Source organism: Streptomyces sp. NPDC031670, from assembly GCF_055580545.1.
On sequence record NZ_JBVILC010000011.1, the window covers coordinates 204,880 to 262,339 of the forward strand.

Consider the following 57,460-nt stretch of genomic DNA (forward strand, 5'->3'; position numbering starts at 1 on the left):
TGTCCGCTCGCTCCTCTCGGTCCGGGAACCCGCTCCCGGGCAGCCGATCCGGGCCGCCATGTCCGGGTGCCGCTCACCGAACTGCCGGCACATGGCCGCCTTGACGCTCTCGCCGGAGCGGGTGGTGGCCACCGCCCAGACGCTGCCGTCGACCTCCTCCACGAGGAGCACCTTCGGCAGGGGGCGGGGCGGCGGCCCGGCGGTCACCTCACCGGTGCGGGGGTCGAAGACGCCCTCGTGGCAGGGGCAGTACAGCTCGCCCTCGTCACCCCGGTCGGTGCGCCACAGCACCGCGCAGGCCAGGTGCGTACAGACGGCGGAGTAACCGACGAGGGTGCCGTCCCGGAGCCGGACGCCGACCGCCCGGTCGTCCTCGCCGGGGAAGCGGAAGGCGACCGCCTCGCCGGGGCGGAGCCCGTCGGCCACGCGCTTGGCCTCGGGGGCGTCCGCACTGTCCCCGTGCCGGTGGAGTACGCCTCCGGCGACGGCGACCGCCCCCACGGCGAGGCCGCCGGAGACGGTGGTGACGATCCGCAGGTAGTCGCGGCGGGTGGTGAGCGAGTCGGCGGCGACGCGGTCGCGCAACGCCTCCCGGGCGGGGTCGGGCCAGGGGACGGCGCCACCCGGGCCGTCCTCGCGCGAGCGGCCTTCCCCCGGGCCGGCCACGCGCGGGCCGCCTCCCCCCGGGGCACCGTCGCCCGGCCCACCCGACCCCGGCCCGCCCGGCCCCGGCGGGGCCGTCCCCGGCGTGCCGGGACCGCCGCCCGGGCCGTCGGGCGGCGGGGGCTGGCCGGTCGGGCTCATCGGACCGTCCTTCCGTTCACCTCGACGACCGGGAGGCCGCCGGGGACCGGCCAGTCGACCCGGTCGGCGGGGACGACCATGGCCACTCCGGTGGACACGACGACATCGCCGAACGTGAAGGAGTCGGCGACCTGGACACCGGGGCGTTCGGCGCGGAGCTCGTCGAGCGTTCCGTAGAAGAGGGCGCCGGTGGGGCAGACCGTGGCGCACATGGGGGCGAGGCCGTAGGCGGTGCGGTCGTAGCAGAGGTTGCACTTCATCTGCAGCTTCGCCTGGAGGTCGATCTTCGGTACGCCGAAGGGGCAGGCGTTGACGCAGTTGGCGCAGCCGATGCAGCGGCTGGTGTCGGCCTGCTGCACCACCCCGTCGGCCGTCACCAGGATCGCGTCGGCGGGACAGACCTCGGCACAGGGGGCCACCGGGTCCTCGCAGTGCATACAGACCGTGGGAAGGGAGGCGACCGAGTGCCCCTCGTCGGGGTAGTCGAGATGGATCATGGATTTGCCCCGGTGCGAGTCGCATTCGCGGCAGGCCGAGACACAGGCCTGGCAGCCGATGCACCGACCCGGGTCGATGAAGATCGTTCTGCCCATCATGGCGGGCGTCAGCTCCTCTCGGCGGTGCCGCGCCCCTGCGGGGCCGTGGGCGGCCGGGGGTCGGTGCGGGGGTCGGTGCGGGGGTCCTGGGCCGCCGTACGGGCCGCGTGGCCGGGGGCGTTCGGCGGCGCGGGGACCTCGGTGAGCCGGTCGCCGGGCTCGATGCGGCAGGCGCAGACCTTGTACTCGGGGATCTTGGAACGGGGGTCGAGGGCATCGATGGTGAGCACATTGGCGGCGGTGGGAGCCGGCCAGTGGTACGGGATGAAGACGGTGTCGGGGCGGATCGCCTCGGTAACCAGGGCGGGGAAGACCTCGCTGCCGCGCCGGGTGACGACGCGGACCGGGTCGCCGTTGCGGAAGCCGTGCGAGGGGTGGACCTCCACCCAGGGGCGGGGGGTCTGTTCGACGAGCGCGCCGAGCCGGCGGGTCTGGTTGCCGGAGAGGAAGTGCGCCACGGTCCGGCCGGTGGTGAGGGAGAGGGGGTGCTCGTCGTCGTACGGGTCCATCGGCGGGTGCCAGTCGACGACCTGCATATGGATCCTGCCGTCGGGGTGCGGGGTCCGCCCGTCCTCGAAGAGGCGCGGGGTGCCGGGGTGGTCGGTGGAGGGGCAGGGCCAGACGATCCCGCCGGTCTCCTCCAGACGCTCGTAGGTGATGCCGTAGTAGTCGTTGACCGTCCCGGCGGAGGCGGCGCGCAGCTCGTCGAAGACCTCGCGCGAACCGGCGAAGGCGAACTTGTCGCCCGCACCGAGGAGTTCGGCCAGCCGGCAGATCACCCAGGTGTCGGTGCGGACCCCGGCCGGGGGCTCCTGGGCCTTGTTGTGCTTGACCACCCTGGCCTCGGCGTTGGCCATCACGCCCTCGTCCTCGGCCCACGTGGTGACGGGGAGGACCACATGCGCGTTGGCCGCGGTCTCGGAGAGGAAGAAGTCGAATTGGGCATGGAACTCAAGGGCGTCGTAGCCCTCCTTGACCTTCCGGTAGTCCGGGAGGGAGACGAAGGGGTTGTTGCAGACGCCGATCAGACCGCGGATCTCCTGGCGGCGCATCTGATGGACCATCTCCGTCATCGAGGTCCCGGCATACGGGAGTTCGGACTCCTCGATGCCCCAGATCTCGCAGATCTGCCGACGGTGCTCGGCGTTCAGGATGGAGCGCCCGCCGGGCAGCAGGTCGGCCTTCTGGCCGTGTTCCCGGCCGCCCTGGCCGTTGCCCTGGCCGGTGAGGGTGCCGTAGCCCGCGCCGGGTCTGCCGAGGTTGCCGGTGGCCACGCAGAGGTTGATCACGGAGAGGCAGTTCTCGACGCCCTGCGAGTGGTGCTCGATGCCCCGGGCGTGCCAGGCCATGGCCTTGGGGGCGCGGGCGAAGGCGCGGGCCACCTCGACGATCTGGGCGGCCGGCACCCCGCAGATCTCGGCGGCCCGCTCGGGGGGATACTCGGCGGCCTTGGCGCGGACCTCCGCCCAGCCCGTGGCGTGGGCGGCGAGGTAGGCCTCGTCGACGAGCCCATCCTGGATCACGACGTGGAGGAGCGCGGTGAAGAACGCCGAGTCGGTGCCGGGTTTGAGGGCGACGTGGATGTCGGCGGTGCGGGCGACCGCCGTCTCGCGCGGGTCGACCACGATCAGGGTGGCGCCCCGGTCGCGGGCCCCCCACACGTACTGGGTCAACACGGGGAAGCATTCGCCGACGTTGGACCCGGCGATGAGCAGGCAGTCGGTGAGGAGGATGTCGGAGAAGGGATTGGCGGCCCGGTCGATACCGAAGGCGAGCTTGTTGGCGCCGGCCGCGGAGACCATGCACAGCCGCCCGTTGTAGTCGACGTGCCGGGTCTTCAGCGCGACCCGGGCGAACTTGCCGACCAGATAGGTCTTCTCGGAGAAGAGGCTGGCCCCGCCGAGCAGTCCGAAGGCGTCGTTGCCGTGCTCGCTCTGAATCCGGCGGATCTCCGCGGCCGTGAAGTCCAGGGCCTCCTCCCAGGTGGCCTCGCGGAAGGATTCGTCGCGGGAGCGGCGCAGCAGCGGCGCGGTGAGCCGGTCAGGGTGGTTGATCTGCTGGTACGCGTTGATGCCTTTGGGGCACAGGCGCATCCGGTTGATGTCGTGGTTGCGGGGTTCGACGCCGAAGACCTTGCCGGCGCGGTCCACGCGGAGATACATCCCGCACTGCACCCCGCAGAAGCAGCAGTGGGTGGGCACCAGGGTCTCGCCGTCCTGGTCGGCGCGCCGGCGGTCGGCCGGGACGGCGCCCGCGTCGAGGAAGTCGCGGGTGCCGGGCGGGGCGAGGGAGGGGTCCAGCGGGAGCCGGTTCACTTGTAGCCCTTCTTGACGTGCGCGAGGTAGGCGGAGCCACGCAGCACCCGCTTGCAGCGCGGGCAGTACTCGGCCCAGGCGTCGAAGCCGAGGTCCAGATCGCGCATGGTGCCGCGCAGGTTCTCGACATAGGGGGTGGTGTCGACGGGCTCGCCGCACCGGCGGCACCGGAAGACCTGCTCGTCCTGGCGGGCGGTGTACTTGAAGAGCTGCATCCCGACGGCGGCGGGCCGCTGGACGATGTGGAAGAACTTCCCGAACGGGATGTAGATGAGGGTGAACACCACGGACACCATGTGCAGCACGGCCAGGAACTCGTAGCCGCCGCCGTGCAGGAAGAGCGACGAGAAGGTGAGGAGGAGGCCGGTCACGGAGACGACGATCAGCAGGATGAGCGGGACCAGGTCGTAGGCGAAGCGCTGGCCGGTGATCGCGCCGCGGTCCTTCATCCGGCGCCACAGGAAGTACGAGGCACCGGGGACGACCAGGAGGGCGGCGATGTCCAGACCGTGGAACATCAGCCGGCCCAAGAAGTCCAGGGAGTCGAAGCCGAGGATTCTCAGGCCCCAGATCCGCATCTCGTAGCCGGGTCCGGGACCGGTCGGGGCGGTGAAGGTGAACCAGCCCCAGGTGAGGGGGAAGGTGATCGCGGCGGCCAGCAGACAGCCCCAGAAGATCAGCTGGTGGGCGGCCCAGCGGGCGTGCGAGCGGGCGCCGAGGAACTTCTGGAGACCGAGGTAGGTGGCGGCCATCCTGGGCAGCGCGGTGGGCGCCCGGCGGAAGTTGGCGACGGAGAAGAGGCTGCGCCGGCCCTGGGTGAAGAGGCGGCGGGCGCCGGGGGAGGAGAGCCACACGGTGTAGCGGTAGGCGATGCCGAAGGCGAGGAAGACGGTCGCGCAGGCGTAGGGAAGGAGGGCGGAGTCGAAGTCCTTCAGCCGGCGGCTGCCGAAGACGATGGCGAGGATCAGCAGGAGGGAGAGGGCGGTACCGGCGGCGGTCGCGCGCAGCGCGACGGTGGGCTTCGCCGCGGAAGGCTGCACTGCGGGACGCTTCGCTGCGGGAGGCTCGGTCACCCGGCCACCGTAGGTGCATCTGACCGTTTATCACCTGTTTTGACGGTCGGCGGGGTGAAGCCTTCAGTCAGATGGCAGTCAGGGCGGCGGCGGCCCGCCGACTCCCCTTCCGGCCGCGGACGGACCGTGCCGGCCCGCCCGCAGACCGCGGCGGCGCGATGCCGAGAACCCGGCGGCGTGACGCCGGAAACCCCCGGTCAACCCGCCCGGGCACCCCTCGGTGTCCCCGTCCCGGCGCCCGCGTCTGATCTCCTTGGCCCCATGCCCCGCATGACCGCACGCAGCCGCCACGAACACCACCGGGCGTCGACGCCCCTGGAACTCTTCTTCGACCTCTGTTTCGTCGTCGCCGTCGCCCAGGCCGGCGCCCGTCTCGTCCACTCGCTCGCCGAGGGCCACCTCGGCGCCGGGCTGGCCGGTTACACCGCTGTCTTCTTCGCCATCTGGTGGGCCTGGATGAACTTCACCTGGTTCGCCTCGGCGTACGACAGCGACGACGTGCTGTACCGGGTCGTCACTCTCGTACAGATCACCGGCGTCCTGATCCTCGCCGCCGGGGTGCCGCGCGCCTTCGACGACCGCGACTTCACCGTCTGCGTCATCGGCTACATCGTGATACGGCTCGCCCTGACCAGCCAGTGGCTGCGCGCGGCGCGCAACGCGGCGGACCCGGGCGAGCGCGGGATGGCGCTGCGGTACGCCGCCGGGCTCGTGGTGTGCCAGCTCGGCTGGGTCGGGCTGCTCTTCGTGCCGGTGGGCACCGCCCGCTCCCTGGTCTTCGTGGCACTGGCCCTCGCCGAGGTCGCGGTGCCCGTGATCGCCGAGCGGGACGCCCAGAGCACCTGGCATCCGCACCACATCGCCGAGCGGTACGGGCTGTTCACCCTGATCGTGCTGGGCGAGACGGTCGCCGCCGCCACCGTCGCCGTACAGGAGGCGCTCGACGAACACGAGGCGCTGGGTGAGCTGCTGCCGCTCGCGGGCGGCGGGCTGCTGATCGTCTTCGCGGCCTGGTGGATCTACTTCGCCGTGCCGATCGCCGGTCATCTCGTCTCGAACCGCCAGGCGTTCGCCTGGGGGTACGGACACTTCGTCATCCTCGGCTCGGCCGCGGCCATCGGGGCCGGGATGGAGGTGGCGGTCGAGCAGGCGGTCGGCAAGGCGCACATCTCCACGGCGGCGGCGTCGGCCGCCGTGACCGTGCCCGCCGCCCTGTTCATGATCACGGCATGGGCGCTGCACTCGCGCCACTTCAAGCGCACCACCGCCCAGCAGCTTGTTCTGCCCGTCTCGGCAGTGGCGACCCTGGCCTGCACGTTCGCCGGGCACGCCGCCGTCCCCGCGGCCGGTCTGGTGGCCGTCGCCACCGTGGCGACGGGAGTGGCGCTGACCGCTCGCGACGGCGAGGGCGAGGGCCCTAGGGTCGACGGTCATGGCTGACACCCCGAAGACCTTGCGGACCGACTCCCTCACGGATGTGCCGGGCTTCCTCGTCGGGCACGCCCGGGTCCCCGGCGAGCGGGCCCTGAGCGGGACCACCGTCGTCCTCGCCCCGGCCACCGGCGCCGTCGCCGGCGTCGATGTGCGCGGCGGCGGCCCCGGCACCCGGGAGACCGACGCCCTCGACCCGCGCAATGTCGTCGAGCGGATCGACGCCGTGGTGCTGACGGGCGGCAGCGCGTACGGACTCGACGCCGCGGGCGGGGTGATGGCCTGGCTGGAGGAGCGCGGACGCGGGGTGCGGGTGGGGCCCGAGCCGCACCAGGTGGTCCCGGTCGTCCCGGCCGCCTGCCTCTTCGACCTCGGGCGCGGCGGCGACTGGCGCGCCCGGCCGGACGCGGCCACCGGCCGGGCCGCCGTCGAGGCGGCGGGCACCGAGGTCGTCCAGGGCGGCGTCGGCGCCGGGACCGGGGCGGTCGCGGGCGGCCTCAAGGGCGGGGTCGGCACCGCGAGCCTCACCCTGCCCTGCGGGGCCACCGTCGGGGCGCTGGTCGTCGTCAACTGCGCGGGATCGGTGCTCGATCCGGCCACGGGGGCGCTGTACGGGGCGGCGGGGCGCGTCGCGTACCCCGAACCGGGCGTCCACGAGGCGGCCATGAGGCGGCTGGAGGCGGCCCTCGCCACCTTCCGGCTGCCGCCCCTGAACACCACGCTCGCGGTGGTCGCCACCGACGCGCCGCTCACCCGGCCGCAGGCGCAGAAGCTCGCGGGCACCTCGCACGACGGCCTGGCCCGGGCGATCCGGCCGGTGCATCTGATGCACGACGGCGACACGGTCTTCGCCCTGGCCACCGGCACCGGCACCGCCACCGGCACCGCGCTGTCGCCGGACGGCCTCAACTCGGTGCTGGCGGCGGGCGCGGACGTGGTGGCCCGGGCGATCACCAAGGCCGTGCTCGCCGCCGAGGGGGTGGAGGGACCCGGCGGGACGTTCCCGTCGTACCGGGAGCTGTACGGGAGTTGAACACGCCCCGGGCGCACCCGAACACTCCCGGACGCGCCCGGCTACGCGCCCCTTGTGGCGTGAGTCACAGGGTGCCCCCGCAACCGTAAGGGCCATGTGGGTGCTCTGTGCACGTACTGGAGTGACGTACGCACAGATGGAGCAACCACGTGATCTCGCCCGACACCGCCGCGCAGTCGCAGTCCCGCACCCCGCAGCAACTGCGCGCCCGGCGGCGGGCGTTCGCCGCCGCGTCGGCGCTGCTGCTCGGCGCCCTGACCCTGACCGCCTGCGGCGGCAGCGCGTCCGGGTCCGACAAGGACGGGAGCAAGGGCAAGGGCGGCGACTCGGCCCCCGCCCAGGACGTCTCCACACTGAAGATCACGATCTCGGCGAAGGACGGCTCCACCGACGCGAGCGTCAACAGCACCGCCGTCACCGCCCAGGGCGGCAAGCTCACCCAGGTCACCATGGTCGAGGCCCAGACCGGCAAGGCCGTGGCCGGGGCGCTCGCCGCCGACGGGCTGTCCTGGAAGCCCACCGCGAAGGTGGAGCGCGGCACCCCGTACAAGATCATGGCGACCGGCAAGGACGACAAGGGACGGCCCGCGACGGAGAACTCCGCCTTCACCACGGTCTCCTCGAAGAACAGCTTCATCGGCACCTACACGCCGGACAACGGCGCGACGGTCGGTGTCGGCATGCCGGTCTCGTTCACCTTCGACAAGGCGATCACCGACAAGAAGGCCGTCCAGTCGCACATCACGGTCAGCTCCAGCAGCGGCCAGCAGGTGGTCGGCCACTGGTTCGGCGGCCAGCGCCTCGACTTCCGGCCGCAGGACTACTGGAAGGCCGGGTCCAAGGTGACGATGAAGATCGACCTGGACGGGGTGCAGGGCGGCAAGGGCATCTCGGGCGTGCAGTCCAAGACCGTCACCTTCACCATCGGCCGCAACCAGGTCTCCACGGTCGACGCCAGGACCCAGAAGATGACCGTGCAGCAGGACGGCAAGACGATCAAGACCCTGCCCGTCTCGACCGGCAGCGCCGAACACAGCACCTACAACGGGCAGATGGTGATATCCGAGAAGTTCACCGAGACCCGGATGAACGGAGCCACGGTGAACTTCGGCGGCGAGTACGACATCAAGGACGTACCGCACGCGATGCGCCTGTCCACCTCGGGCACGTTTCTGCACGGCAACTACTGGTACAAGGGCGACCCGTTCGGCAACACGGGAACCAGCCACGGCTGTGTGGGGCTGAAGGACGTCCGGGGCGCCCAGGGGGACACCCCCGCCAAGTGGTTCTTCGACCACTCGCTGATCGGTGACGTGGTGACCGTGAAGGGCTCCCCGGACAAGACGATCGCCCCCGACAACGGCCTGAACGGCTGGAACATGGGCTGGACCGAGTGGCAGGCGGGCAGCGCCGCCTGACGGCCCGTCGGAGTACGGTCCGGGGCGCCGCCCCGGGCCGGCTCCCCCGCCGCACCCGGCCGTTCCAAGCCGATGAGAATGTTTCGGCCATGCCCGCTGCGCGAAGCGCGCGCAAGGGCTACGTTGAGCACCCTCTACGTGACGAACAGCTACGGCGGGGAGACGCCTTGGTGCCCAACGAGTGCGAGTACGAGACGGCCGAGGAACACCTCGCCGGCCTGCTCGGCCGCGCGCTGAACTCGTTCGACCTTCCGGACGAGCTGGTGGAGAGCCTGGATTCGGCCCTCGCGCACACCACTTCGCTGCACTCGTCGCTGCACGCCTCGGGTGGCCCCGGCCGCCCCCGGCTCAGCCGCGAGACCTACCGCCACACCTATCTCCTCCTCGACGGCGCCACGGTCACCCTCTGGGAGGTCGTGCACGCCCGGGGCAACGAGGTGTACGCGGACGAGGAGAGCGCGGTGCTCGCCGCGGCCCGGCTGTGCCGGCGGGTCCGGCCGGACCTGGCGCCCGGGGTGGCCGACGACGGACTGGACCCGGGCCTCACCGGGGTCGAGGTCATCGGCGGGCCGGCGCCGGTGGAGCGCGCCGGAGCCGGCCGGACGTACGAGGCGGACGGCTCGGCCGACCACGCGCGGCGGCTGCTGCGCCGCGCCGAGAACCCGGACCGGCCCGGCGAGAGCGTGGCCCGCTTACTGCGCGGCGCCCTCGCCCACCGCATCGCCCGGGCCCTGGGCGGCCCGGGCGGAGCGGCCGGGCGCGGCGGCGCCATCCTGTACGAGCACGCGTTCCTGCTCGGCGACGGCGTCGAGCTGAGCCTGTGGGAGGTCGAGCACACGGCGACACCGGACGGCAGTCACATGTGCGAGGTGTACGCGGCGCAGGAGTCGGCGCGGGCGGCGGTGGAGCGGCGCACACGGGTCTCCTGACGCGCGGTCGGGAAAAGCAAGGACGCCGGGCCGGGTGGAGGGAACTCCACCCGGCCCGGCGTCCTTGTGTCCTACCGGCCCGCCCGCCGCGTCACGGCGTCAGCGCCGGCTCCTTGGCCACGTCATCGAAGTCGTCGGAGGGGACCGCGTCCGCGCCGCCCTCCAGATGCTGCTTGGGCCTGGCCGGCAGCAGGAACATCCCGACGAAGATCAGGGCGCAGACGCCCGCCACGACCCACAGCGAGCGCTGGAAGGCGTCCGAGAAGGCCGGGCCGATCTCGGCGAGCGGGAGATCGTCGTCGATCGCGCCGAAGAAGACCACCGACACCAGACCGAGGCCCAGCGCGTTGCCCATCTGCTGCACGGTGTTGATCAGACCGGACGCGGAGCCCGCGTGCTCCTGCGGGACCTCCGAGAGGACCGCGTCGGTGAGCGGGGCGACGATCAGACCCATGCCGACGCCGAGCACCACCAGCGGCAGCGCCATCTGCCAGGACTCGATGTCCATCCCGAAGTGGCGCGCCTCCCAGATGTAGATCAGCAGGCCGAGGGCGGTCACCAGCGCGCCCGCCTGGAGCACCTTGCGGCCGAACCTGGGCACCAGCGACTGGACGGACATGCCCGCCGCGGCCGACATGGCGATGGAGAACGGGATACCGGTCAGACCGGCCCGCAGCGCGCTCCAGCCGAGGCCTATCTGCATGTACAGCGTCCACACCAGGAAGAAGATGCCCATCGCGAGGCCGAACGTCATCTGCACCGCGATGCCCGCGGCGAAGCTCTTCACCCGGAACAGCGAGAGCTCCACCAGCGGCGAGCCGTCCCTGCGCGCCTTGACCCGCTCGTACGCCACGAGCGCACCGAAGACGACGAGGCTGCCGGCCATCGAGAGGTGGCCCCACAGCGGCCAGCCCAGCTCCCGGCCGCGGGTCAGCGGGTAGAGCAGCATCAGCAGACCGAGGGTGACCAGCGCGACGCCCACGAGGTCGAGCTTGAGGGCCTTGGGCGCCCTGGACTCGGTGATGAACTTGGCGCCCAGGACCAGACCGGCGATACCGACCGGCAGGTTGATCAGGAAGATCGGCCGCCACTCGAGACCGAACAGGTTCCACTCGGTCAGCAGCGCGCCCAGGATCGGACCCGAGACCGCGCCCAGGCCGATGACCGCGCCGAACATGCCGAACACCTTGCCGCGCTCCTCGGCCGGGAAGGTGGCGTGGATGATCGACAGGACCTGCGGCACCATCAGGGACGCCATGGCGCCCTGGAGGATGCGGGAGGCCACCAGCATCTCCGGGTTGGCGGCGAAGCCGCAGAGCGCCGAGGCGATGGTGAAGCCGGTCATACCGATGAGGAAGAGCTTCTTGCGGCCGTGGATGTCACCGAGGCGGCCACCGGTGATCAGTCCGGCGGCGAACGCCAGGGCGTATCCCGCGGTGATCCACTGGATCGAGGCGAAGGTCGCCCCGGTGTCCTTCTGGATCGAGGGGATCGCCACGTTGACGATCGTGACGTCGACCAGGTCCATGAAGGCCGCGGTCATCACGATGGCCAGGGCGAACCACCGTCGGCGGTCGGTCACGGCGGCGGCTGTGCCGGGGGCCGCGGCTTCTGGAGGTGTGGGCGTGGTGGAGGTCATGGGAGAGAAGTTAGACCGTATGTAGGTCAGACCGCGTCCTAGTTTTCCCGCATCCTGGATCTCATGACGGACACCCCGGCTCGGCTGCTCCAGCTCCTCTCCCTGCTCCAGACGCCCCGCGAGTGGCCCGGCGGCGAGCTCGCCGAGCGGCTCGCCGTCTCGCGGCGCACGGTCCGCCGCGATGTGGACCGGCTGCGCGAGCTGGGCTATCCCGTCCAGGCGACCCTGGGCGCCGACGGGGGGTACCGGCTGGTGGCCGGGAAGGCGATGCCGCCGCTGGTCCTCGACGACGAGGAGGCGGTGGCCATCGCGGTGGGGCTGCGGGCGGGCGCGGGCCACGCCGTCGACGGGGTGGAGGAGGCGTCGGTACGGGCGCTGGCCAAGCTGGAGCAGGTGCTGCCGTCCCGGCTGCGGCACCGCGTCGCCACCCTCCAGGCCGCCACGATGCCGCTGACCGGTCCGTGGCGCGGCGACGGGGCGAGCGTCGACCCGCACACGCTGACCGTGATGGCCTCGGCGGTCACCGGCAAGGAGCGGCTGCGCTTCGACTACCGCAAGGGCGACGGCAGCGAGTCGCACCGCCAGGTCGAGCCGTACCGGCTGGTGTCGACGGGCCGGCGCTGGTACCTCGTCGCGTACGACATCGAGCGCGAGGACTGGCGTACGTTCCGGGTCGACCGGGTGGCCGCCCCCTTCGCGACCGGGTCGCGGTTCGCGGCCCGGGAGCTGCCCGCGCAGGACGCGGCGGAGTTCGTGAGCCGGTCGCTGACGCGGATGCAGCCGGAACTGGACCTGGACGTGACGTTCGAGGCGCCCGCCGACTTCGTGACGGCCCGGCTCACCCCCTCGATGGGGGCGCCCGTGCCGCTCGGCCGGGCGCGGTGCCGGCTGCGGGCGCGGGTGACGGAGTCGCTGGAGTGGGTGGCGATCCGGCTGGCGCTGGTGGACTGCGAGTTCGCGGTGGCCTCGCCCGGGGCGCTGACGGACTATCTGGCGGATCTGGGGTCCCGGCTCACCCGGGCGGCGGGCCCGCAGCCCGAGTAGTCGCCCGCGCGCCCGCGGCCTCCCCCCGGGCAGGGGGGAGCCCCCGGCACCAGGGGGGGAGGGTGCCGGGGGCTCGTCTGGGGGGTGGGCCGGGGCGGATCGTTACGCCGCCGCGTCGAAGCCCGTGTCCCGTGCCATCTTCTTCAGTTCCAGCAGGGCGTGCTTCTCGATCTGGCGGATGCGCTCGCGGGTCAGGCCGTGCTCCTTGCCGACCTCGGTCAGCGTGCGCTCGCGGCCGTCGTCGATCCCGTACCGCATCTTGATGATCGAGGCGGTGCGCTGGTCGAGCTTGCCGATGAGGTCGTCGAGCTCCTCGCTGCGCAGCAGCGTGAGCACCGACTGCTCGGGGGAGATCGCCGAGGTGTCCTCCAGGAGGTCGCCGAACTGGGTCTCGCCCTGGTCGTCGACCGCCATGTTGAGCGAGACCGGGTCGCGCGCCCAGTCCAGGACGTCGGCGACGCGCTCCGGGGTGGAGCCCAGCTCCGCGGCCACCTCGACGGCCTCCGGGTCCCTGCCGTTCTCCCGGTTGAACTCGCGCTGGACGCGGCGGATCCGGCCCAGCTCCTCCACCAGGTGGACGGGGAGGCGGATGGTGCGGGACTGGTCGGCTATCGAGCGCGTGATGGCCTGGCGGATCCACCACGTCGCGTACGTCGAGAACTTGAAGCCCTTGGCGTAGTCGAACTTCTCCACCGCGCGGACCAGGCCCGCGTTGCCCTCCTGGATCAGGTCGAGCAGGGGCAGACCCGCCCTCGGATAGCGCCGGGCCACGGCGACGACGAGGCGGAGGTTGGAGCGGATGAAGAGGTCCTTGGCCCGGTCACCGGCGGCGACCAGGGCTTCGAGTTCCTCGCGGGAGGCGCCGCCGGCCTTGCTCTCCACCTCGCCGTCGAGGATCTGGCGTGCGTACACACCCGCCTCGATGGTCTGGGAGAGCTCGACCTCCTTGGCGGCGTCGAGCAGCGGCGTCCGCGCGATCTCGTCGAGGTACATTCCGACCAGGTCGCGGTCGGCGATCTCGCCGCTGACGGCGCGAACACTGCTCCCCGACTCGGATCCGCTGCTTGCGGTCCGGCGGGCGACGGCGCGGGTTGCCATGCGTGCTCCCTTGCTGTGTAGGTCGCGACACCCTCCCGGGTGCCCTGCATCCGATGGAAACAACGGCTGGAATCCGGACAGAATTCCCGTCCGGACCATCGATTTTCCGGATCATGCAGTACCCTGTGCCGCCACAGTGGCGGACGGATGCCGCGGGAACGTACAGAGGCGCAGGTCAGACCAGGTGCCGGGACCCGTGGTCCCCGGCCGCGACCCCCGTCCTCTGAGACCGGCGTCACACCCGGAACAGTTGCCTTCACCGCAGAAGTACCCAACCCCCGTTCCGCTCTCTCCCACCGTGAAGACGGCCCGCGCCGCCTCCTGGTTGCTCAGGATGTCCAGACTGCCCTGGTTCCCTGGTACCCCTTTCGGCCCAACCGCAACGGGGTGGGGGAAATGGCCGGACAGGTGATATCTTGTTCAACTTTCAAGAAGCGCCGGTACAGTGGAGACCATGACCACCACCCCCGCCGAGGAGCCGCGCTGGCTCAGCGACGACGAGCAGCGCACCTGGCGTGCCTACCTCCACGCCACCACGCTCCTGGAAGACCATCTCGACCGCCAGCTCCAGCGCGACGCCGGGATGCCGCACATCTACTACGGGCTGCTCATCCAGCTCTCCGAGGCTCCCCGGCGGCGGCTGCGGATGACCGAGCTGGCCATCGGCGCCAAGATCACCCGGTCCCGGCTCTCGCACGCGATCGCGCGGCTGGAGAAGAACGGCTGGGTGCGGCGCGAGGACTGCCCCTCGGACAAGCGCGGTCAGTTCGCGGCGCTCACCGACGAGGGCTTCGCGGTCGTGGAACGGACCGCGCCCGGCCATGTGGCGGCCGTGCGCCAGGCGATGTTCGACCGGCTCACCCCCGAGCAGGCCGAGCAGCTCGGGCAGATCATGCGGGTGATCGCCGAGGGCCTCCAGCCCAAGGACGCAGGAGCGGACCTGCCCTGGCTCCGCTGAGCCGGACAGGTCCGCGTCTGGTGTGTGCTCTGCTGACCGCTTACGCGTCCCCCACGTAGGCGGCCGGCGTCAGTGGGCGACCACCGGCACCCGGATCTCGTCCTCGACGCCCTCGGCGTCGCCGGAGCCGGTGAGCGAACCCATGTCCGGACGGCCGGTGTTGATGAAGGTGACCGCGATCGCCGAGGCGACCACCAGGATGCCGACCGCCCACCAGATGGCGCTGGTGAAGCCGTGCACCATCGCCTGGAGCTTCAGCAGCTCCAGGCTCTTGGCGCCGGCGGCGTGCGAGGTCGCGTACGCCGTGGTGGCGGAGGCGGCGATGGTGTTCAGCAGGGCCGTGCCGATGGCGCCGCCCACCTGCTGCGAGGTGTTGACCATGGCGGAGGCGACACCCGCGTCACGCGGCTCGACCCCGATGGTGGCCAGCGACATGGCCGGCATGAAGGCGGTGCCCATGCCGAGGCCGAGCAGGAGCTGCGCCGGCAGGATCAGCCCGGCGTAGGAGGTGTCGATCTGGAGCTGGGTGAGGATCAGCATGCCGACACCCGCGGTCAGGAAGCCGGGGCCCATCAGCAGGCGCGGCGGCACCCGGGTCATCAGCCGGGCACCGATCTGGGTGGAACCGGTGATCATGCCCGCGATCATCGGCAGGAACGCGAAGCCGGTCTTGACCGGCGAGTAGCCCTTCACGACCTGGAGGTAGTACGTCAGGAAGAGGAAGAGGCCGAACATCGCGATGATGGCGAGGCCGAGGGAGAGGTAGACCCCGCCCCGGTTGCGGTTGGTGATGACGCGCAGCGGCAGCAGCGGGTGCTTGACCCGGGCCTCGGTGGCGACGAAGGCGAACAGCAGCACCGCGGCGGCGACGAACATCGACACCGTCACCGCGTCGGACCAGCCGGCCGACTCGGCGCGGGTGAAGCCGTAGACCAGCGCGACCAGACCGAGGGTGGACAGGACCACGCCCGGGACGTCCAGCGGCGAGCGGTTGCGGGTGCCGGAGGGCTCACGGATGACGAAGTAGGCACCGGCCGCGGCGACGATCGCGAACGGGATGTTGACGAAGAAGGTCCAGCGCCAGTTCAGGTACTCGGTGAGGAAGCCGCCGAGGATCAGACCGACGGCGCCGCCGCCACCGGCGATCGCACCGTAGATGCCGAAGGCCTTGGCGCGCTCCTTGGCGTCGGTGAACATCACCGCGAGCAGGGAGAGCGCGGCGGGCGCGAGCAGTGCGCCGAACGCGCCCTGGAGCGCGCGGGAGCCGAGCAGCATGGCCTGGCCGGTGGCCGCGCCGCCGAGCGCGGAGGCCGCGGCGAAGCCGAGCAGACCGACGACGAAGGTGCGCTTGCGTCCCCAGAGGTCGGCTATGCGTCCGCCGAAGAGCAGCAGACCACCGAAGGCGAGGGCGTAGGCCGTGATGACCCACTGCTTGTTGCCGTCGGATATGCCCAGGTCGGTCTGGGCGGAGGGCAGGGCGATGTTCACGATCGTCGCGTCGAGCACGACCATCAGCTGGGCGAGCGCGATGAAGGCGAGGGCCTTCCAACGGCTGGGATCGGGAGCGAGATCACGGGGCTCGGTTGTCCGGGCCTCGACTGTTTTCGACATGGGTGTAGCCACCTTGGGACGCGATGTTGCGATGAGCGGAGTGCTGAGTACTGCCAATTACTGCTTGGTAAGGAGGACTTGGTGCGCTTGGCGGACCGGCCGCCCCACGCGGGTTCGGTTACGGCTGGCTGAGGTCCTGCATGGTCGCCGCCGTTCCCGGCAGCTCGGACCGCGCCGGGGCCATGAGCCCGTCGAGGAAGAGCTGGAGATGGCGGTGGACGAACCGGTCCATGTTCGGGCACGCGGTGCCCGGCAGCGGCCGGGTGAGCTGGGTGAGGGCGACCATCAGATCGCCCACGTCGACGTCGTCGCGCAACTGGCCGCTGCGCCGGGCCCGCGCCATCAGGTCGCGGACGGCCCCGTCGAGGCGTTCCCGGGCGGCGTTCAGCTCCGGCATGTCCTTGTCGAAGCTCTCGGAGAGCATCGGGCACAGGGCGCCGATGCGCTCTTCGGCCGCGTTGAAGACGAACCGGCTCAGCGCGGCGAAGGCGTCGGGCTCCTCGGCGGTCGCGGTCTCCGCGGCCACCGCCCCCCGTTCCATCACCGCGAGCACCACGCTGGTGATCAGCTCGGTGCGGTCGTGGAAGTGCCGGTAGAGCGTGGCGTTGCCGATGCCCGCGCGCTTGGCGATCTCGTCGAGCGGCACCATGGCGCCCTCCTCGACGAACATCTCGCGCGCCGCCGCGATGATCCGCTCCCGGTTGCGCAGGGCGTCGGCCCGCGGTCGCGGGGCGCGACGGGGCTCCGCTGCGATGGCCGGAGTGGCGGTGGACACGGCGTGCTCCTTCTGCTGGGACGAAGTCGTCGTCCGAACCGGAACCGGGGAAGCTCTCCCCGTTTCGGCGGGACACAGGTGCAAACGGGGAAAGGCTCCCCGGTTATTTCCCGCCCCGGCCCCTGTTTCCTGTGACCTGAGTCACATCTCCCGCTCCGGAAAACCACACGCGCGGCCCACCCAGCGCGCGCCCGCGACACGCCCGACACAGGGTGATCGCACGAGCGCAGCCAGGAGCGGCCGGCTGCCGGTGGGCGAAGGCGAGCGTGCGTATGGAGGAGTCCGGCAGAGCGCGCCGTCGGATATCCGGCGGGCCGCCGCGCGATCCGCGCCGCCGCCGCACCGTCGCGGGCGCGGCCCTCGCCGCCGCGGTGCTCGCCTCGGTGACCGCGGGCAGCACCACCCTGACGGCCCCCCTGCGGGCGTCGGCCGGCCCGGTGGCCACCGGCGGGGAGGCGGCGCTCGCCCCGTGCCGGATCAACACGACGCTCGGCGTGCAGATGTCCGAGGGCCTGCCCACCCCGCCCGGCTACACCCACTCCACGGGCACGATCCGCGCCCTGACCCTGATGATCGACTTCCCCGACGCACAGGGCACCGAGTCCGCGCTGAGCCGGTACGCGGAGTTCTTCCCCCAGACCACCCAGTGGTTCCGCACCGCCTCGTACGGGCGGCTGGACTACCGGCCCGACGTCCCCCTCCCGCAGTGGCTGCGGATGCCGCAGGCGTTCTCCGCGTACGGCATAGAACGCGGCTCGCCGTACGAGCCGGGCTACCGGCGACTGGTCAAGGACATCGTGGCGGCGGCCGACTCACGGGTGAACTTCGCGGCGTACGACCTGGTGAACATCCTGATGTCGCCGAACGCCGGGCCGTCCGCGCTGGACACGGTGCTCTCGGTGACCTTCTCCGGGAACGAGGACGCGCCGCTCGCGGACGGCGTCCCGCTCTCCAACACGTCCTTCGTCTACAGCCGCCAGGACGACGGCTCCGGCTCGTACCGCGAGACGGGCTACCGGGTGCTGCCGCACGAGAACGGCCATGTCTTCGGGCTGCCCGACCTCTATACCCCCGACGGCGGGGGCGCGGTCGGGCACTGGGACATCATGTCCGAGGACTGGGGGGCCAACAACGACATGCTCGGCTGGCACAAGTGGAAGCTGGGCTGGCTCGACAACGCGCAGGTGGGATGTGCGGCGGGGGCGGGGGCCCACGAGTACCTGCTGACCCCGCTCGCGGCGCCCGGACCGGGGCGCAAGCTGGTGTTCGTGCCGCTGTCGGACGAGAGCGGATACGCGGTGGAGGTGCGGACGCGGACCGGGAACGACGAGGCGGTGTGCAAGCCGGGGGTCCTGGTGTACCGCGTCAGTACGGACGTCGACACGGGGCGGGGGCCGATCACCGTCGCCGACAGCGCGAAGGACAGCGGGGGGTGCACCCGGCGGCCCAATGTGCACGCCGAGCTCTCCGACGCGCCCTTCGCCCCGGGCGAGACGTTCACGGACCGGGAGCGGGGCGTACGGGTCTCGGTCCTGGGGGCGGACGAGCTGGGGAACTATCGCGTACGGGTGACACGGGGCTGAGGGTGTTCCGGCTGCGGACCGCGCGTGGCCCGGGCGACAGCCCCGGGATCACCCCCGCAGCCACCCCTCCACCTCCGCCCGCAGCTCCCCCTTCAGCACCTTCCCCGTCGCGTTGCGCGGCAGCGGCGCCGTCCGCGCCAGCACGTGCGCGGGCACCTTGTACGCGGCCAGGACCCGCGCCGCGTACGCCCGCAGCTCCTCCGGCGTGACCGGCGAGGCCAGCCGCACCACCGCCGCCACCTCCTCCCCCAGCTCCGCGTGCGCCACCCCCACCACCGCCGCGTCCAGCACCGCCGGATGACCGTGGAGGACGGACTCGACCTCCACGCAGTAGACGTTCTCGCCGCCCCGGATCACCATGTCCTTGATCCGGTCGACCACCTCGATCCGGCCGTCCCGCGCCACCACCAGGTCGCCGGTCCGGAACCAGCCGTCGATGAAGGCGCGTGCGGTGGCGGCGGGGTCGTTCCAGTACCCGCGTACGTTCGCCTGGGCGCGCAGCCACAGTTCGCCGACCTCGCCCTCGGACACGTCCCTGCCGTCCTCGCCGACCACCCGCACCTCGGTGGTGGGCGTCGGGCGGCCCACGCTCAGCGGCCACCGCCGGTACTCCGCGCCGAAGCCGGCCAGCACGCCCCCGCTGGTCTCGGTCAGCCCGTACCCGTTGCGCGGCTCCACCCGCTCCCCGTACCGCGCGGTGAGCCGTTCCACCAGGGTCGGCGGCGCGGCGGAGCCGCCGGTGTTGAACATCCGCAGGGACTCCATCGCGTCCCCCGCCCGCTCGGCCTCGTCGAGCAGTTGCAGGGCGGTGGTGGGGACGCCCGCGTAGTGCGTCACGCCGTGCTCACGGATCAGGGCGAGGGCGTGGCGCGCGTCCCACGCGCGCATCATGACCAGGGTGCCGCCCGAGCCCATCACCGAGTAGAAGCCGCTGAAGCCCGCGACGTGGAAGAACGGATAGGTGACCAGGGACACCGGTGCGGGCCCCTGCCCCGGCACCAGGCCCCGGCCGAGCGCGGAGGCAGCCGCGTGGAAACGGGGGTTCATCGCCGCGCCCGCCTGGGCGAGGTGGGTGGCCACGGCGCCCTTCGGGCGGCCGGTGGTGCCCGAGGTGTAGATGATCGTGGCGTCGTCGTCGGGCGACACCGTCACGTCCGGCGGCCCGGCCGACGGGTCGGGCGCGCCCAGGTCCTCGTACGCCTCGAAGCCCTCCGGAGGCGCGCCCGAGCCCTGGAAGACGATGCCCCGCACCCCCGCCCGGCGCGCCCAGTCCGCCACCCGCGCCGCCCGCTCCCCGTCCACGAGCAGCACGCCGGGCGCGCAGTCGTCGAGCGCGTGGGCCAGCTCGGCCCCGGTCCACCAGGCGTTCAGCGGCACCGCCACCAGCCCGGCGAGCTGGGCGGCCCAGAACGCGATCTGCCACTCGGGGAGGTTGCGCATCGCCACCGCCGCGCGGTCGCCCCGGCGCAGCCCGTACTCCTCCACCAGGCGCCGGGCCAGCGCGGAGGCCGCCGCGAAGAACTCCCCGTAGGTGTACGTGCCGCTCTCCGCCACGAGGAAGGGCCGGTCCCCGTAGGCCCAGGTCACCTCCACGAACTCGCGCAGGGTCCGCGGGCCCCCCACGTAGACGGGCACCCCGTCCGGCCCCCGCTCGACTTCGAAGGGCGCCCCGGGCGCGGTCAGCAGCGCCTCTGCGGCGGCGGGGGTGTACGGCGGCACGGGGGCCCTCCTCGACGGCGGGTGCGGGGCGCGGGGCTCCCCGTAACATAGACGCCGCCTCAGCCCGGCAGGAGACCGCCCGGGCGGGAGCGGACCACGCCGGTCAGCGCCTCGGCGAGGATGCGCACGCCGTCCTCGGTGAGCACCGACTCGGCGTGGAACTGCATCGAGGCGAAGCCGGGGCCGCGCAGCGCGTGCACCTCGCCGGTGTCCGGGTCACGGCTGACCTCGATGACGCCGAGCTCGGGGTGGGTGAGCTTGTCGTCGGCGCTGCGGGCGGCGAACGTGTTGTAGAAGCCCACCCGCTCGTACGCGCCGAACAGGTCGATCTCCTTCTGGACGCCCTGGTTGGGGGTGTCGCGGCGGGCCAGGCCGAGGCCGAGGAGGGTGGCGAGGACCTGGTGGCTGAGGCAGACCGCGACGAACGGGCGCCGCTCGTCGAGGAGCCGGGTCACGGCCGCCCGCAGATGGGCGATCTTGGGGTGGCCGGTCTCCCGGGGGTCGCCGGGGCCGGGTCCCATGACGACCAGGTCATGGTCCTCGAAGCGGTACGGCTCGTCGAACCGGCGGACCGTCACCTCCACGCCCAGGGCGGCCAGTTCATGGCCGATCATCGCGGTGAAGGTGTCCTCCGCGTCGACGATCAGCACCCGGCGCCCGGCCAGCTCCTCGACGGGTGCGGCCCGCCCGGCGGGCTCGCGCAGCCAGAAGCGGGCGAGACGGTCGTTGCGCCGCGCCAGCGCCTCGCGCACCCGCGCGTGCCCGGCGAACCGTCCGGCGGGACCCGGGCGGGGTGCGCCGCCCGCGCCCGCGTCGAGGGCGGCGAGGAGCCCCGCGGCCTTCGCCCGGGTCTCGGCGACCTCGCTCACGGGGTCGGAGTGGCGCACCAGGGTCGCGCCGACGCCGATGCTCAGCCGCCCCTCGGCGCTGATGTCGGTGGTGCGGATGAGGATGGCGGAGTCCAGCGCGCGTCCGCCGTGCTCGTCACGGCCGATGAGGGCCATGACCCCGCTGTAGTAGCCGCGCCCCTCCGGCTCGTAGCGGGTGATCACCTTGCAGGCGCTCTCCAGCGGGCTGCCCGTGACCGTGGGGGCGAACATCGTCTCGCGCAGGATGTCGCGCACATCGTGGGAGGTGCGGCCCTCGATGAGGTACTCGGTGTGGGCGAGGCGGCCCATCTCCTTGAGGTACGGGCCGACGACCCGGCCCCCGCCCTCGCAGATCCGCGCCATCATCTTGAGTTCCTCGTCGACGACCATGTAGAGCTCGTCGGCCTCCTTGCGGTCGGCCAGGAACGCCATCACCCCGGGCAGGTCGGGGCCGGCCGCCGGGTAGCGGTAGGTGCCGCTGACGGGGTTCATCACGGCGGTGCCGCCGCGCAGGCTGACATGGCGCTCGGGACCGGCGCCGACGAAGGTGCGCCCGCCGGTGTGCACCAGGAACGTCCAGTACGCACCGGACTCCCGCTCCACCAGCCGCCGGAAGAACGACAGCGCGCTGTGCGGGGTGTACGGCGTGATGTCCGCGACGAAGGAGCGCTTGATGACGAAGTTGGCGCCCTCGCCGCTGCCGATCTCGCGCTCGACGACCTCCCGGACGATCTCGGCGTAGCGGGCGTCGTCGATGTCGAAGCGGCCGTCGGCGAGGACGACCGGCTCGTCCGGCAGCCGCCGCAGGGCCTCGGCCAGCGGCAGTTCGCCCTGCTCGGCCACGGACATCACGAGCAGCGGCTCGCCGTCGTCGGTGCCGGTGAAGCCGCGCTCGGAGATCTGCCGGTACGGCACGACCGCCAGCACCTCGTGGCGGGCGCCCGGCCCGGCGGGCGCGTCCGGCAGCGGGATCGCGGCCAGCGTGCCGACGGCCGTGACGTCGCCGAGCAGCACCTCAAGGACGTCCCGGCCGGCCGTCTCGGGCCGGTACAGCAGGGCGTACGCGGCGGGGTCCCGGTCCAGCACGCGGCCGAGCAGGTCATGGCCGCGCGGGCCGCGGTCCAGCGGGATGCCGTCCAACGGGAGGCCGTCCACCGGGTCGTGGTCCGGCGCCTCGCGGTCCGCCGGGGGCCGGCCGTCGCTCACCGGTGCGGCCCGTCCACGGGGGCGAGCCCGGCCAGGACCGCCTTGGTGGTGGTGACCACCGCGCAGCGCCCGGCCGCGTACTCCAGGGCGAGACGGTGGTGGCGCTCGGCGAAGTCCGCGACCGCGTCCGCGACCACGAAGGGCTGGATGTCGTGGGTGAACGCCTCGACCGCCGACATCAGCACGCCCACGTGCGCGTACACCCCGCAGACCACCAGCTGGTCGCGGCCCGCCGCGCGCATCCGCTCCAGCAGGTCCGACCGGAAGAACGCGCTGTAGCGCCACTTGGTGAACAGCCAGTCCTGCGGGCCCGGTTCGAGCTCGTCGACGATCCGGCGGTCCTCCGCGGTGACCCCCATGCCCGGCCCCCAGAAGTCCTTCAGCAGCCCGCGCTCCCGCTCGCTCATCCCGCCGGGCTGGGCCGTGTAGGCGACCGGGATGCCCGCGGCGGCGCAGCTCTCGCGCAGCAGCACGGTGTTGCGCACCAGGGGGCCGCCGGGCGACTGGTCCGCGGGCAACGGCCGCAGGAAGTAGCGCTGCATGTCGTGGACGAGCAGCACCGCCCGGGCGGGATCGACCGTCCAGGCCGCGGTGTTCGCGGGGAGGTCGCCCTCGGCGGGCATCGGATACGGCTCGATGGTGGGCAGACCCGCCATGGATCGTCCTTTCGCTGTGCCGGTACGGGTGCGCGGTCGGGTCAGCCGAGCCAGGACGAGGCCACCGTGAGCGCCTGACGCGGGTTGAGCCGCGGATCGCAGAAGCTCGTGTACTTGTCGCCCACCTCGTGCAGCCGGTCCCGGTCGCCGACGCACTCGGTGACGTCGTCGGGAGTGGTCTCCAGATGGATGCCGCCCGCGGTGCCGCCCGCCGTGGTGACCGCGCGGTGGAACTCCACGACCTCCCGTACGACCGTCTTCACCAGCCGCGTCTTGAGTCCGTCGGGCCCGACGACGGTGTTGCCGTGCATCGGGTCGGTCAGCCAGATCACCGGGTGGCCCGCCGCGCGCACCGCCGCGACCAGCGTCGGCAGCCGCTCCCCCACGGTGTCGGCGCCCATCCGGGCGATCAGGGTGAGGCGGCCGGGCACCCGTCCGGGGTCGAGCCGCTCGCAGAGCGCCAGCAGGTCCGCCGAGGTCATCGCCGGGCCCACCTTGCACGCCACCGGGTTGGCGACGGCCGCGAGCAGCGCCACATGGGCGCCCCCGAGGTGCCGGGTGCGCTCGCCGACCCAGGGCCAGTGGGTGGAGGTGAGCACCGGCCGGCCGTCGTCCCGGGCGCGCAGCGAGGGCAGTTCGTAGTCGAGCAGCAGCGCCTCGTGGCTCGTCCACACCGGGGCTTCGTGGCGCACCCCGCGCCCCGGGCCGCTCCAGCCGAGCAGCTCCAGGATGCCGCGCGCCGCGCGGTGGCCGGTCAGCATCCGGGTGGGGTCGGCGCGGCGCAGCTCGGGGTCCGGCTCGGGGGAGTTGACCATATGGCCCCGGTAGACGGGCAGTTCGACCCCGGCGACCGTCTCGGTCGGGCGGGAGCGGGGCTTGCCGTACTGGCCGGCCAGGCGTCCGACCCGCAGCACCGGCTTGTGCGAGGTCATCCGCATGACCCCGGCGAGCATGTCGAGCAGTCCCGTCTTGCGGGCCACGTCGCCGTGGCCGCTCTCCGCCCAGTCCTCGGCGCAGTCCCCGCACTGCACGACCTGGACGCGTCCGGCGGCGACCTCGGCCAGCCGCGCGTGGAGGCGGTCCACGTCGTCCGCCTCGACGAGCGGCGGCAGCGCGGCGAGCTCGCGCCGCACCCGTACGAGTTCGGGGTGGTCCTCCCAGTCCGGTTGCTGCACCGCGGGCAACGAGCGGAGGAACGTGTGGACGCTGTTCACCTGATGCCTCCCTGCGTGGCGTGGCACCGCTCACCCGAGGTGCGGATCAGGAGGCGGCCGGACGCCGACTCTCGCGGACCGCGGGAGGAAAACCGAAGGGCGTATCACGGACTCCGTGACATGCGGGCCGAACATGGGCCGGACTTGACGGAGTGTCCGTCCGAGTGGTTCCGAGCGGCCCTCCCCGCCGCGCCGCTCCCGTACCGGCGGGAGGAAACGCCCCGCCCCCGGCGCCGGGGGCGGCGGTGGTCCAGTCACCATCGGGGCGCACGGTGGCGCGTGGCGTCCCGCGGGGAAGGAGTGCGCGGGCGGGCCGGCAGTGGCGAGCCACCCACCCGGCGGCGCGACGGGGTGCCCCGTGCACCTCGCCCCTCCCCCGGGCCCCGGCCATTGTCGAAGGGGTGGCTCCGACCGGCCGCCCAGAGCTTCCAGGGGGTTCCCGTGAACGTTCCCGCCGGCAGTACGAGGCCCGCCCGACACCGTCCCGCCGCCGCGGTGCAACGCACCTCGCCCGCGGTGATGTACGAGCGCGAGTTCATGCTCAGGGACATGAGCAGCACGCTGTTCGCGTCCCTGCCCAGGCGGGACCAGCGCCACAAGGGGGAGCAGTATCTGCGCGGGCTGCTCACGGCGAAGGGGCGCCGCTCCATCCGCAACGTGGCGGCCTGCCTGGGCGATCCCACCCTGGAGCAGACCCTCCACCACTTCATCTGCAACTCCACCTGGGAGTGGCGGCCGGTGCGCGAGGCGCTGGCCTGCTGGCTCGGCCACCTCATCGCCCCACGGGCCTGGGTGGTGCGGCAGACCCCGATCCCCAAGTCCGGCCGCCACTCGGTGGGCGTGGGCCGCGGCTTCGACCTCCACCGCAACCAGATGTTCCACGGCCAGCAGGCCTTCGGGGTGTGGTGCGCCTCCCCGGAGGCGGCGGCGCCGGTGAACTGGCGGCTGGTCCTGCCGGAGGGGCGGGGCGAGGATACGGCCCCGGGCGCGCCCGGCGGAAGGTACCGCGGCCACACCGGTGAGACGCCCGAGGAGTGCGCCACCACCGCGGCGCTGGACTTCGCGGACCTGCACGGCGCCCCGCTGCTGCCCGTGGTCCTCGATCTGCCCGCACGCGACTCGGAGGCGGTGGTACGGCGGTTCGGCGCGGCCGGGGTGCCGGTGCTCGTGCGCGTCGGATCGGGGGCGCGATTCACCGTGGAGGAGCCCGCCCCGGCCCGGTTCGGCACGGGCGCGCTGCCGGCGCACCGCATCCTCGACTCGGTCCGGGGCCGCCGCCAGCGGGTCGGCGGGTTCGACCCGGCCGCCCCCTCGGGCGTACGGCACACCGCCGCGGTCAAGGTACGGGTGGGGCTGCCGGGCGGGACACCGGTGCCACGGGACGCCCGCGAGGGCGCTCTGGCACTGCTCGGGGAGTGGCGGCAGCCGCACGGGGCGCCCAGCGGGCTGTGGCTGACCAACATGGGCGGGGTGCCCGCCGCCACCCTGCTGGGCCTGACCCGGCTGACCGACCGGGTCGGCCGGGACTTCGCCGAGCACGGCGACCGGGCGGGGCTGCGGGACTTCGAGGGGCGCTCCCTGCGGGGCTGGCACTGCCATATGACGCTCGCCTCGGCGGCCCACGCCCTGCACGTCCTGACCGCGCGCCGCGGGCCGGTGGAGGGCTACTTCCCCAAGGTGTCCTGAGGCCCCCCGGCGCTCTCCCGTCTGCCGGGCACCGCCTCGCGCCGGCGGCGCAGCACGTCCCGGGCGCGCAGCAGCCGTAACGCGAGCTGCGCCTCGGTGGCGCGCTCGGGCCGCTGCCAGCCGGGGCCGAGGAGCTCGGTGATGCGTTCCAGGCGGCGGGTGACCGTGTTGGGGTGGACGTGCAGACCGCCCGCCGCGCGGGTGGGACTGCTGCCCGCGGCGAAGTACGCCTCCACCGTCTCCACCAGCCGCGTCATCCGCTCGGCGTCGTGGTCGAGGACCGGTCCGAGGACGGAGGCGACGAACCCGTCGACGTCCTGGTCGTCGGAGAGCAGCAGCCCGAGGAAGCCCAGGTCGTCGAGGGATGCGGCGCTGCCCGCGCCGTCCAGCGCGAGCAGCGCGTCGAGGCAGCGCAGCGCCTCCTGGTGCACCGGGGCCACCGAGGCGAGCGAGTCGGCGGGGCCCGCCGAGGCCACCGTGACGGGCTCGGCGAGCAGCGGCGACAGCTCGCCGGACACCGCGCGGGCGACGGCCGAGGCGTCGGCGCCGGGCAGCAGCAGCACGATGTCGCCGTCCCGCGCCTTCATCAGCCCCGAGCCGCGGTAGGCGTACGAAGACGCCCACACCACGGCCTTGCCGTGCTCCTCGCCGTTCGGCCGGGCCACCACCACGACGTGCGGCGCGTCCGGGTCCAGGCCCAGCTGCCGGGCCTGGCGGGCGAGTTGGTCCGGCGACTGCGCGGTGGTGGCGGTGGTGGTGAGCAGGGTGTCGAAGAACTCCTCGCGGGGCGGCCCCTCGGCCCCGGCCGTGCTGCGCCGCACGGCGAGCAGCAGCGCCACCGCCTGCCCCACGAACCCGAGGAAGGCCCGCTCGTCATCGGTGGGCTCCGGCTCCTTCTCGGTGGGCTTACGCCCGTCCTCCGCCGCCTTCCGCCCGGTCCGCAGCAGCACGAGGCCGGGCTCCCCGCCCGCGCCGACGGGCGCGGCCCAGACACCCGGGGTGACGCGCACCGGGCCGCCCGCCGCGTGCGCCTCCAGGGCCGCTTCTCGTATCCACTCCTCGTCGAGGTCGGGCGCCCGGCCGGCGCCCGCGAGGACGCGCCCGCAGCCGTCGCTCACCACGAGTCCGGCGCCGAGCGCCGAGGCGGCGGCCTCGGCCAGCTCCTGCGGGTCGGCGCCGCCCAGCACCAGCGCGGCCAGTGCCGCCCGGGCGTCGGCGAGCTGCCGCAGCCGCGCGATGGCGGCCTCGGCGCGGACGCCCGCCGACTCCAGCGCGACGATCTCCCGCCGCGAACGTTCCAGCAGCCGGGCCTTCTCCAGGGCGACCGCGGCGAAGTCCGCCAGGTACCGCATGACGCTGATCTCGTCGGGGGTGAAGTGCCGCACGACCCGGTCGGCCCCGTACAACGCCCCTATGGACGCGCCCCCCTGACGGATCGGCACCACCAGGATGGCGTGCAGACCCTCGGCCCGGACGACCGCGTCGAGCTGCTCGCCGTGCGGGATGCGGTCGTCGTTGAGGTAGTCGGAGGTCCAGGCGGGCGCGCCGCTCTCGTGCGCCAGCTCACCGAGACCACGGCTCCGCTCGACCACCAGCCCGATGTTGAGCGAGGTGGTGTCACCGTCCGAACTGTGGACGTACGAACCGCCGCCGGGCGTACGCAGACTGATGTACGCCATGTCGAACCCGAGCAGCCTGCGGGCGCGGCTGGTGATGACCTCCAGCAGGCTGTCGGGGTCGTAGGGGATGGTCATGTCGTGGACGGTGTCGACCAAGTCGGCCATCACCGACTCCCGTTGCCGGCGCTGATGACCGGAGGCCTGGATCTTCAGGGCGAGCCGGGTCGCCCTCTCCCACTCCTCCAGCGGGGCGGGCGGCAGTTTTTCGCGGCGGGCACGGTCGAGCAGCTCCTGAAAGTGGCCCGGCGGCGCGTCGATGGCGAGCAGTTCCAGAACGACCAGGGCCGGGGAGTCCGATAGCGCCTTGCCGTCCGCCATGCCGCCGCCCCCCATAGGCTCGGAAGAGGGCACGAGCCCCCATCGAACCTACGTTCCCGAGTAGGACGGGTCAAGGGCGGGTCAAGGGCCCTGACCAGGGCGGGGAGCGCGGCTTGAGCGGGGCGCGAGGTGGGGCGGACGGGGGCGGGGCGCGGGAAGAGACCGCGCCCGCCCTACACGTAGACCGTGCCGCGCTCTACACGTAGATCGTGCCGCGCGCGAGGACCGCCCCGTGACCGCCGACGTGCACCGCGCGGACCTTCTCCCCCTCGCCCTCGACGTTCGCGTACATCGGGGACGGGCGGCCCATCTCGACGCCCTGGAGGATCTCCAGGTCCTGGCCGTAGGAGGCGAGGCCGTGGCGTGCCAGATGGATGGCGACGGGGCCGGCGGCGGAGCCGGTCGCCGCGTCCTCGACGACGCCGTACGCCGGGGAGAACATCCGTGCGCGCCACTGCGTGCCGGACCCCGCGAAGCAGTACGCCGACATGTCGGGGAAGGCGCGCAGCGCGTGGTGGTCCGGGGTCAGCGCGGAGAGCGCCTCGACGCTCCCCAGACCGACGAGGACGTGCCGGGGCCCGTTGCGGTAGGCCTCGACGGGCGTGACCGAGGTGTCGAGCCCGAGGGCCGCGAGCAGCGCGTCGGCGTGCTCGTACGGCTCCCAGACGGGCACGGGCTGGGCCATCCGTACGGAGGTGGCGTCGTCGCCGTGGACCAGCTCGAAGGGGATCGCGCCCATGGCGGTCTCCAGGACCAGCCGGTCGGCCTTGCGCGGGCGCCCGACGGCGACCGCGGTGCCGAGGATGGGATGCCCGGCGAACGGCAGCTCGTTGACGGGCGTGAAGATCCGCACGTGCGCGTCGCCGCCGTGCCGGGCGGGGAGCAGGAAGGTGCACTCGGAGAGGTTCATCTCCTTGGCGATCCGCTGCATCACCTGGGCCGACAGATCCCCGGCGTCGAAGAAGACGGCGACCGGGTTGCCTTCGAGCGGGGTACGGGCGAAGGCGTCCACGACGGTGTACTCATGCATGGAACGGCGGCTCCTTGGGCGGGGCGCGGGCGGGGCTCGGGTGGGGGTTCAGGTGGGGGCTCAGGTGGGGATGCCCTCCCGCTTCACCACCGGGACGGGGATGCCCAGGGCGCGGAGCTGCTGGTTGGGGTTCATGAACTCCCGTTGCAGCTTGATCTTCCCGTTCTCGAACTCAAAGGAGTGGAGGAAGTGGTTCCGGTAGTACCCCTCGGGGTAGCCCGGGAAGAGGATCTTCCCCTCGCCGTCGCACTCCACCCAGAACCGGTCCGGGTCCTGCGTCTCGAAGATCTCCACGTTGATCCACGCCCAGTCGGGGAAGCACTTCAGCGACCACACGGCGTGCTCGCCGAGGGTGTCGCGCCCCCGGATGGCGATGGGCTCGCCGGTGTCGGTAGTCCACAGACCGCCGACACCGTCCTCGGTGAAGAGCAGATGACGCCGGAGCCGGTCCTCACCGCGGCAGTTCATGTACTGCTCGACAACGGCCCGATTGCTCCGCCGGACCTCGGCGGCGGCGTCGTCGTCCTGGAACGTGTGCGGCCGGGTGGTCTCGGACATCGCGCGATCCTCCAAGTACTGCGTCGGCGTACGGGTTCGGCCTGCGGCCGGGCGGGGCCGGGCCGGGGGCCACGGGTGCCGTGCCGTACCGCGACCCTGTGCCGGGTCCCGCCGCGCCGGCAACCGCACGCCGGGGACTTTGGCAGGTACGGGGCAGACGGGGGGCGGACCTGACGGAGTACGGGTCCGGGGAGGGCCCGGGGGCTTCCGCTCCGAGGCGCTCCGGGCGGGGGGGCACGGGTGGGCGCTGCGGGGTGCGCGCTGGGGGGTGCGCGCTGCGGGGTGCGCGCTGGGGGCTACGGCCGGGGAGCCGCCGCCGCACAACGCACCGGACACGAGGTGATCCCCACTCCGCCCCCACACCGGCCCGCCCGCCCCGTCCTCCCAGCACCATCCGCTACCCTGTCCTGGGCTGCCTACGACGGGCGACCCGGGTACGCCTCCGTAGCTCAGGGGATAGAGCACCGCTCTCCTAAAGCGGGTGTCGCAGGTTCGAATCCTGCCGGGGGCACAAGGGACAAGGCCACCTAGGAACGTTCCTAGGTGGCCTTTGACATCCACTTCTGACATCAACGAGCACGGTCACTGACGACCGGGCCGCTTCCTGAGCAGCCGGTCCATGTGGTTCATGGCCTCGCGCTGAGTGTCCTGCACGACGTGCCTGTACACGTCCATGGTGATGCTGATCTGCGAGTGGCCCAGGATCTCCATCACGACGCGGGGCGCGGCTCCGGCCGCCGTGAGCAGGGTGGCGGTGCCGTGCCGAGCGTCATGCAGCCGGATCACGCGGAGGCCGGCGGATTCGGCGACTCGGGTGAAGGAGCGGTAGACGTTCCACGGCTCGACCTGGCGGCCGGTGCGGGTGGTGAAGACGTATCCCGACTCCTGCCACTGCTCCCCCGCCATCCTCCGCGCCGCCGACTGTCGCATCCGGTGCCAGCGCAATGGGGCGATGCAGAGCGCGGGCAACGGGATGACCCGGCGACGACGGCTCTTGGGATCGTCGTCGTAGAGGACACCGCGACGGCGCTGGGTCTGCTGCCGGACGTAGAGGACGCGGTTGTCCAGGTCGAGATCAGACCACCGGAGGCCGATGATCTCGCCCGTCGGAGCCCCATGGCGATGGCGAGCACGAAGGCCGCGTAGAGCGGATCTCGACGCGATGCCGCGAGGAAGTCCAACGTCTCGTCCAGCGTCCAGGGCTTCAGCTCCCGGTTGTCCGTACGGGGCGGCTCGACGAGCTTGGCGACATTGCGCACGATCAACTCCTCGTGGCAGGCCGAGGACAGAGCGGAACGCAGCACGCGGTTGGACTCCTTGGCCGTTGCTGCTGTGGTCTCCTTCTCCATCCGAATGAGGAAGCGACGGACGTCGGCGACGCCGAGGGATTCGAGCCGCTTCGAGCCGAGCAGCGGCACGAGGCAGAGCCGGACGTGCGTCTCGTACTTGTCGTACGTGCTGAGCTTCCGTCGAGGCTTGATCACGTTGTCCAGCCAGTACGGCAGCCACTCCGTGAGCTTGGCCGACCGGTTGGCACGGGCACGCCTTGGTCGACCTTGGCGAGCAGCTCGCGCCGCTTGGCATCACACTCTGCCCACGTCTTGCCGCAGGCGAACTTGCGGGCCCGAGTGCCGTCCGGTTGGAGGACGTAGACGGCTCACTGAAAACGCCCGTCCTTGCGCTTGGTGATCGTGCCTGCCCCGTTGGGGTTGCGCTTACGCTGTCCGGCCATCAGGCAGCCTCCTCGATCTGGCTGAGGATGAAGTCCCGTACAGCGTCGGCGGGGATACGGCGAGCGCCGTCGATCTTTATCGTTATCAGGCGTTGCGAGCGGATCAGGTCGTAGACCTTCGAGCGTCCGAGCTTGAGCCGTGCCATGACGTCCGGCACGGTCAGCAGCTCAGCGGTAGCGGTGGTCATGCTGCGGCTCCTTCCAGGGCGAGTTGGTCGCGTAGGGCCTCGCGGTTGTGCTGGAGGTCGCGGGCGATGGTGGCGGCGAGGGCGGATTCGCCGGGGGTGTGGCCGTGGCCGGGGTACTGCCAGTCGGCCAGGACGAGGACGGTGTCCGGCTCTCGGTCCTCGAGGCCGAGGGCTACGCGTTCTTGTGCAGCGCGGAAGTCGGTTCGGGCCTGGCGGAGTTCGCCGAGGGTGGTGGAGTAGCGGCGCGACTTGGAGGAGAAGTGGCCGCGGAAGCCGAGCATGTGAGCCCAGGCCCACAGCCGTCGTTCCGGGTAGAGCGGATCGAGGTGCTTGCACGCCTCGATGAGATGGCGGGTGTGGTCGGGGATCTGGTGGCGGTCAAGGCCCGCGCACAGCGCGGGCGCGGGCCGCCTCAGCGGCCCGGCGTGCCTCCTGTCTGCGCCCCGGCTGGCCGGGCCCGGCGGCCCGCTGCGTGCATGCGGGCGAAGGCCAGGAAGACACCCTCTATGGCTGGGGCGGTCGGCCCGCGGCGCGTGCTTCATGGCCCCGGAACCCAAGCCGTCAAAAGCCGGACAAGCGCCCGCCGACATGGTCATACTGACCCTCCAAGGAGGGTTGCAAGATGAACAATCGCCCCACGGTCTCAGCAATGATGCAGACGTTCGACCAGCATGTTGCCGAGCAACTCAAAGCCACGCCTGACGTCATCAACACCGAGGGCGAGATCGACATCTCCGACCTCTACATCAATGTTCCGAAGTGGAGAAAGTACCCAAAGGTTACGTGCGTATTTGCCGATCTCGCTGGATCAACGAATCTACGTCGAGGAAAGTGGGAAGCCTCGACCGCTTCAATCTACGAGTCAGCCATTAAGCCCGCTGTCGTAATCCTTGATGATTTTGGTGCCGACTTCATCGACGTCCAGGGTGATGCAGCTTTCGGACTTTTCGTCGGCGACTACTCACGCAATCGGGCAATCTGTGCCGGAATTACGATCAAGACTTTTGGTGAACACGTTCTGCTACCTGCGCTCGAATCAAAGTGGCCGCACGATCCACCTCAGACAGGTTTCAAGGTTGGGATCGCGATCAGCGACCTCCTAGCCAAAAAGATTGGAATTTCAGGCACCTCACATAACGCTCCAGTCTGGGCGGGTCGAGCGGTGAACTACGCCGCCAAGTGCTCACAACAGGCAAAAGCGCACGAGCTGATCGTAACCAAGCCCATCGCCGATGCCGTGCGGAAGAATGAATATCTGTTCTACTCGTGCGCTTGCAGCGAGTCATCGCCGACCGAGCTGTGGCAAGATCGCGAGGTCGACAAGGTTTCAGGGAGCGATAAGCAGGGACTCATCCTGACCAGCTCTTGGTGCGAGAACTGCGGAGACTCATACTGCGAGAAGGTCTGTGCTGGTTCATGGAAGCGGCCTGACCTCGATAGCTTCAGGCATGCGGGGATGCGGGACCAGTACCTTGCGGTGATGAACTTTCGCGAGGCGAACGCACGACAGATCCGAAGGGGAATCAACGGATAACGGACGCCACGCACCGGACACCTTGACCCCTGCATGAGCGCTAGAACTAGACACTGACCACCAGGAAATGCCTTGCCCTTCAGAAGACCCAAGGAATCACAGCAGGACCCACTCCCGAAATCCGCACCGAACCCAGATCAGGCTTGGAAGGTCCTCGGGCTCGTAATTGACTGGATCAAACACGCCGAAGCGAAAGCAGGAGCTACCCTTGCCGCGACGGCTGCATCGGGGGTCATGCTGTACAACCTTTCGAAGGAACTCCACGGACCAAGTGTCCTACTGGTCATTGTGCTTCTCCTGAGCGGTTTTTCTCTAACTGCCGCAGGTATTTGCGCAGGGCTCGTCCTTTGGCCAAGGCTGCGCACCAAGGAAGAGCCAATTAGCCACCTCTATTTCAGCCATACCGCGCGAGCCCATGCCGTCGACAGTACATACATCGACGCCCTCCTAATCCTTACGGGAAACCCAGAGGGCCTCGTTAAGGAAATTGCAGCCCAAGGCTGGGCGAATTCCAAGGTAGCGCATAAGAAATACTTTTGGGGTGGGCTTGCGATCCGCTTCCTCTTGGTCGGTCTCATACTGCTGGCCGTCTCAGCGACTGTGCGCGTACTCAGCTAGTCGACAGTCCAACGAGAAAGGAAGTGTCGCCAGCCCACGCGAAGCGCCCTCCCGGGCCGTCCTGGAACCGTGGAAGGGCGCTCGTTGGTGACCAGCGCTGACAACTGGCGACAGCTAAGCCGCAGTTCAGAGCGGTGATCCAGTAGACGGGCGCAGGTCACGGCCGCCGATGATCAGTCGTGGCTGTTCAGAGGACTGGTCCATGTGCGCGCGCAGTGGCCAGAACGCTCCCTTGTACGTGGTTTGTTCACGTGTCACACAGTTGAGAGGCAGGGCGATCGGGCGAAGGGGGACGCTGCAATGTCCGTGTCGGGTGGAGGGTCAATAACACCATCAGCTTGGGCGATCGAGAAGTTCGGGAAGCATGCCGGCGCACTGACGGCAGCCGTGCCGATGCAGTTGGCCAGTGCGCACGGGAAGGCGCATGCCGCACATCTTGCGGTGGGGCTGAAGAAGCGCAGCCCATACGGCGTGGCCCTTGCCGGGTTGGTGCGTGAGCACCTGGCACAGACAGCGCGGGAGCTGGAGGAGTCAGTACGGGACGTGCGCGGATACGAGTACGCAGTGATCAACGATCACGCCTTCTTCCCCTTCCGATACGCAGACAGACCGAGGCCACTTGATCGTGCTCGGTTGCCTTCAAACGCGTCGCCCACCCGGCGCCGGTTGTTTCGGGCTCACGGGCCCCAACCGCCAGAAGGGCTATTCGACCTCGACGACAGCCTGGCGACCGATGAGTACCTGGGCCTGCACGAAGCCTTCGAGGAGTTAGGGGCGACCACTAGGCTGGTCTGCGTCTTCTTCACAGCCGATGCGGAGAACGGCGTCCATGCCATTCACTGGGGAGAGGCCCGCCTCGAACCGGACCGCACGTTCACGTGGCAGCACAACGAGCAGCTCCCTGTGGCTCGCGTCCCGCTTGAGTGACCTGCGAGATCCGCCGCCTTCGGCTGGTACTGGCTGACATCACCAACTGACATCAACGACGTCAGACGAGGAAGGACAGCGGCGACCTCAACTGGCGTGGCAGACAGCCACGAGAGCCCGTTCAGCGAGCTCGCCTAGTCTGGCGATAGAACTCCTAAAGCGGGTGTCGCAGGTTCGAATCCTGCCGGGGGCACCAGCACTACCAGCCACTTCGCGGCAAAGGGCCAGGTCGGGACACGTTTCCCGCCCTGGCCCTTTGCTGTGGTTCCCGTGCTGCGCACGGTCTGACACGTCCTCGAATCGGTCTCCCCCGCGTGGCGATCTCCTAAATATCGCCTAAACGATCACGCGAACTTCCCTGGTGGGAGTGGGCTGCACGCGGAACAGCCCCCCGCTCGCGAGGAGCGGGGGGCCGACCGGTGCCGGGCTCGAAGGTGCCTACGGACACCCGGCACATTTTGGGGGCCAGGCTACCCGCCATTTACGGGAACGCGGATTCGATTTATGGCACAAGTACTTCTGGCCCACAGCTCGATGCAGGGCCTGCCCTGCATACAATTGATCACGCGCCCGCGAGCGTGGGCACGTGCCGCGCGGCTCCACCGAGAGCTGACGCAGGAGCAGGTGGCCATGCGGACCGGCATCGACCGGGCGACGTACAACCGCATCGAGCAGGGCCACGCCTCGCCCCTCCTCGACTCGCTGATCCTCACCGCCGACGCCATCGGCGTACCGTTCACCGGGCTCGTCGCGCTGTAGCCCTGCCCCGGCCGCCGTCGACGACTGGTAGCGACCGAGACAACATCACATCAGGCAACGGCGCCGCAGCCAGCGGCAAGCCTCGGATGGCCGGGGCCAATGAACAGCTCGACGGACATGTCCGGTCGGCCGGTGAGGTCGGCGAGGTCCCGGACGCGCAGGGCTTCCGCGATCAACATCACCGTGTCGATGCCGGGCGCCTGGAGTTGCCCGTTCTCGACCCGCTTCACCCATGACGGCGACTTACCGACAAGGCCGGCCAGAACGACCCGGCTCATGCCGCGATGTTCGCGCAGGATCTGCGTCCTCTGACCGAACCTAATCGGGTCGACGTACGGGTCCGGGGTGGCATCAGGTGACACGGCCTTGTCCCATCTCTGTGCAACTCGTCACTTCACAGGTTATGGAGCAACGCCCCCTCGGGTGGGTCGCTCGCCAACGGCAACAGTGTCCAGCTGCTGACAGCGCTACGTACAGCGGCGAACCAACGCAGACGGATCGAACGCCCAAAGGGGGTGGCCGTTTCGGATCCTGCCAGGCACTAGGAAACACCTGGCCGGAGGCCCTTTCGTCCGCATGGGCGGCAGGACCTCCGGTATCGCAGCACGCATCCGGCACAGAGGATCCACGCCGACAGCGGGAAGCTGTCACATGGTGCCCTGGTGCCCTCGAACGGCCAGCCGGCCCGGCACCGGCACCGGCACCGGCACCGGCACCGGCACCGGGATAACCCGTCGAGCCTCACCCCGCGTCGGCCCTACCCTTCCCGCATGGCCCATGGAAAGACCTCGTACGTTTGCCTGCCCTGCCGGGCCTCGTACAAGCAGCCCCACCCCGCCTCCCACAGCCACGACCGGGTCTGTCCGCGCTGTGCCGAACCGCTGATCCATGCCGGCTCCGCCTTCGCGGCGCCCAAGAGGCGGGACACCGCCGCCTGGCGCACCCTCACCCTGCTGCTGCACGCCGGTGTGCGCTTCCACAAGAGCTGTTGCGGCGGGCCCGGTTATCGCCCCCGCACCCTCAGCGAGGTGCGCCAGCGGATGGCCCATGCCCGGGCCACCGGCGAACCCTTCGCTCAGGCGCTCGTCCGTCGCGACCTGCCCTGACAGCCGAAAGCCGGGGCTGGTCCCGCCGCGCCGCGCAGCGACCCCTCCACGACCCCGGCGGCGTCGCGGGCCCCAAAAAAACCCCGCCCCCCCCGGCAACCTTTCACCCCCCAGCGACCACAAGTAACCAGACCCCCCGGCTCCCGTCGGCGGGGTCGTCGGGTCTCTGGTGAACGGCTGCAAGGAGAACACCCCCCTCATGAACAACCCCATGCACGGCGCGCGCCGCGGGCGGCATCGTCGTCGTTGGACCGCCACCGGGCTGCTGCTCGGCGTGCCCGCCATCGTCCTGCCGTACTTCCTGTTCGTGCAGGACGACTCGCAGGCCGCGACCGTCGACGGTGACGCCTACTACCAGCTGGTCTCCGTGCGCAGCGGCAAGGTGCTGGACGTCAACGCCTTCTCCACCGCCGACGGCACGCGTATCCAGCAGTGGACCGACCAGCACACCGCCAACCAGCAGTGGAGGCTGAAGCCCGCCGGGGGCGGCTACTACGAGCTCGTCAACCGCAACAGCGGCAAGGTGCTCGGCATAGCGCGCGACTCGGCCGCCGAGGCGGCCGTCGCCGAGCAGCAGACCGACCGGGCCTCCGCCTCCCAGCAGTGGCGGATCGACGACGTGGGCGGTTCCGGGGCCGTCACCCTCACCTCCCGCCGGAGCGGGCAGGTGCTGGACGTGCTGGGGGGTTCCTCGGCCGAGGGCGCCGCCGTCGTCCAGTATCCGGGCCGGGGCAGCACCAACCAGCAGTGGAAACTGGTCAAGGTCGCCGAGGCACCCGCGAACGGGAACGGGAGCAGCGGGAGCGGCGGGGCGCAGACGCCGGCCGCCGCCGGGCCGTACAGCTGGAAGAACGCCCAAGTGGTCGGCGGCGGTTACGTCACCGGGCTGGTGTTCAACCCGCGCGAGAAGGGCCTGCTGTACGCGCGCACCGACATGGGCGGCGCCTACCGCTGGGACACCGGGGCCGGGCAGTGGATCCCGCTGACCGACTGGATCGGTGAGAAGGACTGGAACCTGCTGGGCATCGACTCGCTGGCCACCGACCCCGTCGACCCCGGCCGGCTCTACCTCGCCGCCGGCACCTACACCAACGAGTGGGCGGGCAACGGCGCGATCCTGCGCTCGACCGACCGGGGCCGCACCTTCCAGCGCACCGAGCTGCCCTTCAAGATCGGCGGCAACGAGGACGGGCGCGGCGCCGGGGAGCGGCTCGCGATCGACCCGGCGAACCCCGGCACCCTGCTGCTGGGCAGCCGTAAGAACGGACTGTGGCGCAGCACCGACCACGGCGTGACGTGGGGTCAGGTCTCCTCGTTCCCGGTGAAGGGCGGGGCGAGCAGCGGCGCCGGCATCTCCTTCGTGACGTACGGGCCGGCCGGGAGCGGGACGGTCTATGTGGGGGTCGCCGACAAGTCCACCTCCCTGTACCGCTCCACCGACGGCGGCGGCACCTGGCAGGCCGTCTCCGGGCAGCCCACCGGGCAGCTGCCGCAGCACGGTGTGTTCTCCGGTGACGGCTCGCTGTATCTGACGTACACCAACACCCTGGGGCCCAATGGGGTGACGGCCGGCTCGGTGTGGAAGTACACGCCGAAGGGCGGCGCTTGGAAGGACGTCTCCCCGTCCCGGGGCAGTTACGGGTTCTCCGGCCTGGCCGTCGACCCGCGCAGGCCGTCCACGGTGATGGTCACCACCCTGGACCGCTGGTGGCCCCAGGACGAGATCTACCGGACCACCGACGGCGGTGGGACCTGGAAGGCCCTGTCCTCGAAGTCGGTACGGGACGCCTCCGGCGCTCCTTACGTCGGTACCGGCATCGGGCACTGGATGACCGCCCTGGCCATCGACCCCTTCGACTCGGGGCATGTGCTGTACGGCACCGGCAGCGGCATCTGGGGCAGCAAGGACGCCGACACCGTCGACAGCGGCGGCACCAGCCACTGGACCGTGGGGGCCAGGGGGCTGGAGGAGACCGCGCTGGCGGACGCGGTCGCCCCGCCCGGTGGCGCCGCCGTCATCACCTCCATGGGCGACCAGGGCGGTTTCCGCCACGACTCGCTGACCCAGGTGCCCGCCGGGCAGCTGAAGAACCCGGCGATGACGAACAGCAGCGACATCGACTTCGCCCAGTCCAACCCGTCGGTGATGGTCCGCGTCGGCCGGGGCGGCGCGCAGGACGGCGGCTACTCCACCGACGGCGGCAGCACCTGGAGGGGCTTCGGGTCGGAGCCGGTGGGCGGCGCCGACAGCGGTCATGTCGCGCTCTCGGCGGACGGCTCCGTCATCGTCTGGACCGAGGCGGGTCAGGCCCCGTACCGCTCGACCGACAAGGGGGCGAGCTGGTCGCGGGCGGGCGGTCTGGGCACCGGCGCCGTGGTCGTCGCCGACCGTTCCGCCGCCGGGACCTTCTACTCGCTCTCCGGTGGCACGCTCTACGCCAGCACCGACGGCGGGGCGCGCTTCACCGCCCGCGCCACCGGTCTGCCCGAGGGCCGGCTCGCGGCCGTTCCCGGCGTCGCCGGGGACCTGTGGATCTCCGGCGGCGGCAAGGGGCTGCTGCACTCGACCGACGGCGGCCGTACGTTCACCACGCTCGGCTCCGTGCGGTCCGCCTCCGCGCTCGGCTTCGGCAAGGCCGCGCCCGGCGCCTCCTACCAGGCCCTCTACCTGATCGGTACGGTCAAGGACGTCACCGGGGTCTTCCGCTCCACCGACAAGGGCGCCACCTGGCTCCGCGTCAACGACGACGCCCACCAGTGGGGCAACTTCGCCGGGAGCGGTGTCATCACGGGTGACCCGGACGTCTACGGCCGTGTGTACGTCGGCACCAACGGACGCGGTCTGCTGTACGGCGACCCGTCCTGACGCCGGCGCCCCGGCGGGGCCGCGGCCATGACGGCCCGGTCCCGCCCGGGGCCCGGTCCGCCGCCCCTCCTCACGCGCAGTGGCTGTCGAACCCGCCGACCCCCGCCGGTCCCCTTCCCACCCCCACCGCCAGCGCCACCGCCTGCCCCGCGTAGGCGAGCATCCGTTCGCCCTCGGGGGTGAGGGTCGTGCGGGGGCGGGCCAGGATGTGGCCCAGCCAGGTCGGGCCCGCCCAGATCGCCGCCTGCCAGGTGTCCTGGTCGAGGAGCTGGGGGGCGCGCGGGGTCGGGGCGGGGGCGGGGAGCGGGGGCCAGGGGGTTTCGCCGCCCGCCAGGACGCGGCCCCGGTGGTCGCGGACCAGGATGTCGGCGTCGAGGAGTACGCCCACCTCCGCCGCCAGGCCCGCCACGCCCCGGCCGGAGAGGGCGAAGCCGATGATGTGGTCGCGTACCGCCTCCAGCGAGCGCTCCTTCTCGATCGTCTCCATCGCCAGCGCGCTGTGCTCCTCCAGCTTGGCCACCTCGGCGTTGTAGAGCTCCAGCCACTGGGCCTTGTCGACGGCCGCCGCCGCCAGGTCCGCGAGCGAGCCGAGGAGGGCGGCCTCGTCGGGCTCGAAGTGGCGTACGTCGCGGTGCGCCGCGTACAGCACGCCCACCGTGCCGCTCGCGTGGTGCAGCGGCAGCGCCAGCACCGAGCGGAGTCCCTCGCGGGCGATGGCCGCGTCCAGGGCCGCGTCGTGCTCGATCCGGGTGTCCGCGTGGTAGTCGGGCGTCCAGAAGGGCGCGCCCGTGCCCCTGACCACCGCCCCGATGCCGTGGTCGCCCGAGAGGTGCAGCCCGATGTGGAGCGAGGTGGTGGCGCCCGCCGAGGCCCGGACCACCGAGTCGCCCGAGCCCGTCGTCAGCAGCGCCACGAACGCCGTGTCCACGTGGAGCAGGGCCCGGGTGCGGTGGGCGACCGTCTTCACCAGGCCGTCCACGTCGCAGGACGAGGCCAGTTCGCGGGCCGTGTCCAGCAGGGCCGTGAGGTCCGCCTCGCGCCGGCGGCGGCGGTCGAGCAGGCCGTGGACCGTCCGGCCCAGCCGGCCCGCCCGGTGGATCAACGCCAGTTCGTCCGCCGTCGCGCCCCGGTCGTGGGCCTTGAGCAGGACTTCCTCCATGGCGTCCAACGGGGCCTGGGCGGCGAGGAGTTCGAGGATGCGTAACGCTCCCGCGCCACCCCTCTCGCCGCTCTCGTCGCCCGGCTCCCCGTGTGCCGCCGTCCCCTTCGCCACCACAAGCCTCCCCCCGGACGCGTCGGCCTCAGCGATACGCATCGGCGACCCCCCTCAGCGTTCCGCGCCCAAGATATGTGCGCGTTGTGTGGAGGCGGAAGGGGGGAGTCATGGGGATCCGGCGGCCGACGGTCCGCCACGCGCTCCCGTGGGCGCGGCGGCCGACGGGCCCGCCGCCACCCTCACCCCCACACCCGCTGCTCCGACTCCTCCCCCAGCGGCGCGTAGTGCTCGGTGAACAGCTTCGCCACCAGTTCGCCGCGGCTGGACACCCGGACCTTCTCGAAGATCGCCTTCACATGGTCCCGGACCGTGTGCGGCGACAGGAACAGTTTCCCGGCCATCTCCGCGGTGCCCAGACCGCGCGCGATGTGCTGGGTGATCTCCAGCTCGCGGTCGGTCAGTTCGTACGCCTTCACCATCAGCGGGGCGACCTCCGAGATCGAGGCGCGCTCGATCACCACCGCCGAGGCGCCCAGCTCGCCGTCCGCGCCGCGCAGACAGGAGGCGTGACAGGCCAGCCAGCGGCCACCCCTGCTGCGCACCCTCACCCGCGCCACGCCCTTGTCCCAGCCCGCGGCGATGGCCCGCGCCTTGCTCGCCGTGCTGTGCATCCAGGCCGGCACCGACACCCCCAGCGGGGTCGGGGTCGAGGGGCCCGGCAGCAGGTCGTCCAGGAGTTCACGGGCCTCGTCGTTGACCGACAGAAGACGGCCCGAGGCGTCGAAGAGCAGCAGCCCGGGGCCGGGGGCGTGGCTCGGGGTGGGGTCCGCGGACGGCTCGGTGAAGGACCGCAGGCGCCGGGCCATCGCGGCGGAGAGCTCCTTGACCACCAGCGCGTCGTCGGCGCCGAACGCCGGCGCCCCCTGGGCGCGGAACAGGCTGACCTGGCCCCACGGGTGGCCGCCGACCCGCAGCACGGCGCGCAGTTCGTCGTCGAGGCCGCGCGGCTCCAGGAAGTCGCGGTAGAGGGTGCTGCGGCCGGGCAGCCCGCCGGTGGCCTCGCGCAGCCCCGCCACCGGCAGCGGCGCTCGGGCGAGGTCACGGAAGAGGTTGATGTTCTCGGTGAGCAGCTCGGACTCCCAGTAGACCGAGCAGCCCTCCTCGGTCAGGTTCTCCACCCGGATCGGCGAGGTCATCATCCCCGTCACCGGGTCGGTGGCCCGCCACACCGAGGCGTCGTACGGGATGAGGCGGCGCAACTGCTCGGAGGCGGTCGCGAACAGGGCGAGGGCGTCGGGGGCCGCGCCGATGGCCGTCAGGAGCGTGTCGATGGCGTGGGTGGTGCTCGCGTTCCTGGGCACGGTCACGGGCCGGTACTCCTCGCTCGCCACCCCTCGCGTACGGGTGGGTCTCCTCGGGTGCGCGTCTGCCCTCCATGCTCCCGCACCCGAACGCCGGGCACACCCCCCTCAGTTGAGGGGGGTGGGGCCCCGCCAACACCCAGATCTCGGGATGTCGTCCGGGGGCCCGCGCCGCCGACGATGGACCACGCGACCCGCCCCCGCCCCGCGCCGAACCAGGAGGCACCCACCGTGCGATCCGCCGTGCAGCACCCCCCGCACCTCCCCGCCGACCTGGTCGCCGCGCTCGCCGCCGCCGTCCGGGGGCCCGTCCTCCTGCCCGGCCAGGACGGTTACGCCGAGGAGTGCGCGGGCTTCAACACCCTGCTGGAGCACCGCCCCGCGCTGGTGGTGGGCGCGACCGGGGCGGCGGACGTGGCGGCGGCGGTCCGGTTCGCCGCCGCGCACGGGCTGCCGGTCGCGGTGCAGGCCACCGGCCACGGCGCGGCCCGGCCCGCCGACGGCGCGGTGCTCGTCTCCACCCGCCGGATGACCGGGCTGCGGATCGCCCCGGACCGGGGCACCGCGCGGATGGCCGCCGGGGTGCTGTGGGAGCAGGTCGTCCACGAGGGCGCGGCCCACGGCCTGGCCCCGCTCAACGGCTCGTCCCCGCTGGTCGGCGCCGTCTCGTACACGCTCGGCGGCGGCCTCGCGGTGCTGGCCCGCACCTTCGGGTACGCCGCCGACCACATCCGCGGCCTCGACGTGGTCACCGCCGACGGTGTGCTGCGCCAGGTGGACCCGGAGCGCGAGCCCGAGCTGTTCTGGGCGCTGGGCGGCGGCAAGGGCAACTTCGGGATCGTCACCTCGATGGAGATCGGTCTGATGCCGGTGTCCCGGCTGTACGGCGGGGCGCTCACCTTCGACGGGGCGGCGGCCCCGGCCGTGCTGCCCGCCTGGCTGGACTGGACGGCGTCGGCGCCCCGGGAGATGAGCTCCTCGCTGGCGCTGGTCCGCTTCCCCGACGACCCCGCGCTGCCCGGCGAGGTCCGCGGCCGGTTCGTCGTCCAGGTGCGGATCGCGTTCACCGGCACGGCCGCCGAGGGCGCCCGGCTCGTGGCGCCGCTGCGGGAGTCGGGGCGGCGCGTGCTCGACACCGTACGGGAGATGCCGTACGCGGACGTCGCCTCGATCCACGGCGACCCGACCGAGCCGTACCCGTACCACGAACGCACCATGATGCTCGGCGAACTGGACCGGACGGCGGCCGGGCGCCTCCTCGCGGTGGCCGGGCCGGACTCCGGGTGCTCGCTGGGGCTGGTGGAGCTGCGCCACCTCGGCGGGGCGCTGACCCGGCCGGTGCGGCACGACAACGCGGTGGGCAACCGGGACGCGCGCTTCTGCCTGCTCACGGTGGCCCCCGGCGGGCCGCGCCCGGCCGGGCAGGGCCAGGACGACCTGCTCCTGGAGCGGCTGGCGCCCTGGGCGACCGGCGGCAGGTACCTCAACTTCCTGGACGCCTCGGCCGGCGACGACCACGTCCGGGCGGCCTTCACCCCCGAGGCGTACGCCCGGCTCGGCGCGCTCAAGGCGCGGTACGACCCCGCCAACGTCTTCCGCGTCAACCACAACATCGCCCCGGCGGCCCTGGCGAGCGAGGTGCCGGCGTGAGAATCGGGGTGATCGGCGCGGGGCCCATGGGCCGGGCCGCGGCACGGCAGTTCGCGCTCGCGGGTGAGACCGTACGGCTCACCGACCGCTCCCCGGAGCGCGCGGTGCGGGCGGCGGCGGCTGCGGGCGCGGGCACCCGGGGCCGCGTCGAGGCCCATGACGTCGACGGCGTCCTGGAGGCCGACCTCATCACCCTCGCCATGGGCAGCGAGGACACCCTCGCCTTCGTCACCCGGCACCGCGCCGCCCTCGCCGGGAAGATCCTCATCGACACCACCAACCCGGTGGAAGAGGCCGGGGCGGCGGCGCTCGGCCGGGCGGGCCCCAGCATGACCGAGCTGATCGCCCGGGCCGCGCCCCAGTCATCCGTGGTCAAGGCGTTCAACACCACCTGCGCGGCCACCCTCTTCGCCGGCCGGGTCGACGGCGCCCACCTCGACGTGTTCGTGGCGGGCGACGACTACAGCGCCAAGATCCCGGTCATCGAACTCATCGACCGGGCGGGGCTGCGCGGTCTCGACGCGGGCGATCTGCGCAACGCGCACGTCCTGGAGCAGATGGCGCTGCTGTGCATGGAACTCATCGAGCGGCTCGGTCTGGGCCGCGACGCCGGCATCAAGCTCCTGCCCGACGGGTGAGGAGGCCCCCGCCCCCGTGCGCATCCGCGTCCGCGCCCGTACGCCCGTATCCGTAACCGTATCCGCGCCCGTGTCCCGACCGGCCCCCTCCCCGACGGGCCGTCCCCGCCCCCTTCCCCGCACACTCCGAAGGAGTCACCGTGCGTCTGCGCCTACTCGTCCTCGCGTTGGGCAACTTCGCGATGGGCGTCGACACGTTCATCATCGCGCCGATCCTCGACCCCATGGCCGACGACTTCGGCGTCTCGCGTACCACCGCGGGCTGGCTGATCACCGCCTTCGCGCTGGCGTACGCGATCGGCGGGCCGCTGCTCGCCGCCGCCACCGGCCACCGCCCGCCCCGTCAGCTGCTGCTGGGCGCGCTCGGCGTGTTCGCGGTCGGCAACGCGCTCACCGCCGTGGCCGGGGACTACTCCTGGGCCATGGCCGGGCGGGTGGTGGCCGGCGCCGGGGCCTCCATGTACACCACCAACTCCCTCGCCGTGGCACGGGCGATGGTGCCGCCCGAGCGGGCCGGACGGGCGGCGGCGCTGGTGGTGGGCGGCCTGACCGCGGCCATCGTGCTCGGTCTGCCGCTGGGCGCCTGGCTGGGCGACGAGGCGGGCTGGCGCGCGGCCCTGTGGCTGGTGGTGGGGCTCACCGCGGCGGCCACCGCCGGTATCGCGGCGACCGTGCCGCACCTGAAGGGGCAGGCGGCGACGACCCTGCGGGCCCGGCTCGCGCCGCTCGGGCAGCCGCGCGTCCTGGTCACGCTGATCGCCACCTGGCTCTGCCTGAGCACCAGTTGGACCGTCTACAACTACATCGACGAGGTGATGGACGAGGCGACCGGCGGCGACGCGGGCCGCACCTCGCTGATCCTGCTGTGCTTCGGTATCGGGGCGGTATCGGGCAACCTGCTCACCGGGCGCCTCACCGACCGGATCGGGCCGGTGCGGACCATCACCGTCGCCGCCCCCCTCCTGGTCACCGCCGCGACACTGACCCCGCTGCTCTCCACGTCGCTGGGCGCGGGCATCGCGCTGGCCGTCGCCTGGGGCGTGTGCCACTGGATGATCAACGTGCCGCAGCAGATGCGGCTGGTGGCGACCGCGCCGCAGTCCGCCCCGCTCCTGCTCGGTCTGCACCAGAGCACCATCTACATCGGGATCAGCACCGGGGGCGTGGCCGGTGCCGCCGGCTACGCCGCCGACGGAGCCTCGGGCGTCGGCTACGCCGCGCTCGTCGTGGGGATCGTGGCGCTGGGCGTCCTCGCGCTCTCCCTGCGCATCAACCGGCCGGCCGCGGCCCCCGCGGCGACCGCCCCCACCGCCGCCCCGGCCCGGTAGGGGGCGCCCGCCACGACCCGCTCCACGCGTACTCGACGGCCCATCTGAAATCCTTGCCGAAGACGTTCCGCCCGGCCGCCGCATCGGCCGGGCCGGAATGCTTGCCGCCGGCGGCCGAAACGGCCCCCGGCGGCCGAAAAGAGATGCTAGAACGCCGACTTGGGGAGGGCTCAGCCAATGCAGTCAGCGGTTAACCAGGCATTCACTTTCCGAATACTCGGTCCACTGGAAGTCGAATGCGCGGGCCGCAAGGTCCGTCTCGGTGGATTCAGACAACAGGCACTGCTCGCCACGCTCCTGCTGGAAGCCGAACACGTCGTACCGATCGAACGGCTCCTGGAGGCCATCTGGGAGGACACCCCGCCCGCCTCCGCGAAGGGGCAGGTACGGATCTGCGTCTCCGCCATCCGCCGCCAGTTCGTCGGGGCGGGCGTGGGGGACCTCATCGAGACGCACCCGGCCGGGTACCGCATCCGGGTGCCGAACACCGCGCTGGACCTGGCCCGCTTCTCGCACCTGGCGGCGCTGGGCCGCTCAGCCGCCCGCGAGGGGCAGCCCGAGCAGGCGGTCGACCTGTTCCGCTCGGCGCTGGCGCAGTGGAAGGGCCCGGTGGCGGCGGGGCTGGAGAGCAGGGTGCTGCGGCAGGCCGCGACCATGCTGCGCGAGGAGCAGCTGTCCGTACTGGAGGAGTGCGTCGACCTGGAGCTCCAGATGGGGCGGCACCGCAAGGTGGTCGGGGAGCTGTACCGGCAGGTCGCCGAGAACCCCTACCGCGAGCAGATGTGCGCCCAGCTCATGCTCGCCCTGTACCGCTCGGGGCGGCAGGCCGACGCGCTGCGGCAGTTCCGCGAGACCCGCACGCTCCTCTCGGCGGAGCTCGGCATCGACCCCGGGGAGTCGCTGCGCACCCTGGAGCGGGCCATCCTCGCCGAGGACCCGTCGCTGGGGGCACCCGGCCGCCCGGGCCCGGTGGAGGCGGGCCGTGCGGCACCGGTCGCGTCCCTGATCCGCCAGCCCGCACACCGGGCGGTGAAGACGTCCTGGACCGACCACACCCTGGCGATGCGCACCCGGCTGACCAGTTTGCAGCAGGCCAATCTCCGCCTCCAGGCGACGTTGAAACTCTGACGAAATCGGGTGGGCACCGTTCCCACCAGCGTTTTCCCCAATGCCCCGTGCTTTCGGCACGGGGCATTTCGCGTCCGGTATCGCCGCGCGCCCGGCCGCGATATCCGCGTGAAACCTGGCCGATACGCGTCTTTGGCAGCGTCACCGCCGGTGGGGCCGGACCGGAAAGGAACGGGGAACCGGGAGAAAGCCTCGCCGAAGCCGCGTGAAAGGACTGCTTCATGGCTCTCTCGAACGGCGGAGGTGACCCCTCTCATGGCGCCCTCCCCGCACGGCCCGGCCGGACCCGGCCCTGACCGCACCGGCCACGCCGGCCCCGCTGACCCCGGCGGCCTCGGCGAACCCGGCGAACCGGCACACCCCGACGGTTCCGTACGCCCCGACCGGCGCGGACCCGTGGTGCACAAGTACGGCGGGAGCTCGCTCGCCACGATCGAGCAGATCCGCGCGGTGGCGCAGCGGGTCGCGGCCACACACCGCACCGGCCGTCCGGTGGTCGTCGTGGTCTCGGCCCGGGGGAAGACCACCGACCGGCTGCTCCGGCTGACCGAGGCCGTCGGGGCGCCCCCGGCGGGCCGCGAGACCGACCAATTGCTCGCGACCGGCGAGAACGCGTCCGCCGCGCTGCTCGCCATGGCGCTGCACCGGACCGGGGTGCGGGCGGTGTCCCTGGTGGGCGCCCAGACCGGCATCCTGGCGACCGGCTCGCACGGCCGCGGCGTGATCGTCACCGTGGACACCGACACCATCGACGAGGTGCTCGCCCGGGGCGCGGTGGCGGTGGTCGCCGGGTTCCAGGGGCTGACCGCCCGGCGCGATGTGATCACGCTGGGACGCGGCGGGTCGGACACCACCGCGGTGGCGCTGGCCGCCGAACTGGGCGCCGCCCACTGCGAGATCTACACCGATGTCGACGGGGTGTTCACCGCCGACCCCCGGCTGCTGCCCGGCGCCCGGGTGCTGCCGGCCGTCGACGTCGACGTGATGGCCGAGATGTCGTTCGCCGGCGCCCGGGTCATGCACGCCCGGGCCGTGGAGCTGGCGGCGCTGCGCAAGGTCGACATCCACGTCAAGCACTCCGCACGGCCCGGTCCCGGGACCGTGATCGCCGCCAGGGAGGAGACGAAAGCCGACATGCTCGAATCAGCGACGACCGTCACCGGAGTGGTCCTCGACGCGGACGTGGCCCGGGTCACCCTGCGCTTCGACGCGGGCGACGCGGACGCGGCGACCGACGTCTTCGCCTTTCTGGCCCGCGAGTCCCTCACCGTCGACATGGCCGCGCTCTCGGACGAGAGCACCGGTGTGAACATCGGCATCACCCTGCACACCGACGACGTACAGCCGCTGCGGGACTACCTGGCGCGGCGCCCCGGGCCCCCGGGCCGGGCCATCGAGTCCGACGCGGGGATCACCAAGCTCTCCCTGGTCGGTACGGGACTGCTCAGCCGCCCGGACAGCACCGCACGCATGCTGCGCTGCCTCAAGTCGGCGGCCATCGCGCCCAGTTCCGTGTCCACCTCGCAGATGCGGATCTCGGTGACCGTCCCGGACGACGACGCGGTACGGGCCGCCCGGGTCCTGCACGACGAGTTCGGCCTGACCGCGCTCAACGCCGGTACGGACGTCACCGCGCCCGTACCCGCCTGATCCGACAGAGGAGGTTGTGATGATGTTGCACCATTCGTTCGCACGGCAGTTGCGGCTGCGCCGGATCCACCGCCACGGCGGCGACCGGCTGCTGATCGTCCCGCTGGACCACTCGGTCACCGACGGCCCGCTGACCGGCGGGAACCGTCTCGACCACCTGGTCGGCCGGCTGGCGGACAACGGCGTGGACGCGGTGGTCCTGCACAAGGGCAGTCTGCGGTACGTCGACTCCGCCCGTTTCGCCCGCACCTCGCTGATCGTGCACCTGAGCGCCAGCACCGTGCACGCCCCCGACCCCAACGACAAGTACCTGGTCGCCAGCGTCGAGGAGAGCCTGCGCCTGGGGGCGGACGCGGTCAGCGTGCACGTCAACCTCGGCTCCGTCCAGGAGCGGCGGCAGATCGCGGACATGGCCGCGGTCGCGGACGCCTGCGACCGGTGGAACGTGCCGCTGCTCGCCATGATGTACCCGCGCGGCCCGAAGATCACCAACCCGCGCGACCCCGCGCTGATCGCCCACGCGGCCTCGCTCGCCGCCGATCTGGGTGCCGACGTCGTCAAGACCGTCTGCGCCGAGACCGTCGCCGAGATGCGCGACATCACCTCCGCCTCACCGGTCCCGCTCGTCGTGGTGGGCGGCCCCCGGGAGCCCGACGAGGACCGGGTGCTCGCCTATGTGGACGAGGCGCTGCGCGGCGGCGCCAGCGGGGTGGCGATGGGCCGCAACGTCTTCCTCGCCCCGGACCCCGGCGCCATGGCCGCCAAGGTCGCGCGGCTGGTCCACCCCGTACCGCACCCGCACGAGATGCCCGCGTCCGACGCGGTCCCCGACGCATCCGCCGTACCGCTGACCACCGTCTCTTAAGAGGAGTTCGCCCCATGAAGCTCAGCTGGCTCGACGCCCGTTCGCTCGGCGAGGCCAAGGAGGCCATCCTCCAGGAGGCCCTGCACTACCGGCTGGAGGGCATCGTCGCCGACGACCCCGCCGACTTCGCCGACCTGCCGCCGACCGTCACCAAGGTGCTGTTCCCCCAGGGCAAGCCGCTGCCCGCCGAGTTCGGGGACGCGTCCGTGGTCATCGTGGACCCGGCCGGGCACGGGATCACGCCGGCCGAACTCGCCCTCAAGCACCCGGAGGTGGAGTTCGGGCGCTTCGTGGAGATCGTCGACGCGCCGACCCTGGAGGACGCCTGTGAGTCGGCGCGCACCGAGAAGTGGAGCGTGCTCCTCTTCCGCGACCCCACCAAGATCCCGCTGGAGATCGTGATCGCGGCGGCGGCCCGCGCCACCGGCAGCATGATCACGGTGGCGAAGGACGTGGAGGAGGCCGAGATCATCTTCGGTGTGCTGGAGCACGGCTCGGACGGCGTGATGATGGCGCCCAGGGCCGTCGGCGACGCCGCCCACCTCAAGGCCGCCGCCACCGCCGACGTGCCCGACCTCAACCTGGTCGAGCTGGAGGTGCGCCACACCGAGCACATCGGCATGGGCGAGCGCGCCTGCGTCGACACCTGCACGTACTTCCGCGAGGACGAGGGCATCCTGGTCGGCTCGCACTCCAAGGGCATGATCCTGTGCGTCAGCGAGACGCACCCGCTGCCGTACATGCCGACGCGGCCGTTCCGGGTCAACGCGGGCGCGATCCACTCGTACACGCTCTCCAAGGACGAGCGGACCCACTACCTCAGCGAGCTCAAGGCGGGCAGCAAGGTCCTCGCCGTCGACATCAAGGGCCAGACCCGGCTGGTCACGGTCGGCCGGGTCAAGATCGAGTCGCGGCCCCTCATCTCGATCGACGCGGTGGCGCCCAACGGGCAGCAGGTGAACCTGATCCTCCAGGACGACTGGCACGTACGGGTCCTGGGGCCCGGGGGTGTGGTGCTGAACAGCACCGAGCTGAAGCCGGGCGACAAGGTGCTGGGGTTCCTGCCCAGCGAGGACCGGCACGTGGGTTACCCGATCGACGAGTTCTGCCTGGAGAAGTGACGGGTCGCTGCGCTGTGCGGGGCGCGGGACGCGTCGTCGTTCGTCTGCGGGCCGGCGTGGGCTGGTCGCGCAGTTCCCCGCGCCCCTCAGGTAACACGGGCGCGGCGGTGCCCTGTCGCACCGCCGCGCCCCCTACCCCCACCACAGAAAGGACTCCCCCATGCTCAACCGCCGCGATGTGATCAAGCGGGGCGCCGTCGCCGCCACCGTTGCCACCGGGCTCGCCGGGGCCGGCGGGGTCGCCGTGTACGGCACCCGTAACGACGGCTCCCCCGTCGCCGCCGCCCGGAGCGGCGACGACCACACCGAGACCTACAAGGGCCGCGTCATCCGGGTCACCCAGACCGGTGCCGACCACGCCGTCTCCATAGACGGCAAGCCCCTGCACCTGATGAAGCTCGGCGAGGGCGCCTATCTGAGCGCCCTGTGCCACTACGAGGTCGCCAAGACGCCGCTGCACGCCGCCCGCGCGGCCGTCGACGAACTGCACGGCGCCAACCTCGTACCGCTCGGCGACGCCTCCCACCACTCCATGTGATCCCGCGAGATTGAGGAACAGGACCATGACACACGTCCGCAGGAACCACCTGGACATGTCGCGCGGCGAGCGGCGGCGGTTCATCAAGGCCGTCCTGGAGATCAAGCGGCGCGGGATCTACGACCGGTTCGTCAAGCTCCACGTCGACGTCAACTCCCAGGACTACCTGGACAAGGACACCGGCAAGCGGGTCGGCCACATCAACCCGGGGTTCTTCCCCTGGCACCGGCAGTACCTGATGGAGTTCGAGAAGGAGCTGCGCCGGGTCGACCCGACGGTGACCCTGCCGTACTGGGACTGGACCAAGGACCAGTCGCCCCACTCCCCGCTGTGGGCCGACGACTTCATGGGCGGCGACGGGCGGCCCTCGGACGGCATGGTGATGACGGGCCCCTTCGCCTACCCCAACGGCTGGGAGCTGCGCGTCAACGTCCAGCCGGAGGGGGACGAGAACCCGGCGCTCAACGGCCACTACACCGTGGACGACCGCAAGTTCCTGATCCGGCGCATCGGGCAGAAGCTGCCCTCGCTGCCCTCGCCCGAGCAGCTGAAGCAGACCATGGACCTGCCGGTCTACGACTGCCCGCCGTGGAACTACACCTCCGGCAGCCAGCCGCCGTACAACAGCTTCCGCAACCACCTGGAGGGCTATACCAACTTCGCCTGGGAGCCCCCGGCGGGGAAGCTGCACGGTGCGGGCCACCAGTGGGTGGGCGGCCACATGATGTACATCTCCTCCCCCAACGACCCGGTCTTCTTCCTGCACCACTGCTTCATCGACAAGATCTGGGCCGACTGGCAGACGCTCCACCCGGACGTACCGCACTACCTCCCGCAGGAGCCCACCCCCGAGGTCGCCGACCCCAGCACCCCGCTCTTCCCCTGGCACACCCGGACCGTCGCCGAGGTCGTCGACCACCGCCGGTACTACACCTACGCCTGACGAGAGGGGGGCCACAGACATGTGCGGTATAGCGGGCTGGGTCGGTTACGGCCACGACGTCAGGCAGCACGAGGACGGCGTCCGGGCCATGACCGCCACCATGGTGTGCCGGGGACCGGACGCGGGCGGGGTGTGGACCGGACGGCACGCCGCCCTCGGCCACCGGCGCCTCGCCGTCATCGACATCGAGGGCGGCCGGCAGCCGATGGCCGCCGGGTTCGGCGTCACCCCCGAGGCCGTCGTCACCTACAGCGGCGAGGTCTACAACTACCGCGAGCTGCGCGCCGAGTTGAGCGCCCGGGGCCACCGGTTCCGCACCGAGAGCGACACCGAGGTGGTGCTCCAGGCGTATCTGGAGTGGGGCGAGGCGTTCGTCGAGCGGCTCAACGGGATGTTCGCCTTCGCGCTGTGGGACACCCGTACCGAGGAACTGCTCCTGGTGCGCGACCGGATGGGCGTCAAACCGCTGCTGTACTACCCCACCGACGACGGGGTCCTCTTCGGCTCCGAACCCAAGGCGATCCTCGCCCATCCGCTGGCCGAACCGGTCGTCGACGCCGAGGGCCTGCGCGAGGTGTTCGGCCTGACCATGACGCCCGAGAACGCGGTGTTCCGGGGCATGTACGAGGTACGGCCCGGCAGCATGGTCCGTCTCTCGCGGCGCGGACTGCGCAAGATCCGCTACTGGCAGCTCCAGTCGCGTCCGCACACCGACGACCTCGACACCACCGTCGGCACGGTCCGCGAGATCCTCGACGACACCGTGCGCCGCCAGCTCGTCTCGGACGTACCGCTGTGCTCGCTGCTCTCCGGCGGCCTCGACTCCAGCGCGGTCACCGCGCTCGCCGCCCGGGCGCTCGCCGAGGAGGACGGCGGCCGTATCCGCACCTTCTCCGTCGACTTCACCGGCCACGCCGAGCGCTTCGAGGCCAACGCGGTGTGGGAGGCGCCGGACGCCCCGTTCGTGAAGGAGGCCGTCGCCCACATCGGCACCGACCACGAGGACATCGTCCTGGACAACGCGCAACTGCTCACCCCCGAGGTGCGCGGAGCGGTCCTGCGCGCCCTCGACCTGCCGACCGTCACCGGCGACATGGAGTACTCGCTCTACCTGCTCTTCCAGGCGGTACGGGCCCGCTCCACGGTCGCCCTGTCGGGCGAGTCGGCCGACGAGCTCTTCGGCGGCTACAGCCACTTCCACGACCCCGAGGCGGTCTCCTCGGCCACCTTCCCCTGGCATCTGCCCTTCCGGCGGGCCGGCGGCCAGGACGCCCTGCGCGCCACGGGCCTGTGGGACCGGCTCGACCTCGGCGCCTACATCGACCAGCGCTACAAGGAGTCGATCGCGGACGTCCCGGCCCTGCCCGGCGAGAGCCCGCAGGAGGCCCGGATGCGCGAGATCAGCCATCTGCACCTGACGCGGTTCGTGAACTTCCTGCTCGACCGCAAGGACCGCATCAGCATGGCGGTGGGCCTGGAGGTCCGGGTCCCGTTCTGCGACCACCGCCTCGTCGAGTACGTCTTCAACACCCCGTGGGCGATGAAGACGTTCGACGGCCGCGAGAAGAGCCTGCTGCGGGCCGCGACCCGGGACGTGCTGCCGCGCTCGATCGTGGAGCGCAAGAAGAGCCCGTACCCCTCCACCCAGGACGTCCGCTACGAGCTCGCCCTGCGCGACCGCGTCACCGCCCTCGCCTCGGGCGACTCGCCCGTCCTCGACCTGGTCGACCCCAAGGGGCTGCGGCGCCTGCTGGAGCGGCCGGTGGGCTCGTACGCGATCGGCGGCCCCTACAGCGGGCGCGCGGTCATGGAGCGGCTGGTCGACCTGGACGCCTGGATCCGCGACCTCGGCGTCCGGTTCGTGCCCGAGGCGGGCTGAGGTGGCCGCCTCCCCGCCGGGCCGCCGGGCGGTGCTCGCGGCCACGGCCGCCGCCGCCGTGGCGGGCGCGGCGCCGGCCGCCGCCGCCCGCCCGGCGGCCGGGGCGAGACCCGCCGGCCCGGCGGTGGTCCGCACCACCGCCGGGCCGGTGGCCGGGGCGCGCGAGGGCGGGGCGCTGGTGTTCCGGGGCGTGCCGTACGCCCGGCCCCCGCTGGGGGAGCTCAGATTCGCCTCGCCCCGGCCGCCCCTGCCCTGGCGCGGGGTGCGCGACGCCACCCGGTTCGCCCCGCCCTTCCTCCAGACCATCGACCCCGCCGGCCGCGAGGACGGGCTGTACGCCAACGTCTGGACGCCCGGTCCGCGCGGACGGCGCCCGGTCCTCGTCTACATCCACGGCGGCGGCTGGCAGGTCGGCGCGGGCAGCCTGCCCACGTACGACGGAAGCCGCCTCGCGGTCCGCGGCGACCTGGTCGTCATCACCTTCAACTACCGGATGGGCGCCTTCGGTTTCGGCTACCACGAGGAGCTGACCGACGACCTCACCGGCGACTGCGCCAACTGGGGCCTCCAGGACCAGGCCGCGCTGCTGCGCTGGGTACGGGAGAACGCCGAGGCGTTCGGCGGCGACCCCGGCAACATCACCCTCGCCGGCACCTCGGCGGGCGGCGCCTCCGCCTGGCAGCTCGCCCTGCGCCCCGAACTGCGCGGGCTGATCCGCCGGATCGTCCCCATCAGCGCCTGCCACGTCTGGGCACCCGCCACCTCGCTGACCGTCCCGGACGCGCGCCGCGTGTACGAGGAGGTGGCCGTCCGGCTGGGCACGACCGTACGGGGCCTGCGCGCCGCGCCCGCCGCGGCGGTCCAGGACGCCTGGTTCACGGTCTTCTCCGGAGCGCCGGGCGGCCGGACCGTGGGCAGCGGGCGCGAGTACCGGGGGCCGGTCGTCGACGGGCGGTGGATGCGCGCCTTCGACCACGAGCTCGCCACGCCCGCGGTGCCCGTCCTGTCCGTCCACACCCGCACCGAGGGCTCCTTCTACACCGGCCCCGGCTCCCCCATCCCCACCCCCGCGCCCACCGACGACGCCTCGCTGCGGGAGGCGGTGCGCGGGGTGCTGCTCAAGGGCGCGGCACGGGTTCCCGACTCGCTGGTGGACGGCTGCGTGGACGCCTACCGGGCGGCGGCCGTGGCCGAGGGGCTGCCGCTGGACCCGGTCTCCCTGTGGACCGACGTGTGGGGCGACGGCCTCTTCCGGTACCTGAACGTCCGCCTCGCCGAGCGGCACGCCCGTACGGGGACGGCGCCCGGGTATCTGATGGAGTTCGCCCACCCGGCCCGCGCGCCCTGGTTCGGCACACCGCACGAGCACACCTCCCCGTTCCTCTTCGGCACGTACGAGCTGCCCGGGAACGTGGAGGCGTGCGGCGACGGGCCGGGGGAGGTGCGGGTCGGGGACGCCTTCATGGACCTGGTGGCGTCGTTCGCCCGCACCGGCGTCCCGACGGCCCCCGGCGTCCCCCCGTGGCCGCCCTTCGCCCCCGGCCGCCCGAGCACGCTGCTCCTGGGCGACCCGAGCGGGCCGCGCGTCGCGGACGTGCCGAAGGGGCGGCAGCTGGGGTTCTGGGACGGGGGGGAGTGGGTGCCGCGGGTGGTGACGTGATGCGCGGGGTTGCTCGCGCCCGGGCTTCGGCTGCGGGTGGGTGGTGGGTTGCTCGCGCAGTTCCCCGCGCCCCTAGGGGGGCCTGAGGTCGTTCCCGAAGTGCGGCCCGGTGGGGCTTCCTCGCGCAGTTCCCCGCGCCCCTGGGCAACCTCCAGGGGCGCGGGGAACTGCGCGAGCAACCCACCACCGGGCCGCAGGTACACACGGCACTCAGGGGCGCGCCGAAGACCGGGCCCCCGTGGGGCTAGCGGTCGGGGCGGAGCTCCGCCGGGCAGGCCGTCCCGCGGCGGAGGCTGTACGGCGACGCCAGCCGGTACGTACCCGCCCGAGGCGCGAGCAGCTCCGTCCACTCGTCCCCCGCCGCGTCCTCGGACGCCTTCCACAGACAGCCGTTCGGGTTCGTGTACGTCTTCGGCACCCCGTGCCCCCGCCGCTTCGACTCCGGAGTCTCCTGCGGCGGCTCCACACCCTTTCCCTTCTCGTCCACCAGCTTCAGCCACGGCGAGTACGGGATACGGACCAGGACCCGGCCGGGCGCGCTCACCTTCAGCGTCCACTCGCCCTCCCCCGCGCGCTCCACCGTCGCGGGCGGGTCGGCCAGCGGCGTCGGGTTCTCGACCGCGAACAGCCGCCAGTCGGGGTTGTGCCACAGCTCCTTCAGATAGGGCTGGCCCTTCTGGATGAGCTTGGCCTCCTGCTCGGCGCCGTTGGAGTCCGGCGGCCCCATGGGCAGCACCACGTAGTGGACGGCCCAGCGGTCCAGCCAGCCCCGGTAGCTCGCCGAGTCCAGCGTGTCGTCGTAGAAGAGCGGGTTGCGCTCCATGTCGGCCTGACGGTTCCAGCCCCGCGCGAGGTTCACGTAGGGGGCGACCGCGGAGGCCTCGCGGTGGCTGGAGGCCGGTACGACCTCGACCCGCCCGCGCTCGGCGCCGACCTGCTGGAGCTGGTCCACCAGCGGAGCGAGCGCCCGCGCCCAGGACGCGGCGGGGGCGGTGCTGACGATGTCGTCGACGGCCTTGACCCCGACCCAGACGTTCATCCCGACGAAGGCGACCACCAGCACGTACCACTTGCGCGAACGCGGCACCGCGTACGGCAGGGCGGCCAGCATCACCACACCGGCGAAGAGCATCGCGAGCCGGGTCACGTTGGACCCGATCTGCGAGTCGATGATCCAGGTGAGCAGCACGCCCACGCCGTACACCACGGCGCCCGTGCGGACCGTCTTCCACTCCCGGGGCACCAGGAGGAGCGTGATCACCGAGAAGAGGAAGGGCAGCGAGACCGAGGCGAGCGACATCGGCTGGGTGCCCGAGAACGGGAACAGCAGCGCGGAGAGCGCCACGACCGCGACCGGCGGCAGACCGAGGGCGTACGCGCCCGGGCGGCGCCGGTTCAGGAACAGCGCGGCGGCGATCACACCGAGGAAGAGCCCGGCCACCGGGCTGCTCGCCGTCGCGAGCCCGGCCAGCGGCGCGGCGACCACGCCCTTGGCCCACCGCTCGGTGCGCCAGCGGTGCGGCCAGCAGAACACCGCCGCGACCGCGCCGAGCGCGAACATCGTGCCGAGCCCGAAGGTGACCCGGCCGGAGCAGGCGTTGCACAGGAAGGCGAAGAGGGCCGCGAAGGCGCACGGCAGCGGATTGCGGACGGCCCGCACCCGCACCAGGATCAGCGTGGTCAGCCCGGCCGAGACGGTTCCGGCGATCATCATCGTCGTACGGACGCCGAGCAGCGACATCAGATACGGCGAGACGACGCTGTACGAGACCGGGTGCATACCGCCGTACCACGCCAGGTTGTACGCGGAGGCGGGGTGGCGGCCGACGAACTCGGCCCAGGCGTCCTGCGCGGCGAGGTCGCCGCCGCTGTTGGCGAAGAAGATGAACCACAGGATGTGCCCGACGGCGGCGACGGCCGTGACGGCGATCACGGGGTGCCGGGCCGTGAACTCGCGCACCCGGGACACCACGTTCCGGCCCGGGGCCGGCGCGGGGGCCGGGTCCGGGGCCGGGTCCAAGTGCGTCGGCCCGGCCGCGGCCGTCTTCGTGGCCTCGTCCCGGCCCGTGTCCGCGGCCGGAGCCACGTCGAGGGGCCCGGTCAGGTTCTGGTCCCGCACCGGGTCCCTGCTCTCGTCCTGTATTCGCCCGTCCGGCCGAGAAGGGCTGCTGCCGTCGGCGCGTGCAGGCGTCGGCTCAGCGGTGGTCACTGCGGCTCTCCCGCCTCACACAGTCTCAGGACGTCTCTCGTCCCATCGCTCATAGGGACGCCGCCCCGCGTCCTCCAGTTGACCGAAGCTAGCACGAGAGCGCGAGCGGCCGGTGCCCGAAGTCCGGCGACCGCGGGTGGTCCCAGCTGCCTGAACAAGATCATTCCGCCCGTCTCCTCCGTCCTCCCGCCGCATGGGCGCGGGGGGGGGGGGGGGGGGGGGGGGGGGGGGGGGGGGGGGGGGGGGGGGGGGGGGGGGGTGGGGGGGGAGGGGAGGGGGGGAGGGGGGGGGGGGGGAGAGGT

Annotated in this window: 46 protein-coding genes, 1 tRNA gene and 2 pseudogenes (2 of these 49 running past the window's edge); 26 read left to right on the plus strand and 23 right to left on the minus strand. The window is 72.2% G+C overall.

The window, feature by feature from the left end:
- Nucleotide 1: a 1-nt sliver of a hypothetical protein gene (locus tag ACZ5ID_RS21915; RefSeq protein ID WP_468900424.1), read on the minus strand. It extends 395 nt beyond the left edge of the window; a 1-nt sliver of its 396-nt coding sequence is all that appears in the window; its start codon straddles the left edge of the window (only 1 of its three bases is visible, at nucleotide 1); its stop codon lies off the left edge, out of view.
- Nucleotides 1-666, minus strand: partial view of a QcrA and Rieske domain-containing protein gene (locus ACZ5ID_RS21920; protein WP_468900427.1) — the 5' portion only. Its footprint begins 3 nt before the window's first position; only the first 666 of its 669 coding nucleotides appear in the window; the start codon lies at nucleotides 664-666; the stop codon falls past the left edge of the window. Before ACZ5ID_RS21920 ends, ACZ5ID_RS21915 begins: the two co-directional genes overlap by 4 nt.
- Nucleotides 667-800: 134 nt before the next feature.
- Nucleotides 801-1,400, minus strand: a complete 600-nt coding sequence (locus ACZ5ID_RS21925; RefSeq protein ID WP_468900430.1) for a 4Fe-4S dicluster domain-containing protein — start codon at nucleotides 1,398-1,400, stop codon at nucleotides 801-803.
- A gap of 8 nt (nucleotides 1,401-1,408) precedes the next feature.
- A complete protein-coding gene (locus ACZ5ID_RS21930; RefSeq protein ID WP_468900433.1) occupies nucleotides 1,409-3,715 on the minus strand; it encodes a molybdopterin oxidoreductase family protein in 2,307 nt (768 codons plus the stop codon).
- The gene (locus ACZ5ID_RS21935; protein WP_468900436.1) at nucleotides 3,712-4,788 is read right to left on the minus strand and encodes an MFS transporter; all 1,077 of its coding nucleotides are present in this window, start codon (nucleotides 4,786-4,788) and stop codon (nucleotides 3,712-3,714) included. The genes ACZ5ID_RS21930 and ACZ5ID_RS21935 overlap by 4 nt, the downstream gene beginning before the upstream one ends.
- A 261-nt stretch (nucleotides 4,789-5,049) precedes the next feature.
- Here ACZ5ID_RS21935 and ACZ5ID_RS21940 point away from each other — a divergent pair, with 261 nt between their 5' ends.
- From ACZ5ID_RS21940 to ACZ5ID_RS21955, 4 genes are all read left to right on the plus strand, one after another.
- On the plus strand, nucleotides 5,050-6,228 hold the full coding sequence (locus tag ACZ5ID_RS21940) for a low temperature requirement protein A (protein ID WP_468900439.1): 1,179 nt from the start codon (nucleotides 5,050-5,052) through the stop codon (nucleotides 6,226-6,228).
- The gene (locus tag ACZ5ID_RS21945; RefSeq protein ID WP_468900442.1) at nucleotides 6,221-7,252 is read left to right on the plus strand and encodes a P1 family peptidase; all 1,032 of its coding nucleotides are present in this window, start codon (nucleotides 6,221-6,223) and stop codon (nucleotides 7,250-7,252) included. Before ACZ5ID_RS21940 ends, ACZ5ID_RS21945 begins: the two co-directional genes overlap by 8 nt.
- 149 nt (nucleotides 7,253-7,401) lie before the next feature.
- Nucleotides 7,402-8,670: a L,D-transpeptidase gene (locus ACZ5ID_RS21950; RefSeq protein WP_468900445.1), complete on the plus strand. Its 1,269-nt coding sequence runs from the start codon at nucleotides 7,402-7,404 to the stop codon at nucleotides 8,668-8,670.
- A gap of 167 nt (nucleotides 8,671-8,837) precedes the next feature.
- Nucleotides 8,838-9,599, plus strand: a complete 762-nt coding sequence (locus ACZ5ID_RS21955) for a DUF6227 family protein (protein WP_468900448.1) — start codon at nucleotides 8,838-8,840, stop codon at nucleotides 9,597-9,599.
- Nucleotides 9,600-9,690: 91 nt separating this feature from the next.
- On the opposite strand, the gene ACZ5ID_RS21960 is transcribed toward ACZ5ID_RS21955, so the two are convergent.
- Nucleotides 9,691-11,238 carry an MFS transporter gene (locus tag ACZ5ID_RS21960; RefSeq protein WP_468900451.1) on the minus strand — a complete coding sequence of 516 codons (1,548 nt, stop codon included), beginning with the start codon at nucleotides 11,236-11,238 and terminating at the stop codon, nucleotides 9,691-9,693.
- Nucleotides 11,239-11,301: 63 nt separating this feature from the next.
- On the opposite strand from ACZ5ID_RS21960, the gene ACZ5ID_RS21965 reads away from it, so the two are divergent.
- Nucleotides 11,302-12,282 (plus strand): helix-turn-helix transcriptional regulator, encoded by a 981-nt coding sequence (locus tag ACZ5ID_RS21965; RefSeq protein ID WP_468900454.1) that lies wholly within the window; start codon nucleotides 11,302-11,304, stop codon nucleotides 12,280-12,282.
- A 102-nt stretch (nucleotides 12,283-12,384) separates the two neighbouring features.
- Here ACZ5ID_RS21965 and ACZ5ID_RS21970 read toward each other — a convergent pair whose 3' ends face one another.
- A complete protein-coding gene (locus tag ACZ5ID_RS21970) occupies nucleotides 12,385-13,380 on the minus strand; it encodes a sigma-70 family RNA polymerase sigma factor (RefSeq protein ID WP_468900457.1) in 996 nt (331 codons plus the stop codon).
- A 445-nt stretch (nucleotides 13,381-13,825) separates the two neighbouring features.
- On the opposite strand from ACZ5ID_RS21970, the gene ACZ5ID_RS21975 reads away from it, so the two are divergent.
- The gene (locus ACZ5ID_RS21975; protein WP_406555852.1) at nucleotides 13,826-14,338 is read left to right on the plus strand and encodes a MarR family winged helix-turn-helix transcriptional regulator; all 513 of its coding nucleotides are present in this window, start codon (nucleotides 13,826-13,828) and stop codon (nucleotides 14,336-14,338) included.
- Between the two features lie 69 nt (nucleotides 14,339-14,407).
- Here ACZ5ID_RS21975 and ACZ5ID_RS21980 read toward each other — a convergent pair whose 3' ends face one another.
- Nucleotides 14,408-15,949, minus strand: a complete 1,542-nt coding sequence (locus ACZ5ID_RS21980; RefSeq protein ID WP_468900460.1) for an MFS transporter — start codon at nucleotides 15,947-15,949, stop codon at nucleotides 14,408-14,410.
- A 118-nt stretch (nucleotides 15,950-16,067) separates the two neighbouring features.
- On the minus strand, nucleotides 16,068-16,724 hold the full coding sequence (locus ACZ5ID_RS21985) for a TetR/AcrR family transcriptional regulator (protein WP_468900463.1): 657 nt from the start codon (nucleotides 16,722-16,724) through the stop codon (nucleotides 16,068-16,070).
- A gap of 272 nt (nucleotides 16,725-16,996) precedes the next feature.
- Here ACZ5ID_RS21985 and ACZ5ID_RS21990 point away from each other — a divergent pair, with 272 nt between their 5' ends.
- Entirely contained in the window at nucleotides 16,997-18,307 is a 1,311-nt protein-coding gene (locus ACZ5ID_RS21990; RefSeq protein WP_468900578.1) for a M6 family metalloprotease domain-containing protein, read from the plus strand.
- A gap of 48 nt (nucleotides 18,308-18,355) precedes the next feature.
- Here the strand turns inward: ACZ5ID_RS21990 and ACZ5ID_RS21995 are convergent, their stop codons facing one another.
- From ACZ5ID_RS21995 to ACZ5ID_RS22010, 4 genes are read right to left on the minus strand one after another with little or no spacing between them, the layout of a single operon-like run.
- Nucleotides 18,356-20,026, minus strand: coding sequence for a class I adenylate-forming enzyme family protein (locus ACZ5ID_RS21995; protein ID WP_468900466.1), 1,671 nt, complete (start codon nucleotides 20,024-20,026; stop codon nucleotides 18,356-18,358).
- Between the two features lie 59 nt (nucleotides 20,027-20,085).
- Complete coding sequence (locus ACZ5ID_RS22000) at nucleotides 20,086-22,050, minus strand: anthranilate synthase family protein (RefSeq protein WP_468900581.1); 1,965 nt, start codon at nucleotides 22,048-22,050, stop codon at nucleotides 20,086-20,088.
- A 47-nt stretch (nucleotides 22,051-22,097) separates the two neighbouring features.
- Nucleotides 22,098-22,757, minus strand: a complete 660-nt coding sequence (locus tag ACZ5ID_RS22005; protein WP_468900468.1) for an isochorismatase family protein — start codon at nucleotides 22,755-22,757, stop codon at nucleotides 22,098-22,100.
- Between the two features lie 41 nt (nucleotides 22,758-22,798).
- A complete protein-coding gene (locus ACZ5ID_RS22010; RefSeq protein ID WP_468900471.1) occupies nucleotides 22,799-23,971 on the minus strand; it encodes a 3-deoxy-7-phosphoheptulonate synthase in 1,173 nt (390 codons plus the stop codon).
- Nucleotides 23,972-24,490: 519 nt separating this feature from the next.
- On the opposite strand from ACZ5ID_RS22010, the gene ACZ5ID_RS22015 reads away from it, so the two are divergent.
- Nucleotides 24,491-25,657 carry an IS701 family transposase gene (locus ACZ5ID_RS22015; RefSeq protein ID WP_468900584.1) on the plus strand — a complete coding sequence of 389 codons (1,167 nt, stop codon included), beginning with the start codon at nucleotides 24,491-24,493 and terminating at the stop codon, nucleotides 25,655-25,657.
- Here ACZ5ID_RS22015 and ACZ5ID_RS22020 read toward each other — a convergent pair.
- From ACZ5ID_RS22020 to ACZ5ID_RS22030, 3 genes are all read right to left on the minus strand, one after another.
- On the minus strand, nucleotides 25,636-27,654 hold the full coding sequence (locus ACZ5ID_RS22020; protein ID WP_468900473.1) for a helix-turn-helix domain-containing protein: 2,019 nt from the start codon (nucleotides 27,652-27,654) through the stop codon (nucleotides 25,636-25,638). The genes ACZ5ID_RS22015 and ACZ5ID_RS22020 overlap by 22 nt on opposite strands.
- A gap of 196 nt (nucleotides 27,655-27,850) precedes the next feature.
- Entirely contained in the window at nucleotides 27,851-28,684 is an 834-nt protein-coding gene (locus ACZ5ID_RS22025) for a PhzF family phenazine biosynthesis protein (RefSeq protein WP_468900476.1), read from the minus strand.
- A gap of 60 nt (nucleotides 28,685-28,744) precedes the next feature.
- Nucleotides 28,745-29,242, minus strand: a complete 498-nt coding sequence (locus ACZ5ID_RS22030) for a PhzA/PhzB family protein (RefSeq protein WP_468900479.1) — start codon at nucleotides 29,240-29,242, stop codon at nucleotides 28,745-28,747.
- 438 nt (nucleotides 29,243-29,680) lie between these two features.
- On the opposite strand from ACZ5ID_RS22030, the gene ACZ5ID_RS22035 reads away from it, so the two are divergent.
- A tRNA-Arg gene (locus ACZ5ID_RS22035) sits at nucleotides 29,681-29,753 on the plus strand.
- 71 nt (nucleotides 29,754-29,824) lie between these two features.
- Here ACZ5ID_RS22035 and ACZ5ID_RS22040 read toward each other — a convergent pair.
- The 3 genes and pseudogenes from ACZ5ID_RS22040 to ACZ5ID_RS22050 all read right to left on the minus strand — a co-directional run.
- A pseudogene (locus tag ACZ5ID_RS22040) lies at nucleotides 29,825-30,974 on the minus strand (site-specific integrase).
- The gene (locus ACZ5ID_RS22045) at nucleotides 30,974-31,162 is read right to left on the minus strand and encodes a helix-turn-helix domain-containing protein (protein WP_468900481.1); all 189 of its coding nucleotides are present in this window, start codon (nucleotides 31,160-31,162) and stop codon (nucleotides 30,974-30,976) included. The pseudogene ACZ5ID_RS22040 and the gene ACZ5ID_RS22045 overlap by 1 nt, the downstream one beginning before the upstream one ends.
- Nucleotides 31,159-31,551: pseudogene (locus ACZ5ID_RS22050) on the minus strand (replication initiator); the annotation flags it as partial. The pseudogene ACZ5ID_RS22050 and the gene ACZ5ID_RS22045, both read right to left, overlap by 4 nt.
- 233 nt (nucleotides 31,552-31,784) lie before the next feature.
- Here ACZ5ID_RS22050 and ACZ5ID_RS22055 point away from each other — a divergent pair.
- From ACZ5ID_RS22055 to ACZ5ID_RS22070, 4 genes are all read left to right on the plus strand, one after another.
- A complete protein-coding gene (locus tag ACZ5ID_RS22055) occupies nucleotides 31,785-32,696 on the plus strand; it encodes a hypothetical protein (protein WP_468900483.1) in 912 nt (303 codons plus the stop codon).
- Between the two features lie 72 nt (nucleotides 32,697-32,768).
- A complete protein-coding gene (locus ACZ5ID_RS22060) occupies nucleotides 32,769-33,314 on the plus strand; it encodes a Pycsar system effector family protein (protein ID WP_468900486.1) in 546 nt (181 codons plus the stop codon).
- Between the two features lie 300 nt (nucleotides 33,315-33,614).
- On the plus strand, nucleotides 33,615-34,241 hold the full coding sequence (locus tag ACZ5ID_RS22065; protein ID WP_468900489.1) for a hypothetical protein: 627 nt from the start codon (nucleotides 33,615-33,617) through the stop codon (nucleotides 34,239-34,241).
- Between the two features lie 534 nt (nucleotides 34,242-34,775).
- Nucleotides 34,776-35,000, plus strand: a complete 225-nt coding sequence (locus tag ACZ5ID_RS22070) for a helix-turn-helix domain-containing protein (protein ID WP_468900586.1) — start codon at nucleotides 34,776-34,778, stop codon at nucleotides 34,998-35,000.
- 50 nt (nucleotides 35,001-35,050) lie between these two features.
- Here ACZ5ID_RS22070 and ACZ5ID_RS22075 read toward each other — a convergent pair whose 3' ends face one another.
- Complete coding sequence (locus tag ACZ5ID_RS22075) at nucleotides 35,051-35,362, minus strand: helix-turn-helix domain-containing protein (protein WP_468900491.1); 312 nt, start codon at nucleotides 35,360-35,362, stop codon at nucleotides 35,051-35,053.
- Nucleotides 35,363-35,770: 408 nt separating this feature from the next.
- On the opposite strand from ACZ5ID_RS22075, the gene ACZ5ID_RS22080 reads away from it, so the two are divergent.
- Nucleotides 35,771-36,106, plus strand: coding sequence for a deoxyxylulose-5-phosphate synthase (locus ACZ5ID_RS22080; RefSeq protein ID WP_468900493.1), 336 nt, complete (start codon nucleotides 35,771-35,773; stop codon nucleotides 36,104-36,106).
- Nucleotides 36,107-36,305: 199 nt separating this feature from the next.
- The gene (locus ACZ5ID_RS22085) at nucleotides 36,306-38,972 is read left to right on the plus strand and encodes an RICIN domain-containing protein (protein WP_468900496.1); all 2,667 of its coding nucleotides are present in this window, start codon (nucleotides 36,306-36,308) and stop codon (nucleotides 38,970-38,972) included.
- 70 nt (nucleotides 38,973-39,042) lie between these two features.
- Here the strand turns inward: ACZ5ID_RS22085 and ACZ5ID_RS22090 are convergent, their stop codons facing one another.
- A complete protein-coding gene (locus ACZ5ID_RS22090; RefSeq protein WP_468900499.1) occupies nucleotides 39,043-40,287 on the minus strand; it encodes a GAF domain-containing protein in 1,245 nt (414 codons plus the stop codon).
- 140 nt (nucleotides 40,288-40,427) lie between these two features.
- Nucleotides 40,428-41,555, minus strand: a complete 1,128-nt coding sequence (locus tag ACZ5ID_RS22095; protein ID WP_468900502.1) for a LuxR C-terminal-related transcriptional regulator — start codon at nucleotides 41,553-41,555, stop codon at nucleotides 40,428-40,430.
- Between the two features lie 225 nt (nucleotides 41,556-41,780).
- Between ACZ5ID_RS22095 and ACZ5ID_RS22100 the strand changes: the two genes are divergently transcribed.
- From ACZ5ID_RS22100 to ACZ5ID_RS22150, 11 genes are all read left to right on the plus strand, one after another.
- Nucleotides 41,781-43,199 carry an FAD-binding oxidoreductase gene (locus ACZ5ID_RS22100; RefSeq protein WP_468900505.1) on the plus strand — a complete coding sequence of 473 codons (1,419 nt, stop codon included), beginning with the start codon at nucleotides 41,781-41,783 and terminating at the stop codon, nucleotides 43,197-43,199.
- Nucleotides 43,196-43,837, plus strand: coding sequence for an NADPH-dependent F420 reductase (locus ACZ5ID_RS22105; protein ID WP_468900508.1), 642 nt, complete (start codon nucleotides 43,196-43,198; stop codon nucleotides 43,835-43,837). Before ACZ5ID_RS22100 ends, ACZ5ID_RS22105 begins: the two co-directional genes overlap by 4 nt.
- Nucleotides 43,838-43,977: 140 nt before the next feature.
- The gene (locus ACZ5ID_RS22110; protein ID WP_468900511.1) at nucleotides 43,978-45,165 is read left to right on the plus strand and encodes an MFS transporter; all 1,188 of its coding nucleotides are present in this window, start codon (nucleotides 43,978-43,980) and stop codon (nucleotides 45,163-45,165) included.
- Between the two features lie 177 nt (nucleotides 45,166-45,342).
- Nucleotides 45,343-46,293 (plus strand): BTAD domain-containing putative transcriptional regulator, encoded by a 951-nt coding sequence (locus ACZ5ID_RS22115; protein ID WP_468900513.1) that lies wholly within the window; start codon nucleotides 45,343-45,345, stop codon nucleotides 46,291-46,293.
- Between the two features lie 255 nt (nucleotides 46,294-46,548).
- Complete coding sequence (locus ACZ5ID_RS22120; RefSeq protein WP_468900515.1) at nucleotides 46,549-47,943, plus strand: aspartate kinase; 1,395 nt, start codon at nucleotides 46,549-46,551, stop codon at nucleotides 47,941-47,943.
- Between the two features lie 19 nt (nucleotides 47,944-47,962).
- Nucleotides 47,963-48,808: a 2-amino-3,7-dideoxy-D-threo-hept-6-ulosonate synthase gene (locus tag ACZ5ID_RS22125; protein ID WP_468900518.1), complete on the plus strand. Its 846-nt coding sequence runs from the start codon at nucleotides 47,963-47,965 to the stop codon at nucleotides 48,806-48,808.
- A 14-nt stretch (nucleotides 48,809-48,822) separates the two neighbouring features.
- On the plus strand, nucleotides 48,823-49,929 hold the full coding sequence (griH, locus tag ACZ5ID_RS22130) for a 3-amino-4-hydroxybenzoic acid synthase (RefSeq protein WP_468900521.1): 1,107 nt from the start codon (nucleotides 48,823-48,825) through the stop codon (nucleotides 49,927-49,929).
- A gap of 160 nt (nucleotides 49,930-50,089) precedes the next feature.
- Nucleotides 50,090-50,467 carry a tyrosinase family oxidase copper chaperone gene (locus ACZ5ID_RS22135; RefSeq protein ID WP_468900524.1) on the plus strand — a complete coding sequence of 126 codons (378 nt, stop codon included), beginning with the start codon at nucleotides 50,090-50,092 and terminating at the stop codon, nucleotides 50,465-50,467.
- A gap of 25 nt (nucleotides 50,468-50,492) precedes the next feature.
- A complete protein-coding gene (locus tag ACZ5ID_RS22140) occupies nucleotides 50,493-51,410 on the plus strand; it encodes a tyrosinase family protein (RefSeq protein WP_468900527.1) in 918 nt (305 codons plus the stop codon).
- Between the two features lie 19 nt (nucleotides 51,411-51,429).
- Nucleotides 51,430-53,289 (plus strand): asparagine synthase (glutamine-hydrolyzing), encoded by a 1,860-nt coding sequence (asnB, locus tag ACZ5ID_RS22145; protein ID WP_468900529.1) that lies wholly within the window; start codon nucleotides 51,430-51,432, stop codon nucleotides 53,287-53,289.
- Nucleotide 53,290: 1 nt separating this feature from the next.
- The gene (locus tag ACZ5ID_RS22150) at nucleotides 53,291-54,949 is read left to right on the plus strand and encodes a carboxylesterase/lipase family protein (RefSeq protein WP_468900532.1); all 1,659 of its coding nucleotides are present in this window, start codon (nucleotides 53,291-53,293) and stop codon (nucleotides 54,947-54,949) included.
- Nucleotides 54,950-55,193: 244 nt separating this feature from the next.
- Here ACZ5ID_RS22150 and ACZ5ID_RS22155 read toward each other — a convergent pair whose 3' ends face one another.
- Nucleotides 55,194-57,158, minus strand: coding sequence for a glycosyltransferase family 87 protein (locus tag ACZ5ID_RS22155; protein WP_468900535.1), 1,965 nt, complete (start codon nucleotides 57,156-57,158; stop codon nucleotides 55,194-55,196).
- Nucleotides 57,159-57,460: the final 302 nt, after the last annotated feature.

What these genes read in the sequence shown, in the direction of transcription:
- ACZ5ID_RS22030 (WP_468900479.1), bottom strand. Translation starts at nt 29,242, where the DNA reads ATGTCCGAGACCACCCGGCCGCACACGTTCCAGGACGACGACGCCGCC.
- ACZ5ID_RS21970 (WP_468900457.1), bottom strand. Translation starts at nt 13,380, where the DNA reads ATGGCAACCCGCGCCGTCGCCCGCCGGACCGCAAGCAGCGGATCCGAG.
- ACZ5ID_RS22065 (WP_468900489.1), top strand. Translation starts at nt 33,615, where the DNA reads ATGTCCGTGTCGGGTGGAGGGTCAATAACACCATCAGCTTGGGCGATC.
- ACZ5ID_RS22140 (WP_468900527.1), top strand. Translation starts at nt 50,493, where the DNA reads ATGACACACGTCCGCAGGAACCACCTGGACATGTCGCGCGGCGAGCGG.
- ACZ5ID_RS21945 (WP_468900442.1), top strand. Translation starts at nt 6,221, where the DNA reads ATGGCTGACACCCCGAAGACCTTGCGGACCGACTCCCTCACGGATGTG.
- ACZ5ID_RS21960 (WP_468900451.1), bottom strand. Translation starts at nt 11,238, where the DNA reads ATGACCTCCACCACGCCCACACCTCCAGAAGCCGCGGCCCCCGGCACA.
- ACZ5ID_RS22080 (WP_468900493.1), top strand. Translation starts at nt 35,771, where the DNA reads ATGGCCCATGGAAAGACCTCGTACGTTTGCCTGCCCTGCCGGGCCTCG.
- griH (WP_468900521.1), top strand. Translation starts at nt 48,823, where the DNA reads ATGAAGCTCAGCTGGCTCGACGCCCGTTCGCTCGGCGAGGCCAAGGAG.
- ACZ5ID_RS21940 (WP_468900439.1), top strand. Translation starts at nt 5,050, where the DNA reads ATGCCCCGCATGACCGCACGCAGCCGCCACGAACACCACCGGGCGTCG.
- ACZ5ID_RS21965 (WP_468900454.1), top strand. Translation starts at nt 11,302, where the DNA reads ATGACGGACACCCCGGCTCGGCTGCTCCAGCTCCTCTCCCTGCTCCAG.
- ACZ5ID_RS22135 (WP_468900524.1), top strand. Translation starts at nt 50,090, where the DNA reads ATGCTCAACCGCCGCGATGTGATCAAGCGGGGCGCCGTCGCCGCCACC.
- ACZ5ID_RS21980 (WP_468900460.1), bottom strand. Translation starts at nt 15,949, where the DNA reads ATGTCGAAAACAGTCGAGGCCCGGACAACCGAGCCCCGTGATCTCGCT.
- ACZ5ID_RS22115 (WP_468900513.1), top strand. Translation starts at nt 45,343, where the DNA reads ATGCAGTCAGCGGTTAACCAGGCATTCACTTTCCGAATACTCGGTCCA.
- ACZ5ID_RS21925 (WP_468900430.1), bottom strand. Translation starts at nt 1,400, where the DNA reads ATGATGGGCAGAACGATCTTCATCGACCCGGGTCGGTGCATCGGCTGC.
- ACZ5ID_RS22125 (WP_468900518.1), top strand. Translation starts at nt 47,963, where the DNA reads ATGATGTTGCACCATTCGTTCGCACGGCAGTTGCGGCTGCGCCGGATC.
- ACZ5ID_RS22020 (WP_468900473.1), bottom strand. Translation starts at nt 27,654, where the DNA reads ATGGCGGACGGCAAGGCGCTATCGGACTCCCCGGCCCTGGTCGTTCTG.
- ACZ5ID_RS22045 (WP_468900481.1), bottom strand. Translation starts at nt 31,162, where the DNA reads ATGACCACCGCTACCGCTGAGCTGCTGACCGTGCCGGACGTCATGGCA.
- ACZ5ID_RS22025 (WP_468900476.1), bottom strand. Translation starts at nt 28,684, where the DNA reads ATGCATGAGTACACCGTCGTGGACGCCTTCGCCCGTACCCCGCTCGAA.
- asnB (WP_468900529.1), top strand. Translation starts at nt 51,430, where the DNA reads ATGTGCGGTATAGCGGGCTGGGTCGGTTACGGCCACGACGTCAGGCAG.
- ACZ5ID_RS22055 (WP_468900483.1), top strand. Translation starts at nt 31,785, where the DNA reads ATGAACAATCGCCCCACGGTCTCAGCAATGATGCAGACGTTCGACCAG.
- ACZ5ID_RS22120 (WP_468900515.1), top strand. Translation starts at nt 46,549, where the DNA reads ATGGCGCCCTCCCCGCACGGCCCGGCCGGACCCGGCCCTGACCGCACC.
- ACZ5ID_RS22085 (WP_468900496.1), top strand. Translation starts at nt 36,306, where the DNA reads ATGAACAACCCCATGCACGGCGCGCGCCGCGGGCGGCATCGTCGTCGT.
- ACZ5ID_RS22005 (WP_468900468.1), bottom strand. Translation starts at nt 22,757, where the DNA reads ATGGCGGGTCTGCCCACCATCGAGCCGTATCCGATGCCCGCCGAGGGC.
- ACZ5ID_RS21990 (WP_468900578.1), top strand. Translation starts at nt 16,997, where the DNA reads ATGGAGGAGTCCGGCAGAGCGCGCCGTCGGATATCCGGCGGGCCGCCG.
- ACZ5ID_RS22070 (WP_468900586.1), top strand. Translation starts at nt 34,776, where the DNA reads ATGCAGGGCCTGCCCTGCATACAATTGATCACGCGCCCGCGAGCGTGG.
- ACZ5ID_RS22090 (WP_468900499.1), bottom strand. Translation starts at nt 40,287, where the DNA reads ATGCGTATCGCTGAGGCCGACGCGTCCGGGGGGAGGCTTGTGGTGGCG.
- ACZ5ID_RS22015 (WP_468900584.1), top strand. Translation starts at nt 24,491, where the DNA reads ATGTACGAGCGCGAGTTCATGCTCAGGGACATGAGCAGCACGCTGTTC.